This is a genomic window from Microbacterium sp. I2 (genome assembly GCF_051364985.1).
In the GTDB taxonomy this organism is placed as follows: Bacteria; Actinomycetota; Actinomycetes; order Actinomycetales; family Microbacteriaceae; genus Microbacterium.
The window spans coordinates 1-57671 of the sequence record NZ_JBLWIH010000028.1 but is presented as its reverse complement, the minus strand read 5'-3'; the positions used below and the strand labels follow the sequence as shown (position 1 = coordinate 57671).

51 protein-coding genes, 2 tRNA genes and 1 pseudogene (1 of these 54 running past the window's edge) are annotated in these 57671 nt (G+C 65.8%); 18 read left to right on the top strand and 36 right to left on the bottom strand.

The features are described 5' to 3' along the window. From ACLKM7_RS19680 to ACLKM7_RS19670, 3 genes are all read left to right on the top strand, one after another. A protein-coding gene (locus ACLKM7_RS19680) for an RNA polymerase sigma factor (protein WP_436448997.1) crosses the window boundary here: on the top strand, positions 1-1153 show its 3' portion. It extends 170 nt beyond the left edge of the window; 1153 of the gene's 1323 nt are visible here — the last part of the coding sequence; its start codon lies off the left edge, out of view; its stop codon occupies positions 1151-1153. 57 nt (positions 1154-1210) lie between these two features. Continuing rightward, positions 1211-2017 (top strand): SDR family NAD(P)-dependent oxidoreductase, encoded by an 807-nt coding sequence (locus ACLKM7_RS19675; protein ID WP_436448996.1) that lies wholly within the window; start codon positions 1211-1213, stop codon positions 2015-2017. An 88-nt stretch (positions 2018-2105) separates the two neighbouring features. Next, complete coding sequence (locus tag ACLKM7_RS19670; protein ID WP_436448995.1) at positions 2106-3689, top strand: fibronectin type III domain-containing protein; 1584 nt, start codon at positions 2106-2108, stop codon at positions 3687-3689. Between the two features lie 7 nt (positions 3690-3696). On the opposite strand, the gene ACLKM7_RS19665 is transcribed toward ACLKM7_RS19670, so the two are convergent. Genes ACLKM7_RS19665 through murQ form a run of 5 tightly spaced genes read right to left on the bottom strand, consistent with a single transcriptional unit; the run spans position 3697 to position 8854 of the window. Further along, on the bottom strand, positions 3697-4689 hold the full coding sequence (locus ACLKM7_RS19665) for an N-acetylglucosamine kinase (RefSeq protein ID WP_436448994.1): 993 nt from the start codon (positions 4687-4689) through the stop codon (positions 3697-3699). Beyond that, on the bottom strand, positions 4686-5582 hold the full coding sequence (locus ACLKM7_RS19660) for a carbohydrate ABC transporter permease (protein ID WP_436448993.1): 897 nt from the start codon (positions 5580-5582) through the stop codon (positions 4686-4688). The genes ACLKM7_RS19665 and ACLKM7_RS19660 overlap by 4 nt, the downstream gene beginning before the upstream one ends. Next, a complete protein-coding gene (locus tag ACLKM7_RS19655) occupies positions 5582-6535 on the bottom strand; it encodes a carbohydrate ABC transporter permease (RefSeq protein ID WP_436448992.1) in 954 nt (317 codons plus the stop codon). Before ACLKM7_RS19655 ends, ACLKM7_RS19660 begins: the two co-directional genes overlap by 1 nt. 37 nt (positions 6536-6572) lie before the next feature. Then, positions 6573-7859, bottom strand: a complete 1287-nt coding sequence (locus tag ACLKM7_RS19650; RefSeq protein ID WP_436448991.1) for an ABC transporter substrate-binding protein — start codon at positions 7857-7859, stop codon at positions 6573-6575. Continuing rightward, positions 7856-8854, bottom strand: a complete 999-nt coding sequence (gene murQ / locus ACLKM7_RS19645; RefSeq protein WP_436448990.1) for an N-acetylmuramic acid 6-phosphate etherase — start codon at positions 8852-8854, stop codon at positions 7856-7858. The genes ACLKM7_RS19650 and murQ overlap by 4 nt, the downstream gene beginning before the upstream one ends. 93 nt (positions 8855-8947) lie before the next feature. Between murQ and ACLKM7_RS19640 the strand changes: the two genes are divergently transcribed. The 4 genes from ACLKM7_RS19640 to ACLKM7_RS19625 all read left to right on the top strand — a co-directional run bounded on the left by ACLKM7_RS19640 (position 8948) and on the right by ACLKM7_RS19625 (position 12144). Beyond that, on the top strand, positions 8948-10039 hold the full coding sequence (locus ACLKM7_RS19640) for a serine hydrolase domain-containing protein (protein WP_436448989.1): 1092 nt from the start codon (positions 8948-8950) through the stop codon (positions 10037-10039). After that, entirely contained in the window at positions 10036-10908 is an 873-nt protein-coding gene (locus ACLKM7_RS19635) for a MurR/RpiR family transcriptional regulator (protein WP_436448988.1), read from the top strand. Before ACLKM7_RS19640 ends, ACLKM7_RS19635 begins: the two co-directional genes overlap by 4 nt. Positions 10909-11002: 94 nt before the next feature. After that, entirely contained in the window at positions 11003-11701 is a 699-nt protein-coding gene (locus tag ACLKM7_RS19630) for a glycosyltransferase (protein ID WP_436448987.1), read from the top strand. A gap of 68 nt (positions 11702-11769) precedes the next feature. Continuing rightward, positions 11770-12144 (top strand): VOC family protein, encoded by a 375-nt coding sequence (locus ACLKM7_RS19625; RefSeq protein ID WP_436448986.1) that lies wholly within the window; start codon positions 11770-11772, stop codon positions 12142-12144. Positions 12145-12204: 60 nt separating this feature from the next. Here ACLKM7_RS19625 and ACLKM7_RS19620 read toward each other — a convergent pair whose 3' ends face one another. Together ACLKM7_RS19620 and ACLKM7_RS19615 are read right to left on the bottom strand one after the other, a co-directional pair. Next, positions 12205-12642, bottom strand: coding sequence for a protein-tyrosine phosphatase family protein (locus ACLKM7_RS19620; RefSeq protein ID WP_436448985.1), 438 nt, complete (start codon positions 12640-12642; stop codon positions 12205-12207). Between the two features lie 189 nt (positions 12643-12831). Then, complete coding sequence (locus ACLKM7_RS19615) at positions 12832-13158, bottom strand: cupin domain-containing protein (RefSeq protein ID WP_436448984.1); 327 nt, start codon at positions 13156-13158, stop codon at positions 12832-12834. Positions 13159-13278: 120 nt separating this feature from the next. On the opposite strand from ACLKM7_RS19615, the pseudogene ACLKM7_RS19610 reads away from it, so the two are divergent. Further along, positions 13279-15390: pseudogene (locus tag ACLKM7_RS19610) on the top strand (glycoside hydrolase family 65 protein); the annotation flags it as partial. A gap of 36 nt (positions 15391-15426) precedes the next feature. Next, a complete protein-coding gene (locus ACLKM7_RS19605) occupies positions 15427-15717 on the top strand; it encodes a glycosyl hydrolase family 65 protein (RefSeq protein WP_436449001.1) in 291 nt (96 codons plus the stop codon). Here the strand turns inward: ACLKM7_RS19605 and ACLKM7_RS19600 are convergent. Then, entirely contained in the window at positions 15675-16340 is a 666-nt protein-coding gene (locus ACLKM7_RS19600) for a TetR/AcrR family transcriptional regulator C-terminal domain-containing protein (protein ID WP_436448983.1), read from the bottom strand. The genes ACLKM7_RS19605 and ACLKM7_RS19600 overlap by 43 nt on opposite strands. 259 nt (positions 16341-16599) lie before the next feature. On the opposite strand from ACLKM7_RS19600, the gene ACLKM7_RS19595 reads away from it, so the two are divergent. The 5 genes from ACLKM7_RS19595 (at position 16600) to ACLKM7_RS19575 (ending at position 22754) form a co-directional block, all read left to right on the top strand. Then, entirely contained in the window at positions 16600-17361 is a 762-nt protein-coding gene (locus tag ACLKM7_RS19595; protein ID WP_436448982.1) for an ABC transporter ATP-binding protein, read from the top strand. After that, positions 17361-19880: an FtsX-like permease family protein gene (locus ACLKM7_RS19590; RefSeq protein WP_436448981.1), complete on the top strand. Its 2520-nt coding sequence runs from the start codon at positions 17361-17363 to the stop codon at positions 19878-19880. The genes ACLKM7_RS19595 and ACLKM7_RS19590 overlap by 1 nt, the downstream gene beginning before the upstream one ends. A gap of 153 nt (positions 19881-20033) precedes the next feature. Then, positions 20034-20912: an alpha/beta fold hydrolase gene (locus tag ACLKM7_RS19585; protein WP_436448980.1), complete on the top strand. Its 879-nt coding sequence runs from the start codon at positions 20034-20036 to the stop codon at positions 20910-20912. Between the two features lie 28 nt (positions 20913-20940). Continuing rightward, on the top strand, positions 20941-21840 hold the full coding sequence (locus ACLKM7_RS19580; protein WP_436448979.1) for an arginase family protein: 900 nt from the start codon (positions 20941-20943) through the stop codon (positions 21838-21840). A gap of 143 nt (positions 21841-21983) precedes the next feature. Next, the gene (locus ACLKM7_RS19575; RefSeq protein ID WP_436448978.1) at positions 21984-22754 is read left to right on the top strand and encodes an SDR family oxidoreductase; all 771 of its coding nucleotides are present in this window, start codon (positions 21984-21986) and stop codon (positions 22752-22754) included. A gap of 162 nt (positions 22755-22916) precedes the next feature. On the opposite strand, the gene ACLKM7_RS19570 is transcribed toward ACLKM7_RS19575, so the two are convergent. The 18 genes from ACLKM7_RS19570 to ACLKM7_RS19485 form a co-directional block, all read right to left on the bottom strand. Further along, positions 22917-24533 carry an MDR family MFS transporter gene (locus ACLKM7_RS19570; RefSeq protein ID WP_436448977.1) on the bottom strand — a complete coding sequence of 539 codons (1617 nt, stop codon included), beginning with the start codon at positions 24531-24533 and terminating at the stop codon, positions 22917-22919. A gap of 136 nt (positions 24534-24669) precedes the next feature. Continuing rightward, positions 24670-25914, bottom strand: a complete 1245-nt coding sequence (locus tag ACLKM7_RS19565) for a CaiB/BaiF CoA transferase family protein (protein ID WP_436448976.1) — start codon at positions 25912-25914, stop codon at positions 24670-24672. Between the two features lie 21 nt (positions 25915-25935). Next, the gene (locus tag ACLKM7_RS19560) at positions 25936-26361 is read right to left on the bottom strand and encodes a Zn-ribbon domain-containing OB-fold protein (RefSeq protein ID WP_436448975.1); all 426 of its coding nucleotides are present in this window, start codon (positions 26359-26361) and stop codon (positions 25936-25938) included. After that, the gene (locus ACLKM7_RS19555) at positions 26358-27530 is read right to left on the bottom strand and encodes a thiolase C-terminal domain-containing protein (RefSeq protein ID WP_436448974.1); all 1173 of its coding nucleotides are present in this window, start codon (positions 27528-27530) and stop codon (positions 26358-26360) included. Before ACLKM7_RS19555 ends, ACLKM7_RS19560 begins: the two co-directional genes overlap by 4 nt. 106 nt (positions 27531-27636) lie before the next feature. Continuing rightward, positions 27637-29283, bottom strand: coding sequence for a thiamine pyrophosphate-binding protein (locus tag ACLKM7_RS19550; protein WP_436448973.1), 1647 nt, complete (start codon positions 29281-29283; stop codon positions 27637-27639). An 84-nt stretch (positions 29284-29367) separates the two neighbouring features. Next, entirely contained in the window at positions 29368-30579 is a 1212-nt protein-coding gene (locus ACLKM7_RS19545) for a CaiB/BaiF CoA transferase family protein (protein ID WP_436448972.1), read from the bottom strand. Positions 30580-30705: 126 nt separating this feature from the next. After that, the gene (locus tag ACLKM7_RS19540) at positions 30706-31449 is read right to left on the bottom strand and encodes an alpha/beta fold hydrolase (protein ID WP_436448971.1); all 744 of its coding nucleotides are present in this window, start codon (positions 31447-31449) and stop codon (positions 30706-30708) included. A 21-nt stretch (positions 31450-31470) separates the two neighbouring features. Continuing rightward, the gene (locus ACLKM7_RS19535) at positions 31471-31809 is read right to left on the bottom strand and encodes a DUF4286 family protein (RefSeq protein ID WP_436448970.1); all 339 of its coding nucleotides are present in this window, start codon (positions 31807-31809) and stop codon (positions 31471-31473) included. Positions 31810-31861: 52 nt separating this feature from the next. After that, a complete protein-coding gene (locus tag ACLKM7_RS19530) occupies positions 31862-33352 on the bottom strand; it encodes an NAD-dependent succinate-semialdehyde dehydrogenase (RefSeq protein ID WP_436448969.1) in 1491 nt (496 codons plus the stop codon). Positions 33353-33424: 72 nt separating this feature from the next. Then, positions 33425-34180 (bottom strand): FAS1-like dehydratase domain-containing protein, encoded by a 756-nt coding sequence (locus ACLKM7_RS19525; RefSeq protein ID WP_436448968.1) that lies wholly within the window; start codon positions 34178-34180, stop codon positions 33425-33427. A 134-nt stretch (positions 34181-34314) separates the two neighbouring features. After that, the gene (locus ACLKM7_RS19520) at positions 34315-35109 is read right to left on the bottom strand and encodes a citryl-CoA lyase (RefSeq protein ID WP_436448967.1); all 795 of its coding nucleotides are present in this window, start codon (positions 35107-35109) and stop codon (positions 34315-34317) included. Then, positions 35106-37223: an acetate--CoA ligase family protein gene (locus tag ACLKM7_RS19515; RefSeq protein ID WP_436448966.1), complete on the bottom strand. Its 2118-nt coding sequence runs from the start codon at positions 37221-37223 to the stop codon at positions 35106-35108. Before ACLKM7_RS19515 ends, ACLKM7_RS19520 begins: the two co-directional genes overlap by 4 nt. After that, complete coding sequence (locus ACLKM7_RS19510; protein WP_436449000.1) at positions 37220-38410, bottom strand: iron-containing alcohol dehydrogenase family protein; 1191 nt, start codon at positions 38408-38410, stop codon at positions 37220-37222. Before ACLKM7_RS19510 ends, ACLKM7_RS19515 begins: the two co-directional genes overlap by 4 nt. A gap of 64 nt (positions 38411-38474) precedes the next feature. After that, positions 38475-39449: an ABC transporter ATP-binding protein gene (locus tag ACLKM7_RS19505; RefSeq protein WP_436448965.1), complete on the bottom strand. Its 975-nt coding sequence runs from the start codon at positions 39447-39449 to the stop codon at positions 38475-38477. A 53-nt stretch (positions 39450-39502) separates the two neighbouring features. Next, positions 39503-40591, bottom strand: a complete 1089-nt coding sequence (locus ACLKM7_RS19500; protein ID WP_436448964.1) for an ABC transporter ATP-binding protein — start codon at positions 40589-40591, stop codon at positions 39503-39505. After that, complete coding sequence (locus ACLKM7_RS19495) at positions 40588-41481, bottom strand: ABC transporter permease (RefSeq protein ID WP_436448963.1); 894 nt, start codon at positions 41479-41481, stop codon at positions 40588-40590. Before ACLKM7_RS19495 ends, ACLKM7_RS19500 begins: the two co-directional genes overlap by 4 nt. 20 nt (positions 41482-41501) lie before the next feature. Then, complete coding sequence (locus ACLKM7_RS19490; RefSeq protein ID WP_436448962.1) at positions 41502-42443, bottom strand: ABC transporter permease; 942 nt, start codon at positions 42441-42443, stop codon at positions 41502-41504. 166 nt (positions 42444-42609) lie between these two features. After that, positions 42610-44235: an ABC transporter substrate-binding protein gene (locus tag ACLKM7_RS19485; protein ID WP_436448961.1), complete on the bottom strand. Its 1626-nt coding sequence runs from the start codon at positions 44233-44235 to the stop codon at positions 42610-42612. A 448-nt stretch (positions 44236-44683) separates the two neighbouring features. Between ACLKM7_RS19485 and ACLKM7_RS19480 the strand changes: the two genes are divergently transcribed. Further along, positions 44684-45499, top strand: coding sequence for an alpha/beta hydrolase (locus tag ACLKM7_RS19480; RefSeq protein ID WP_436448960.1), 816 nt, complete (start codon positions 44684-44686; stop codon positions 45497-45499). 10 nt (positions 45500-45509) lie between these two features. Here ACLKM7_RS19480 and ACLKM7_RS19475 read toward each other — a convergent pair whose 3' ends face one another. Continuing rightward, entirely contained in the window at positions 45510-46601 is a 1092-nt protein-coding gene (locus ACLKM7_RS19475; protein WP_436448959.1) for an enoyl-CoA hydratase/isomerase family protein, read from the bottom strand. Next, positions 46598-47341 (bottom strand): alpha/beta fold hydrolase, encoded by a 744-nt coding sequence (locus tag ACLKM7_RS19470; protein ID WP_436448958.1) that lies wholly within the window; start codon positions 47339-47341, stop codon positions 46598-46600. The genes ACLKM7_RS19475 and ACLKM7_RS19470 overlap by 4 nt, the downstream gene beginning before the upstream one ends. A gap of 399 nt (positions 47342-47740) precedes the next feature. On the opposite strand from ACLKM7_RS19470, the gene ACLKM7_RS19465 reads away from it, so the two are divergent. Continuing rightward, positions 47741-48304, top strand: a complete 564-nt coding sequence (locus ACLKM7_RS19465) for a gamma carbonic anhydrase family protein (protein ID WP_436448957.1) — start codon at positions 47741-47743, stop codon at positions 48302-48304. 43 nt (positions 48305-48347) lie between these two features. Here the strand turns inward: ACLKM7_RS19465 and ACLKM7_RS19460 are convergent, their stop codons facing one another. From ACLKM7_RS19460 to serS, 8 genes are all read right to left on the bottom strand, one after another. Next, positions 48348-49121 carry an SDR family oxidoreductase gene (locus ACLKM7_RS19460; RefSeq protein WP_436448956.1) on the bottom strand — a complete coding sequence of 258 codons (774 nt, stop codon included), beginning with the start codon at positions 49119-49121 and terminating at the stop codon, positions 48348-48350. Between the two features lie 79 nt (positions 49122-49200). Further along, on the bottom strand, positions 49201-49728 hold the full coding sequence (locus ACLKM7_RS19455; RefSeq protein WP_436448955.1) for a MarR family winged helix-turn-helix transcriptional regulator: 528 nt from the start codon (positions 49726-49728) through the stop codon (positions 49201-49203). A 307-nt stretch (positions 49729-50035) separates the two neighbouring features. Further along, positions 50036-50127 (bottom strand) — tRNA-Ser (locus ACLKM7_RS19450). A 75-nt stretch (positions 50128-50202) separates the two neighbouring features. Next, the gene (locus ACLKM7_RS19445; protein WP_436448954.1) at positions 50203-51519 is read right to left on the bottom strand and encodes an LCP family protein; all 1317 of its coding nucleotides are present in this window, start codon (positions 51517-51519) and stop codon (positions 50203-50205) included. Next, positions 51519-52796: an LCP family protein gene (locus ACLKM7_RS19440; RefSeq protein WP_436448953.1), complete on the bottom strand. Its 1278-nt coding sequence runs from the start codon at positions 52794-52796 to the stop codon at positions 51519-51521. The genes ACLKM7_RS19445 and ACLKM7_RS19440 overlap by 1 nt, the downstream gene beginning before the upstream one ends. Positions 52797-52847: 51 nt before the next feature. Further along, positions 52848-52932: transfer RNA gene (locus ACLKM7_RS19435), tRNA-Ser, on the bottom strand. A gap of 142 nt (positions 52933-53074) precedes the next feature. Beyond that, the gene (locus ACLKM7_RS19430) at positions 53075-54004 is read right to left on the bottom strand and encodes an HAD family hydrolase (protein ID WP_436448952.1); all 930 of its coding nucleotides are present in this window, start codon (positions 54002-54004) and stop codon (positions 53075-53077) included. Further along, a complete protein-coding gene (gene serS / locus ACLKM7_RS19425) occupies positions 54001-55287 on the bottom strand; it encodes a serine--tRNA ligase (RefSeq protein WP_436448951.1) in 1287 nt (428 codons plus the stop codon). Before serS ends, ACLKM7_RS19430 begins: the two co-directional genes overlap by 4 nt. A gap of 131 nt (positions 55288-55418) precedes the next feature. Here serS and ACLKM7_RS19420 point away from each other — a divergent pair, with 131 nt between their 5' ends. Both ACLKM7_RS19420 and ACLKM7_RS19415 read left to right on the top strand, forming a co-directional pair. Next, positions 55419-56612 carry a serine hydrolase domain-containing protein gene (locus ACLKM7_RS19420; protein ID WP_436448950.1) on the top strand — a complete coding sequence of 398 codons (1194 nt, stop codon included), beginning with the start codon at positions 55419-55421 and terminating at the stop codon, positions 56610-56612. A gap of 23 nt (positions 56613-56635) precedes the next feature. Next, the coding region (locus tag ACLKM7_RS19415) for a diacylglycerol/lipid kinase family protein (RefSeq protein ID WP_436448949.1) at positions 56636-57671 on the top strand (1036 nt) is incomplete at its 3' end.

The window sequence follows — 57671 nt, the reverse complement described above, 5'->3', positions numbered from 1 at the left end:
CGAGGGCGTGCCCCGCAACACGGGAGCGTGGCTGACGACGGTCGCCCGCAATCGCGCCCTCGACATCCTGCGGCGCAGAGGTGTCGAGCTCGACAAGGTCAGGGAGTGGATCGTGATGGATGAGCTACGCGCACCCGGTGAGCCCACGGATCCCGCCGACATCGCCTTCGCGGCGACCGAGATCGACGACCGGCTGCGTCTGATCTTCACCTGCGCCCATCCGGCGCTGTCACTCGAAGCCCGGGTCGCGCTGACGCTGCGAACCGTGGCTGGACTCGAGACCGGTGAGATCGCCCGCGCCTTCCTCGTCCCCGAGGCGACGATGGCACAGCGCCTTGTGCGGGCCAAGCGCAAGATCCGCAACGCCGGGATCCCCTATCGCGTGCCCGAGGGCGATGATCTGCGGCCGCGTCTGGACGGCGTCCTCTCGGTGCTCATGCTGGTGCACAACGAGGGGTATCTGGCCAGCTCCGGCGATCAGCTTCTCCGGGTCGATCTGCAGGACGAGGCGATACGGCTCGCGCGCCTGGTCGTCGGTCTCATGCCCGACGAGCCGGAGCCGGCCGGGCTGCTCGCACTTCTCCTGCTCCAGCACTCGCGCTCTCAAGCGCGGGTCGATGAGGCCGGGGATCTCGTGCCGCTCGACGAGCAGGATCGCACCCGGTGGAACGCCGCCGAGATCGCCGAGGGGCTCACCATCCTCGACCGGCTCGATTCCCTCCATGGTTCAGGACGAACGGATGCCGCAGCCGGCCCGTATCGGATCCAGGCCGAGATCCAGCGCGCGCACGCACGCGCGGCGACCACGGACGAGACCGACTGGGCCGAGATCGTCCGGTGGTACGACGCGCTCATCGACTCCTCGCCCTCGCCCGTGCTCGAGCTCAACCGGGCGGTCGCTCTCGGGCTCGCCGGGCATCCGCAGGCAGCGCTCGACGAGCTCGACCGGATCGCGGCATCCGGCGCCCTCAGCACCTACCATCTGCTGCCCGCTGCGCAGGCCGACATGCTCCGCCGGCTCGGCAGGCGCCAGGCCGCCGCGACCCGTTACCGCCTTGCGCTCTCGCTCGCGCCGACCGAGCCCGAGCGGCGATTCCTCCAGCGCCGGCTTGCCGAGCTGGCGGGTGATACCGCAACTAGTGCAACTCTCTAGTTGCACTAGTCTGGAATTCGTGGTTGCCTTCTGGTTGACGATCACCGGGAGGACGAAATGAGCGGGATGCTGCTGCAGAACAAGAACGCCGTGGTCTATGGCGGCGGGGGCGCGATCGGTGGCGCGGTCGCCCGGGCGTTCGCGCGGAAGGGTGCCACCGTGTTCCTCGCCGGACGGACGCATGCGAGGCTGGACGCCGTCGCGAGCGAGATCGCCGCCGATGGCGGAGCCGTCGAAACAGCGCTGGTCGACGTCTTCGACGAGGCGGCGGTCGAAGACCACGCTGCGGCGATCGCGGCGAAGGCGGGCCGCATCGATATCGCGCTCAACGCGGTGAGCGTCATGCACGACCAGGGCACGCTGCTGCCCGAGATCTCTCTGGACGAGTTCCTGCGGCCGATCGACGGCTTCCTCCGCACGCTCTTCATCACGAGCAAGGCGGTGTCGCGCCATATGGGCGGCGAGCGCGGCGGCGTCATCCTGACCCTGTCGGAGCCCGGAGCCAAGCTCACCATCCCCGGCATTCTCGGCCACGGCGTGAGCGCTGCCGCAAAGGAGGCGTTCTCACGGCTTCTGGCCGCGGAGCTTGCACCTCGCAACATCCGAGTCGTCGGCATCCGTCCCCATGCCGTCGTGGACGCCCCGTCCGCCGGTTCGTACACGGCCGACGTGTTCGCACCTGCCGCAGCATCGGGCGGGCAATCGGTGCAGGAGTTCCTCGACGGACTGGCGCAGGGCACGCTCCTCAAGAGACTTCCGACCATCGACCAGATCGGAGAGACGGCAGCATTCCTCGCGTCGGATCACGCCGCCGCGATGACCGGCACGATCGTCGATCTCTCGGCAGGCACGGTGACGCACTGACGACGATCCGGGCCCCAGGAGCCGACGGTCGACCCGTCGGTGGCGTGCCCGCTACGCTCTGCAACGGGGAGCGAGAGGAGATCGCCGGATGCACCGGATCGAGCGGGCGCAGGGCGCCATCTGGGGAGTGCTCGTGGCGTGCGTGTCACTCGTCGTCATGGCCCCTGCCGCCGCTGCGGAGACTGTCGACGATGCCGCGACCCCGGAATATCTCGACATTCCTGTGGTCTTGATCGAGACGGGTGGGAGCTTCTTGCCCGCCACCCATATCTCCGTCAACGGCAGCGACCCGATCTTCGTCTCGGTCGACACCGGCACATCCGGACTCGTCCTCGATCCCGGCGCCATTCAGAACCCCGCGACGCCGGTGGTCAACACCGACATCCCGGCGGGTGAGAACTACGACGGGACCAGCGTCAGGGGATACCTCGCGCACGCCACCGTGACGATCCAAGGTGTCGACACCGAGCACGAGGTCGCGTTCGTCAACGGCACCGAATGCCCGACGGCATGCCCGGGGGCCGGCACCGGCACGAAGGGCGTCCTCGGGATCGGTCCAGGAATCCAGCATTACCCCGGCGGGGACGCCAACCTGATCTATACCGCCATCGACCAGATGCCCGGGCGACTCGACGAGGGCTTCACCGTCGACTTCACCGGCACGTCCCCGTACGTGCGGCTCGGCCCGATCGGCGAGCCCACCCCGCAAGAAACTGTCATCCAGCGAACGCAGAAGGATTCAGAAGTGAAGCCGAATGGGCAGCGGGTCTTTCTCGACCCGATGCTCTGCTGGACGATCACGGCCGGCCCGGACTTCGCCCAGGACTGCAACAACACGGTCCTCGACACGGGCCAGACCCTGGGCATCATCCGCGGCGACGAGTTCGATCCCGTCGCCGATCCGTCGACGGCTCCGCCCATCCCGGGCTCGGGCATCCAGCTCGAGGGCTGGGTGAAGACCGGTGCCACGGTCGCATGGTCGGTTTCGCCCACCACGGGGCCGTTCGCCGGGGTGACGCAGGCAGACACACTGCCGATCCGCTACGGGCAGTTCACGATCGCGCCGAACATGGATCCCGTCGATGCGATCTTCAACGCCGGCAACCACTTCTATACGCAGCACGTCGTCGGTTTCAACAGCCTCTCCGGGGGCGTGGTGATCGGGCCGGTGGCGGGTCTGCCTCCGGCGCCGGGATTCGTCGACGCACACATCGCCGAGGGCGGTGCTGCCACCGTGCGATGGGGGGACGGCGAGGGCGACACCGACGGCATCGCGGGCGCGGCAGCAGCGGCGGACCCCGTCGCCGGCTTCGTCGTCAGCGCGATCCAGTCCGACGGCACAGTCGTGCAGTCCTCCCAGGCGGCTGCCGATGCCCGCGAACTGACCGTGCCCGGCCTCGCCGCCGGAGCCTCATACAGGTTTCGCGTCGCGGCAGTGAATGCGGTCGGCCTCGGCCCCGCGCGCGAGAGCGAATTGGTCGCGTTGCCGGCAACCCAGGTCGATCCCCCAGGTACCGGAGGCCGTCACGAGCTCGCAGCAAGCGGCGGCTCGCCGAGCGGCATCCTCACCGCGGTGGTCCTGCTCGTCGCGGGTGCTGCCGCCGCCGGGCTGGGCCGTGCTCGGGCGCGCGCGGCCTCCGCAGGCACCGAGGTCACGACCGACGGCAGCTGACGCCGGCTCACCCGCCGGGTATTCCCCCCGCCCAGACGTACGGCGCGTGCGTCGCGATTCGCCCGGCCGCTGCGCGCTCGGCGAGGATCGCCGCACCGAGGAGCGGGTCACCCACGGGAACGCGTACCTCGACACCCGGCCGGAGCTCCGTCAGCGCACGCTCGAACTCGAGGGCGAGCGTCTCACCAGGGCGGAACACGCCGCCAGTCGCGGCGACGACCGACGGCAGTTGCGGGTCGAGAGCAGCTACGGCGCTGCGAGCGGCCTCCTGGCCGGCGTGCGTCATGATCGCGGTGCCGCAGGCATCCCCCGCTGAAGCAGTGCGAGCGACGTCGGCCGCGAAGGACGCGAGCACACCCGCCCGGTCTTCGCGCGTGTACAGCTGCGCCGGCCATGTGAGCGGCTCGCCGAAGCGCGCCCGCGCGGCCTCCAGGAGCATGAGGCCGGCGGGATCCACGCCGTCGTGGGCGCGAATCGCGGCCGTCAGTCCCTGCATCCCGATCCAGGCTCCGCCGCCTCGATCGCCGAGAAGATGCCCCCAACCGTCCACTCGGCGCCATATGTCCGCGCCGTCTGTGCCGAACGCGATCGCCCCCGTGCCGAGCGCTACGATGGCTCCCGCCTCGCCGTCGAGGGCGCCCAGATGGGCGGTGACCGCGTCGATCGCGACGGCGACTCCCACGCGGCGATCGGTCAGCGCGGCGACCTCGGCCGCGAGGGCGTCGACGAGTTCGGCGGGCCGCTCGACGAGGGTCGCCAACCCGGTCGCGCCCACGCCGATCCCGGTCAGGTCCCGCATCCGGTCGGGCCACGCCTCGGCCGCTCGCCGCACGAGGGCGAGCGCGGCCTCAGGCACGGTGCTGCCTGTCACCGTCACGCCGATGGGGCCGCCCGTTAGGCCCTTTCCGAGTGTCAGGGCCGTGGCATCCGGTCCCGTTCTCTCTGCCAGGACTGCACGGGTGCCCGAGCCTCCGATGTCGATTCCGAGGACGACGCTCACTTGCTCATTCCGGCGGTGAGCCCCGACACGATCTGCTTCGTGGCGAACAGGAACAGCACGACCAGCGGGATCGTCGCGAGCGTCAGCCCTGCGAACAGCGTCGCCCAGTCGGTCTGATACTCCCCGAAGAAGCGGGTGATGCCGACCGGCAGCGTGTAGGCGTCACGATCTCGGATCAGGATCAGCGGATAGAAGAAGTCGTTCCACACCGGCACGAACCGGAACACGATCACCGTCGCGATCGCGGGCTTGACCAGCGGCAGATGCACGCGCCAGAAAGTGGTGAACGGACCTGCGCCATCCAGCCGCGCCGCCTCATCGAGCTCGATCGGCAGCTGACGGAAGAAGCTCGCCAGCACGAAGGTCGAGAACGGGATGCCGAGTGCGGCGTATACGAGGATCAGGCTCCACAGGTTCGAGATCATGCCGATGGAGTCGAGCAGGAAGAACAGCGGCAGGATCGCGAGGTAGACCGGCAGCATGAGGCCGGAGAGGAACAGCCCCTCGAGCGTGGTGAACAGCTTCGATCGGGTGCGCGCGAACGCATAGGCGGCCAGGAGCGACACCGCCGTCGACAGGAGCACCGACGCGACCGTCACGAAGATCGAGTTGAAGAAGTACGTCTCGAAAGATGCCGTCACCCACGCCTTCTGATAACTCGCGAAGTTCGGGGGCAACGGCAGGCCGAGCGGATGCTGCGCCATGTCCTGCGAGGTGCGAAGCGAGTTCGACACCATGAGCAGCAGAGGCGCGATGGAGATCGCGGCGTACAGCCACAGGAAGCCGCTCGTCGCGAACCCGCCCAGCGTGGCACGCGGACGCCCGCGGCGGGGAGCGGCCTGGCGGTCCGCCGTGGGTGCGCCGGATCGCGGCGGGGTGAGCGTCGCGGTCATCAGAGGAGATTCCGTTCTACGCGGCGAAGGAGCACGGTGATGAGGATCGAGACGCCGAAGATGAACAGGAACAGCAGTGTGGCGATCGCCGAGCTCGTGCCGATCGCATTGGACGATCCGGACTCGAAGGCGGTGCGGTAGAACAGCAGGCTCAGCACGTCGGTCGCACCGGCCGGATTGCCCTGCGACCCCCCGAGGGCGTACGGGATCGGGAAGGCCTCCATCGCGCCGATGAAGGTCAGCACGCTCACGGTGCCGATCGCGGGCAGGAGCATCGGCAGCGTGATCGTGCGAAATCGCTGCCACGACGTCGCGCCGTCGAGCGATGCCGCCTCGTCGATCTCTTCCGGGATGCCTCCGAGCGCGGCACCGTACAGCAGGACCGGGAACCCGATCCACTGCCATGCCGTGACGATGACGACGACCCAGATCGCCGTCTGCGGGTTGCCCAGCCAAGGCTGCGCCAGCGCGTCGAGCCCGACCGCTCGCAGCACCGCGTTCACCGGTCCGAACAACGGCGACAGCATGAGCGACCAGAGGTATCCGATCACCAGCGGCGACACGAGATACGGCAGCGTGTACATCGTCTGGAAGAACCGCTTGAACCGGCGCTGCCGGTGCAGCAGGGTCGCGAGTGCCAGTCCGATGGTGTTCTGGAACACCATCGCGCCGACGAACAGCAGGATGTTGTGGACGAACGCGTTCGGGATGTCGGTGCTGTACGGCAGCTTCGTGAACAGCGTCACGTAGTTGTCGAGTCCCGCGAAGTCGCCTCGGACGATCCCCGTCCACGAGAAGAACGAGTAGCTGAGCGCCGTGAGCAGCGGGTAGGCGATGAACACCGCGAACAGCACGAGCGCGGGGAGGACGAAGACCATGCCCGCGCGTCGCGACAGGGTCACGCCGGTGGTGACGCGTTTGGCGCGCACCTTCGGCACGGCAATGGCGGACATGGTCTTCGTCGCTCCTAGATGGGTGTGGTCGGGCTCGTCACTCGCCGGGAGTGAACCACTGCGAGATGCCGGCCTGCAACGCCGCCGCGGCGCCCGCGGCGTCGATCTCGCCGAGGAACATCTTCTGGATCTCGGTGCCGAGGACGGCGGTCCCGAGCGGCTCACCATAGCGGAAGTCGACCAGGAGCAGGTACGGGGCCTGACCCTTCTCGTAGTTGTCCCACGCCTCCTGCATCACCTCGTCCGAGTAGGTCACGCCGGGGATCGCCGAGAACTGGTTGAGCTCGTCGGCCACGAGCTGCCCGAACTCGGGAGTCGCGAGCCAGTTCAGCAGCTCGAAGGCGGCTTCCTTGTTCTCGGACTTGGAGTTGACCGCGAAGTTGCCGTCGGCGTACGCCGGCGACACCGGCGCATCGAGTACAGCCCCTTCCGGAAGCGGCACCTGGTACGAACCGAGCTCCATCTCCGGAGCCTGGTTGCGGAAGGTGGCGATCTCGAACGAACCGCCCGGGAACTGAGCAGCCTGGCCCGACGAGAACTGGATCTGGCTGTCGGTGTAGCTGACGCCGACCACATCGGGGGTCAGATACTTCTGCAGGTCGGTGATCAGCTCCAGCGACGCGACGTAGTCGGGGTCGGTGAAGTCGGTCTCGCCCGAGAGCACCTTCTGCTCGAACTCCGAACCGCCGTAGCGGGCGCTGCCGATGATGTCGGCGAAGATGGGCAGGATCCAGTCGTCCTTCGCGCCGAGTGCCATGGGCGTGATCCCCGCGGCGAGGAGCTTCTCGTTGACGTCGATGAACTCGTCCCAGGTCGTCGGGACCTCAAGATCCTGCTCTTCGAAGATCTGCTTGTTGTAGAACATCTGCAGCGTCTGCGTCGCCAGCGGCACGGCATACGTCTTGCCGTCGGACTTGCCCTTGGCTCCCGCCAGGACGCCTTCGGCGATGTCGTCGAGTCCTTCGACCTCGCCGTCGATGGGCTCGAGCTGCCCGGCCTCGATGTTCGGCTGCAGCTGACCGTACGCGCGGACCATCGGCACGTCGGGTCCGTCACTTCCGGCGAGGCCGGTGGTGAGGATCTGGTTGTACTCGGTGTTCTGGAACGCCTCGAACTCGACCGTGATGCCGGGGTGCTCCTCTTCGAACACGTCGAAGATCTTGTTGTACGCCTCGACGTCTTCGGTGCGCCACGACCAGACCTTGAGGGTGACCTCTTCGTCGGACCCCTCCTGGTCGCCGCTGTTCGCGCTCGGCGCGCACGCGCTGAGCGCGACAGTGAAGCCGGCGACGAGCGCGGCGGTGGTGAGGATGCGTCGCCTCATTGTGATTCTCCTTCGGTGTGGGTGGACTGCTGTGGTGTTGCGTCGACGCTGTGGACGTGGATATCGGATGCCGCGGCCAGCGCCGCGCGCACGGATCCGTCGTGGTCGTCGAGCAGCCGGCGCGAGGTGCTCGCATCTGTACCGGCCAGCGCTGAGACGATCGCCGTCTTGAGTTCGCCGTCGGCGGCCGCAAGAACCGTACGTGCCGCGTTCTCGTCGAGGCCGGCGGCCTCCTGGAGAATCCTCACGGTGCGGCGACGAAGCTTGGCGTTCGTCGCGACGACCGAGACCATGAGGTTCGACCAGGTCCGTCCGACGGCGACCATGAGCGCGGTGGAGAATCCGTTGAGGACGAGCTTCTCCGCAGTGGCTGCCTTCAATCGCGTCGACCCGGTGAGCACCTCCGCGCCGGTCTCGAGGACGATGTTCGTGTCGGCCAGTGGCGCGAGCGCGGCATGCGGATTGCTCGAGATCAGCACTGTGTAGGCGCCGGCCTTCCGCGCGGTGGCCAAGGCACCGCCCACGTACGGGGTGTTGCCGCTCGCGGCCAGTCCGATGGCGACGTCGTCGGGGCCGAGCCGCGCGGCATCGGCGCGGCCGTCGGCATCGGAGTCCTCGGCGTCCTCGACGGCGTTCACGAGCGCCCGTTCCCCACCGGCGATGTGCCCCACGACCCGGCCGGGTTCGAGATTGAACGTCGGCAGGAGCTCGGCGGCATCCAGGACGCCCAGCCGGCCGGACGTCCCGGCTCCGAAGTAGTGGATGACCCCACCGCGACGGAATCGTTCGGCAGCGATATCGACCAGATGTGCGAGCTGCGGCAGTACGGCGTCGACGGCATCGACGGCCACGCGGTCTTGCGCGTTGAGCAACCGCAGCACCTCGACGCTGTCCAGCGCGTCCAGATCGGTCGACGCCTCGAGGCGCGCCTCGGTCGGGGACAGCACCCGGTCATCGCCGTCGGAGCGATCGAGCAGGAATGGTTGCGGGGGCATCGGCCGGGTACGTCCTTCACGTCTTCGAGTGGTCGAGAACCCAGTATGGACAAAACTGTCGCAATTGTGAAGTTGTTCGGTTATTTTTTTCACATGCTCGATTTCGACGAGACGGATCAGCCGGACGGGCGTCGTACCGACCTCGCCGACCTCCTCGAATCGGGCGCATCTCGAGACATGTACGGTGCAGCTGCCGTGGCCATCGCCGTGGACGGCGAGATCGTCGTCGAGCACGCGGTGGGGCGGACCAGGGTCTGGGATGCGCCCCGCGAACCTGCGGCCGAGCCGGGCTCGCCGATCGACGTGGCCACCCGATTCGACCTCGCCTCGGTCACGAAGCTCGTGACGGCCGCGACCGTGCTCACGCTGCTCGACGGGGGCGGTGCAGATGCGTCGATCCCCGTGGCGGAGATCCTGCCGGAGTTCCGCGATCCGGGCCTGCAGGCGATCACGGTCGCAGACCTGCTCGGTCACACCGCCGGCTTCCCTGCTGAATGGCTCGACCGGGCGCCCGATCCCGGCGCGGTGCGCTTCCGCGCAGGAGCTCGGCCGGTCGACCGACCCGGTCGCTTTCATCGCTATTCCTGTGTCGGGTACATCTGGGCAGGTCTGGCCGCCGAGACGCTGGGCGCGGCATCCCTCGACGTCCTGGCGGCGCGCCACGTGCTCGAGCCACTCGGAATGCACGACACCGGCTACCGCCCTGCCGCCGAGCTGCAGGTTCGGATCGCCGCGACGGAGTACCAGCCCGGACGAGGGCTCGTACACGGCGAGGTGCACGACGAGACGGCATGGGCACTGGGCGGCGTGGCAGGCAATGCCGGCCTGTTCGGCACCGCTCGCGACCTGCTGAAACTGGCGGAGGCGCTGCGCGTTCCCCCCGGCGAGAGCGCCCTCGCCCCGGCCGTCGTGCGTGCGATGACCACGTCCTCGGCGATCGCCGGCGATGACTATCGTCAGGCGCTCGGGCCACGCATCGACGAGGAGTGGATGCGTGGTCTGCGCTCCCCTGCCGTCGGGCACACCGGGTTCACGGGCACTGCTGTCGCAACGGAGGCCGGTGGCCACCGCTCGGTAGTATTCGTCAGCAACCGGGTGCATCCACTGCGAGGTTCGAAGGAGCCGATCCAGGCGATGCGACGCCGGGTCGCCGATGCTGCTGCAGCGCTGGGAGTGCACCCATGACCGACGTCTTCGTCTCGCTGCGCCAGCGGATGCCGTCGCTGTCGAAAGCTGAGAACCGCATCGCCCAGATGGTGATCGACCGACCGTCGATCGTCGTCGAGTCGACCATCACCCGACTGGCCGAGCTCGCCGAGACCTCCCCCACTTCGGTCGCACGCTTCTGCCGGGCGGTCGGGTTCGGCGGCTACAAGGAGTTCCGGATCGCGATCGCGGCAGCCCACAGCCGCGAACAGGCCGCGCGCGAACTGTTCCGCGTGGACGACGCCGAGATCGACGCAGGTGATTCCGCGCTGGATGTCGTCACGAAGGTCGCGTATCAAGAGGCGCGCGCCATCGAGGAGACGGCTCGCAGCCTCGACCTCGACGCGCTCGACGCCGTCGTCGGCGCGATCAGCACCGCGAATCGCATCGAGGTCTTCGGCGCGGCGTCGAGCGGGCTCACAGCCCAGGATCTGCACCTGAAGCTCCATCGCATCGGCGTCCCCAGCTTCTGCTGGTCGGATGCCCACCTCGCGCTGACCTCGACCGCGCTGACAGGTCCTGGCGACCTCGCGATCGCCGTCTCGCACTCCGGACAGACGCTCGAAGCGAACCAGATCCTCCGTCTCGCGCGCGACCGCGGCGCCACGACGGTCGCCATCACGAACTACCCCGACTCCCCACTCTCGGAGCTCGCGGATCATCTGCTCGTGACGAGCGCGCGCGAGTCGCGCTACCGTACCGGTGCGATGTCGAGCCGGCTCGCACAGATGGCGATCGTCGACTTCCTCGTCGTGCGGCTGCTGCAGGGCCAGATCGACCGGGTCGGCGACCTGCTGCGGCGAACGTACGACGCGGTGCAAGGGCACCGGCTCGACGGCGGTCGTTGAGCGAATCGTCGACGTTCGCCGGCGAGATGTACTCGACGCATCCGTCACCGTCAACGGTCTCCACACCGGGCGTCGGCTGCGTAGCGTCGGTCGCGTGATCGGTGAACGGCTGAGCCTGAGCGTCGTCATCCCGGCGCGAAATGAGGCGAGGATGCTCGGCGCGTGCCTGCGCGCTCTGACCGGTCAGATCGACCCCGTCGACGAGATCATCGTGGTCGACAACGACTCGACGGACGAGACCGAGGCAGTCGCGCGCTCGTGGGCCGGCGTGAAGGTCGTGACCGAGCGCCGGCTGGGCATCACGTACGCGCGCAACGCCGGCATGGACGCCGCGACCTCGCACATGATCGCCCGGATCGACGCCGACACACTCGTGACGCCCCTCTGGGCGCGAGCGATCCGGCACGCGTTCGCGTCTGACCCCGGGCTGGCCGGTCTCACCGGGCCGGCGGGCTTCACGAGGCTCTCGACGGATGACCGCGTGGTCGGTCGCGGCGTCTACGGACTCTTCCGCGCCGTCCACGAGGTCATGATCGGCAGCGGACCGGTGATGTATGGACACAACATGGCGGTGCGTCGGGCCGCGTGGGCCGGCATCCGCGATGTCGTCACGACCGGCGACCGCGCGATCAGCGAGGACTTGGATGTGACCCTGGCGATGCGGCAGGCCGGCATGCGTATCGCCTACGAGCCCGACATGGTGGTCACGATCGCCGTCGAGCGGACGCTTCGGCCCCGCAAGCTCGCGGGATACAGCCGGACCAACCAGCTCACGATGGCGAAGTACCGCTAGTTTCGGAAGATCCGGGCAGGTCGGGCGCAGCGCGCGGACTGTCGGCAAGGCTATGGAGATGAACACCCATGAGTGGTCTGCGCATCGAGATCTTCCCGGACGACCTCGATGCGACGGTCGACTTCTACAGCAGGGTTCTCGGGTTCACGCTCCTGCGCGACGAGCGAGGAGCAGCGTCTCAATACGTCTCGCTCCGGCTCGGGGACGTGCGCGTCGGCGCTGCGCGCCGCGCACCCGGTGACGCCGCGAGCAGACGGCCCCCGACGGGAGTGGAGCTCGTGCTCGAGGTCGACGATCTCGAGGCGGCACGGGCACGAGTCCTCGACTCCGGGTGGCCGCTCGACGAGGATCTGACCGCGCGACCCTGGGGCCTCACGGACTTCCGCCTGCTCGACCCGAGCGGCTACTACTGGCGGGTCACCGACCACGAGGGCGAGCGCTGATTCTGCGCGGACGAGGCGACGTGAATCGCTGACCTGACGAACCCGCGCTTGCAGGAGCCTTCAGCGGGCGAGGTCGACTCGTCGCACGAAACGACGCTGCCATGGAGTCTCCACCGCACTCGGCCTGTAGTGCGCTCGCACCCAGGCGACGGCATCCTGTGGCGGAACGCCGGCAAGACGCGCGAGGATCGCCAGAGCCGACCCGGTTCGGCCCGTGCCTCCGTCGCAGGCGACCTCCACCTTCACCCGCGCCGACAGTTCGTGGGCTTCCTCGAGCGCGAGTATGGCCTCGTCCGGGGACCGGGGAAGACGGAAGTCTGGCCAGCACACCCATCGTGACTCCCACCCCAGCTCGGTATGCGGCTTGGCGGTGAGGTAGACCCCGAACTCAGGGGCACTCTCCTCCTCGGCGACGGCGCCCCTCAGCCCGCGGCCCCGGACCAGGCGACCGTCCGGCAGCGTGACAACACCGGCGAGGGAACCGTCCCACGTACTCATGCATCGATTCTGCCCCGCGCTTGCGCGCCCCGAGCGTCCCGCGCCAAGACCTGAGGTTGAGAAACCACACGTAGGATGAGCCTCCGCGCGCGGCGTGGTTTCTCAACCTCTATGCGGTTTCTCAACGTCAACCAACACTGCACCCGCGTCCCCCACGTAGGCGGGTGGCCAACGGGCGGTGATGGAGTGCTACTCGAGCCACTCGGTGATGAAGCGCTCGCTCGCGTGGATGTGGATCGCCTCGTAGACCTCGGAGCCGACCACAGCGAACCGGTGCGGCACCAGCGCCGGAACGACGAGGATCTGCCCTCCGCTCGCCACGACGTGCTCGTCGCCGACCGTGAAGCGTGCCGCCCCGGACCGGATCACGAACGTCTCGCTGTACGGATGGCGATGCAGCCGCGGGCCTGCACCTTCACGCTCGATGCGCTCCAGGAAGAAGGAGACCTCGGAACCGTGCGCGAGTCCCTCGAAGTCGCCGCCGAGGGTGGATTGCTCGATGATCGGAATAGCCATGCGCTCCACTGTGCCTCGCTGGGCGACGTCCTGTGAAGCGTAACCCGGCGATGCGCGCACTGAACGGGGCGAGTCTCGCTGCGGGACTGACGCGTGGGCGCTCCGTGCGCTATCGCCGTCATGCCACAACCCTGTCAACCCCCGAGCAGGCGTGGGAGGGACGCCGTAGCGTACACGACATCGAACGAAGGGGAGCCATCAGGGATGAGGCGAGGGCAGGGTTTCGACGTCGTGGAGTGGGGCATCGGCTGGTCGGCCTGGGAGGAGGCGGGGCAGTCACACCGCGAGTCGGTCTTGGCGCTCTCGAACGGCCACCTCGGCTGGCGCGGAACCCTGGACGAAGGCGATCCTTGCGGCGCCGCGGGTACGTACCTCAACGGAGTGTTCGAGGAGCACCCGATGCCGTACGCCGAGGACGGTTACGGCTATCCCGACCAGGGTCAGACGGTGATCAACGTGCCGGACGGCAAGATCATCCGGTTGCTGGTCGACGACGAGCCCTTCGACATCCGGACCGGAAGGCTGCGGACCCACAAGCAGTTCCTCGACTTCCGTGCCGGCGTCCTGCGCCGCGTCGTGGATTGGACCTCCCCGGCCGGACGCACGGTGCGGATCACCTCGTCGCGCCTCGTGTCGCTCGCCCACCGATCGGTGGCCGCCGTCGACTACGAGGTCACCGCGATCGACGCGCCGGTCGAGGTGACGCTGCTCTCCGAGATCGTCGCAAACGAGCCGCTGCCCGACGTCCACCCCGATCCTCGCGTGATGGAGCCTCTGCGTCGGCCGCTCGCTTCCGTCGAGCATTTCGCCGGCGGAACCCGTGCCACCCTGCTGCACCGCACCCAGCGGAGCGGGATCTCCGTCGCCGTGGCCGTCGATCACCAGATCGCGGGAGCGCGCGACGCCGGCGTGAAGAGCGAGACGTCGCCCGATCTCGCCCGCACGACCGTGAACACACGGCTCGGCGCCGGCGGCAGCATCCGTCTCACGAAGTTCGTCGGCCACGAATGGTCCGACTCGCTGGCGGATGCCGCGCTCCGCGATCGCGCCGAAGCCGCCGTCGAGGCGGCGATGCGCCTGGGCTGGGAGGGCATCGCACAGAAGCAGCGGGAGTATCTCGACGAGTTCTGGTCCCGCGCCGACGTCAGGATCGGGGGCTCTGCACGGCTGCAGCAGAGCGTGCGCTTCGCCATGTTCCAGGTGCTGCAATCGGCGGCACGCGCCGAGGTGCGATCGATTCCTGGCAAAGGGCTCACGGGAGCGGGCTACGAAGGGCACACCTTCTGGGATGCCGATGCCTTCGTCTTGCCGGTCCTCATCTACACCGCACCCGGGGCCGCGCGCGACGCCCTTCTGTGGCGGCACGCGACGCTCGGCCATGCGCGCCGGCGGGCGGAGCAGCTGCATCTGGCGGGTGCCGCCTTCCCCTGGCGGACGATCGACGGCAGGGAATGCTCGGGCTACTGGCCGGCTGGAACCATCGCATTCCACATCAACGCCGACGTCGCGGCGGCGGTGGTCCGTTACGTGGCGGCGACCGGCGACGCCGAATTCGAGCGCGACTACGGCACCGAGATCCTCGTCGAGACGGCTCGCCTGTGGGTCGCCCTTGGCCGCTGGGACGACCGCGGCGCGTTCCACATCGACGGCGTCACCGGCCCCGACGAATACTCGGCGCTCGTCGACGACAACGTGTTCACCAACCTCATGGCGCAGAAGAACTTCCGCGCCGCGGGGGCGGCGGCGCGGCGGCATCCGGAGCAGTCCCGTGCCCTGGGCGTCGCGGATGAAGAGGTGGCACGGTGGGAGACTGCGGCGTCGGCGATGCACATCCCGTTCGACGCCGAGCGCGGCGTGCACCAGCAGTCGGCGGGGTTCACCCAGCAGGAGCGCTGGGACTTCGACGCCACGACCACCGCGCAGTACCCGCTGCACAGCCACTTCCCGTAATTCGACCTGTATCGCAAGCGGGTCGTGAAGCAGGCCGACCTGGTGCTCGCGCTCCAGTTCGTGCCGGAAGCGTTCACGTCGGACGAGACAGCGCGGGCGTTCGCTTACTACGAGGAGCTGACCGTGCGCGACTCGTCGCTGTCGGCCTCCCCGCAGTCGGTCGTGGCGGCGCGGGTCGGCCACCTCAGGCTGGCGATGGACTACCTCATGGAGGCGGCGACGATCGATCTCGACGACCTACACGACAACGTCGACGATGGGCTGCACATCGCGGCGCTCGCGGGCGTGTGGAACGCGTTGGTCTGCGGGTTCGGGGGAATGCGAGACGGCGAGGGCGACCTGCAGTTCGCGCCGCGGCTGACTCCGCCGATGTCGGGCCTGTCATTCGGCATCCTGGTCGAGGGTCGCACGCTGCGCGTGGACGTGGAACCGGATGCGACCACCTACCGACTCTCAGCCGGCGACCCGCTCGACCTGCGCCACTTCGGTGTGCTGCACACCGTCGAGGCGGGCGTTCCGCTCGAGCTGCCGACCCCGGCGCTGCCCGACCCCAGCGCGCCGCCGTCTCAGCCGCGCGGGCGCGCTCCGCGGGACCTCACGGGCGAGTGATCCCGCAGACCTTCGGCGGAGGAAAGACCCAGCAAGATCCGATCAAGGCCGAACTCGAAGTCGCGGTCGTGAACCTCCTTCGTCGGTTCCCGATAGACGCCGCCACGGAACAGCGCCGCTACGCGGCCGTACCCCCGCGCATCGAGGAGCGGCGAGACTTGCCCGGTCAGGTCGCCGCCCTCCGATGAAGAGCTCTCTCCCCATGCTCGAACGTCTCGCTGAGAAATGAACTGCGCCCGGATGTACCCGTCCAGGAGTGTGGCCGCCCGGATCGTCTCGGCGGCGCCTAGTGAGCTTCCTTCCAGCCTGGAGAGCAACGCTTCGAGCCAGCCCAGGGCGTTCGGAGTGATCGGCACCGTCAACGTGAGATCGGCCAGCCACGGGTGAGCAAGGTATCGCGCGCGAAGCCGATGCGCCCAATCGCGGGTCGCAACCTGCCAGTCGTCGATGCGAGCCGCGGACGGCGGGTCCGCGAGAGCATACTCACGAAGGAGTATGTCGAGTTCTTCGCGGGAATCGAGATAGCGATAGAGGGCGTTCGGCGTGACATTCAGCACCTCTGCCAAACGCACCAGTGACAGCGCGCTGACGCCGCCCTCGTCTGCGAGCTCGACGGCGCGCAAGACGATCGTGTCGATGTCCAGCGAGGCGCGTCTCCCCCGCGTGCCCTTTGGTGGGCGGGCACCCCAGGCTCGGCGAAGAGCGGGGGGCAGCATTTCTGCTGATCCTGCGGCTTCCGACTGCGGCACCTAATGATGTAACCACGCTCCTCCGATCGCCGAGACGCGAATCGGGGGTTAGCCCCCCTCCTCGAGCGCCCGGGTCTCGATATTGTGCATGGGTCACACAATATAGAGACGAGGATCAGTGAGTAGGAAAAGAGTGGAAGATCCCACGGAGGCGGGCGCCGCGGCGATCGCGCTCAGAGATGTCAGCAAGACGTACAACTCCGGTGCCCGGACGGTCGAGGCTCTGAGAGGTGTCTCGCTCGAGGTCCCGCGCGGTTCGTTCACCGCCATCATGGGACCGTCGGGCTCAGGCAAGAGCACCTTGCTGCACTGTGCCGCAGGGCTCGACGTCCCCACCTCGGGGCAGGTACTCCTGGCTGGGCGGGATCTGAGCGGTATGTCGGACGACAGACTCACCGAGTATCGCCGGGAGCACGCGGCCTTCATCTTCCAGTCCTTCAACCTCATGCCCGCGCTCACGGTGAAGCGCAACGTAGCGTTGCCGATGATCCTGGCCGGCAGGCGGGCAGACGATGCCGCCGTCCTCAACGCCATTCAACGGGTCGGACTGGGGGACCGCGCAGATCACCGCCCCGGTGAGCTGTCCGGCGGACAGCAGCAGCGGGTCGCGATCGCCCGCGCTCTCGCCGGCCGCGCGGAGGTGCTGTTCGCCGACGAGCCCACCGGAGCGCTCGACACGGCTACCGCAGCGAGCGTTCTCCGTCTCATGCGCGAATCCGTCACACAGCACGGACAGGCGATCCTGATGACGACCCACGATCCCATCGCCGCGTCGTACGCCGACCGTGTCGTGATGGTTGTCGACGGCCACATCGCCACCTCGCTCGAGGCGCCGACACCCGAGACCGTGTCGGCGGCATTGACTCGGGTCGCAAGCAACATGGCGGTGCACTGATGTGGGCCATCGCTCTCAGCAGCATCCGGTACCGTCTGGCGGCTTTCGTGGCCGTCTTCATCTCCACCGCCTTGGGCGCGGCGCTCGTGATGACGGCGGGCGGGTTCTTCGAGACCGGCATTCGGCTGACCGCTCCCGCCGACCGCCTCTCCGGTGCGGAGATGATCGTCATCGGAAGCCCCGACTACGTGATGCTGACAGCCGAGGGTGAGCGGACCACCGACTACCGACCCTTTCCGGAGAGGCACCGGATCGACGTTGCGGCTGCCTCCACGCTCGATGACATCGAGGGAGTCGAGAGCGCAATCCCCGTCTATCTGATCCAAGGGCAGATGCGTCACGAAGACGACCTGGCGCCGGTCGTCGTGCAGAACGCTTCGTCGGTCGCCGCCGGGCCGTACGAGACGCGGTCGGGCGAGTTGCCTCGAGACGCCGGAGCAGTCGCTCTCAGCGCCTCGCTGGCAGAGGCGTATTCGCTGACGGAAGGTGACGCCGTGACCATCACGATCGGCGGTGAGGAGCAAGAGCGGCGTATCGTCGGCATCCTCGGCGACGCTCAATCGCCGGAGACTGTCTTCATCTCGGATGAAGCGGCGGCCAAGGCGAGCGGATCGGGGTCGGTCGACGCAATCGCCGTGGATCCGGCCGCCGGAGCGCATCGCGCCGAGGTCCGTGAAGCCATTCACGCGTCGGTTGCCGATGTGGTCGTTCTCGAAGGCGATGGCCGTGGCGCGGCGGAGAATCCCGCGGTGTCTGCCTCCCGCATCCCGGCCATCGTCACAGGCGCGGTCTTCGCCGGCATCGTGCTGGTGGTCCTTGCAACCATCGTGTCAGGCACCGTCTCGCTATCGGTGCGTCAGCGGTCGCGCGAGATCAGTCTTCTCCGCGCAACGGGCGCGACCGGGAAGCAGGCCCGCCGAGTGATCATGATCGAGACCATGGTGATCGGCGTCGCCGGCATCGGCATCGGCGTGCTGCTCGGATACCCGGTCACGGCCAGCGTGTTCGCGGTCGTGTCCGCAGTCGGCCTGTTCCCTCCGATCCTGCAGCTCGAGGTGGGGGTCATCCCGGTCGCGATCGCAGCCATCGCGCCACTGCTCGTCCTGTTCCTCGCCACAGCAGCCGCCTCGCGCAGCGCTCGAAGGTCACGCGCCGTCGACGCGCTGCAAGAAGCAGCCGTCCCGAAGGTGCGCGTCGGCGTGACGAGATGGATCTTCGGCGTGATCTTCGGGTTGGGGGCGATCGCACTCGCGATCATCACGTCCCTTCTGCCGCCTGCCCTTGTGACCGCCACGAGCGGACCGGCGGTCCTCGCCGGAAGCATCTCTGCGGCCCTCCTCGCCCCCATGTGGCTGCGGGTGGGAAACGCGCTGCTGCGCCCGATCGTGCGATCGGTATCAGGTCCCCTGGGCGTCGTGACGTCCGACAGCCTGCGCCTGAGGTCGGGGCAACTCAGCACTGTCACGGCATGCATCGCGCTCGTCGTGGGCATCGGGGTGGGCAACCTCGCCTCGCAGGAGATCCAACGCGAGGCCGCGCTCGCAGCCGCAGTTGCTCCATTCCGCGCCGACGCGGTCATCCAGGCCCCCGGACAAGCGGAACGAGTCGCCGAGCAGGCGGGCTGGCTGGATGCCGCACGAGCCGCTGGGCCCGTCGTCCTGAGCGGCGGATGGATCGAGAAGCCCTACGACGCCTCTCACCCGGACCGCCCCTGGAGCGTGACCGGCTTGACGACTGCCGAGGTGACGACCTTCAGCGCGGAGCAGGGCACGTTCGCGGATCTCACCGGCGCGTCGATCGCGTTGCCGACCAGGAATGCCGAGGAACTCGGCCTGTCGATCGGCGACTACGTGCTCTTCCGCTTCGGTGATGGCTCAGCCGACACGTTGCGGCTCGTAGCGACATATCCGGACCGCGTCGGATACGAGCGGATCCTGATGCCCACCGACCTGCTCGCCCCCCACACCACGCCTCGCGAAGCATCGACCGTGCTCGTGAGGGCGGCGGACGGCGTTTCGGAGAGTGAGCTGCAGGAGGCGCTCCGCACGGAGTTCTCACGTTCGGCAGGCGTTCACATCGGCGACGCGCGCACCATCGCAGGCATGGCCGCCGCAGGGCTGGGGGTTCAGACGATCATCAACAGCCTGATGGTGGCGATCACGATCGCGTATGCCGCGATCGCCGTCATCAACACACTGACCGTCACGATCCTGGCGCGACGACGGGAACTCGCGCTCCTGCGCCTGACCGGCGCTACACGTCGGCAGGTTGCGCAGGTGCTGGCGTCCGAGACCGCGGTCCTCGCCACCACCGGCACGCTACTCGGCCTCGTCGTGGCGCTTGCTGCGGTCGCCCCGACTGCTCTTGCCGTCGGAGGCTCGATGGTCACGGGAGGCGCGCTGCTCATCGTTGCAGCAACATTGGCGGTGGTCGGACTTCTCGTGCTTCCGATCACCCGCACGATCGGACGACGGGCGACGACCGGCCGCGCGGTCGATGGAGTTGCCGGGCCGTTGTAACGCGGTGGTTGAGATCGCTGAGCAGAGTCCACCTCCATCGTGGATGTCGTCTGTGCCGACGTCGCACGCACCATCGACCGGTGGCCGCCGGGATGACAGTCGACCCGGGAATCGGCATCTGCGACGATCGGACCATCAGCGGAAGGAGCACCGATGAGAACCGTCAGGAAGACCAAGCACCGCTTCATCGAGATCCAAGGCTCTCGTGTGTTCTATCGCGAAGCGGGAACTCCGGACGCTCCCGCGCTGCTGCTGCTCCACGGCTTCCCGAGTTCCTCGCATTCTTTTCGAGATGTCATGACGCCACTCGCCGAGGTTGCTTACGTCATCGCGCCAGACCTGCCCGGATTCGGGCTCACGGAGGTGCCGCGCGACTACGACCACACCTTCGAGAACCTGGCGCAGACGATCGATGCGTTCACCCGCCAGCTAGGTCTCTCGCGGTTCTTCCTCTACGTGCATGACTTCGGCGCGCCGATCGCGTATCGCCTGGCACTGGCAGAGCCGGATCGCGTCCTCGGGCTCATCATCCAGAACGGCAACGCGCACGAAGAGGGTCTTGGCGAGGCGTGGGACACCGTCCGGGCGTACTGGGCGGATCCGACACCCGAGCGTCGGGCGCAGATGCCCGAGTATCTCAATTTCGCAGGCACTCGGGCTCAATACCTCAGCGTGCCGGACCGGCTCCAGCCGCTCATCGCGCCGGAAGGGTGGCACACCGACTGGGAACGAATGAACCGGCCGGGCGGCGTCCAGGTTCAGTTCCGCATCGCGATGGACTACGCGAACCACGTCGCGGAGTTCTCCCGGATCTCGGAGTTCCACGAGCGGCATCAACCACCCGCATTGCTGCTCTGGGGGCGCCACGACGTCTTCTTCGAGATCGAGGAGGTGCTGGCATATCACCGAGAGCTGGAACGCCTCGACATGCACCTCTTCGACGCGGGCCACCTTCTGCTCGAAACGCATTCCGCCGAGTGCGCCGCCCTCATGAAGGACTTCATCCTCGAAGTCGGCGCCTCCCGCCAGTGACGGACGCACCGGAACTGGAGCCGTACTCATGACAATCGCGTTGCTCTCGTCCCCCACGAATCTCGGGCTTCGCCCGCCGGAGCCGGGAGGCGTTCCTGGCGCGGGCAAGGCGCCAGAAGCCCTGCGCGACGCGGGTCTTCACCGGCGTTTGCTCGCGCACGGCGCAGTAGATGCCGGGGTGGTTCTCCCGGGCCGTTACGTCAACGACGATGGCCGGCGCCCTCAAGAGCAGGTGCGCAACCAGGCGGCGATCGTGGACCACGCGCGCCGACTCGCCCGGCGCCTCGGGTCCATCGTGGATGAGGGGCATCATCCGTTCGTGATCGGCGGAGATTGCAGTCTCCTCCTCGGAGTCGGGCTCGCCATGGCCCGGTTGTCCGACGCCGGACTCATCCATATCGATGGCCACACCGACTTCCGACATCCAGGCAACAGCCGACTGTGCGCGAGTGTCGCCGGAGAGGACCTCGCCGCAAGCGTGGGGCTTCATTGGCCCGCGCTCGCCGACATCGATGGTTACGGCCCATACTTCCGCGCCGCGAAGGTGGCGCAGGTGGGATGCCGCGACGACGACGAGCATCTCGACGAAGCCAGTTCCGTGCTCGGCGCTGTCATGCCGGCTCGACAGGCGATGGATCTCGGGATGACCAACGTTGCCACGAGCATCGCGCGGGTGTCGGGCCCCTCGGGTTACTGGATTCAGCTGGACGTGGATGTTCTCGACCCGGCATGGATGCCCGCAGTGGACAGCCCGGCCGCTGGAGGCCTGAACCCCGACCAGCTCATCGAACTCATCACGGCCCTCGCGCCGAAAGCCGCCGGCATGTCGGTCACCGTCTTCGACCCCGACCTCGACCCAGGTGGCGAGCACGCGGCACTTCTAGTGGAGATTCTCACCTCAGCGGTCGTCTCGATGGGCACCGGCTAGGCAGACGAGATCGCGCGAGGTCCTTCATCGGCGCCTGCCGGAGCCGCTGCTCTCGCCGTCACAAAGCGTGCTGTTCTCCGGTCTGTACTTCGAGGACGCCATCCGCATGAACACGTGCTGCGTCCAGAACGGAGCGAGCCAGAATGCGGATCGTTGTGTTGGGCGGGACCGGCCAAGTGGGCCGGAAGGTCGTTGACAGGCTGGAGCGGCGAGCCCAAGCCGTCGTCGTGGCTTCGCCGGCGAGCGGTGTGGACGCGAGAACGGGTCGGGGTCTGGATGCCGCGCTCGAGCACGCCGACGCCGTGATCGATGTGACGAATTCACCCGATCTCTCGGGTCGCGCCGCGCGTGCGTTCTTCGAAGCAACAACGAGCCACCTACGGGCCGCCGAGGAGAGAGCCGGAGTGAAGCACCATGTGGTCCTCTCCATCGTGGGCGCGGACCAGGCGGACGAAGAGGGATACTTCGCTGCCAAGGGGGTGCAGGAACAGGCGGTCCAGTCGGGACCGACCCCGTACTCCATCCTGAGATCCACTCAGTTCTACGACTTCGCGCGCAGGATCGCCGAGTGGAACACGACCGAGGACAGCGTCCACCTCCCACCGAAGCCGGTACAGCCTGTGGCTGCCTCCGATGTCGCTGACGCGCTCGTGGAGTTGGCGATGGGGAGGCCGCTCGCCGGTGCTGTAGACGTGGGCGGCCCGGAGCAGATGCTGCTCCCGGATTTCGTGAACCGTGTTCTGCGGTTCGACAATGACCCGCGTTACGTCGTGGAGGATGATGACGCTGCTCTCGTGGGATTCAATGTCTCCGGAGACCTCCTGCTGCCGCGTTCGCCTTCCCTTACTGCCGTCACGACGCTTGATTCCTGGGTGCACGAAGAAGGCCTGCGCAAGCTCGTGGGAAGACGTTGAGACGCCCTGATCACGCGGGGGGTAGGTAGCCGAGTCGCTGCAGCGCTACTGGGCGCGAGATCACGCCTCAGAACGACGTCAAAACCCGGCGGAATATGGCGGAGACGGAGGGATTTGAACTCCGAGCTCGTCAGCGCGAACCGAGGAGGGGTGACAGTTGTGTCAGATCGTCGGCGTCAACCCGGTCGGGCGTCCGCTGGGGGCTGCACGACCAGATCCTGGATCGTCGCTGACTCGCCTCCATCGCCGGGCCGAAGGGTGAGGTCCGGCGGCCTCGCCCGCGCCCCCGTTATGCTCGATTATGAGCTGACCCTCACTGATCGCATCGGGCAGGATGTCGCGCTCGATCGTGGTCTTGAGCGGAACCTCCTTGACGAAACAGAGGAGAACCATCGCGATCACTGCGAGCGGCACCATCCCGAGGAACAGCGGAGCGAGCGCGTCGCTGTAGCCGTGCGCGACGATCGAGTGCAGCCGGTTGGGGAGTGAGAGCACGCGGTGCGGCGTGAGTGAGCTGATGTCGCCGATCTGGGCCGACGCACCAGTGGGGAGCCGTTCGCCGATAATGGCCACGAGCCGCAACGCGAACAGGCTCCCGATGACAGCACTGCCGAGCGAAGCACCGATCTGCCGGAAAAAGTTGTTGCCCGCCGTCGCCGTGCCCACGACCCGGTCGGGGAAAGAGTTCTGCACGATAAGCACGAGGATCTGCATGTTGATACCAAGCCCGATGCCCATCATTCCGAGGTAGCTGCAAAACAGCCACAGCGGGGTCTCGGGAGTGAGCATGCCCAGCAATGCGAGCGCGCCCGCGATCAGCGCCGTCCCCGCGATGGGCATCCATTTATAGCGGCCGTACGCGCTGACGAGCCAGCCGCTGCCGACCGAGGAGACGAGCATCGCGCCCATCATCGGCACCATGAGAATGCCGGCCATCGTGGCATCCGCCCCGAGAGTCATCTGCAGATAGGTGGGGAGGTATCCGTTCACGCCGAACATCATCGCTCCCACCAGCAGCGCGGCTGCCGTCGTGAGGTTGAAGTTGCGGTCGTGGAACAACGCCGGCGGGATGACGGGCTCGGCGGCCCGGCGCTCGACGAAGACGAACAACGCCGCCAGGATCACGGTCGCCGCGATGAGGCACAGGATGACCGGGGAGTTCCAGGCGTAGTCGTTGCCGCCCCACGACGCCACGAGAATGAGAGACGTGGTGGCGCCGGCCATCGTCATCACGCCGAGCACGTCGATCTTCGGCTTAGAGTTGCTGCCCTTCGGCAGATGCAGCAGCCAGATCGCCGCAGCGAGGGCGAGGAGGCCGAGCGGTACATTCATCCAGAACGCCCAGCGCCAGTCGACCTGCTCTGTGAGCCACCCGCCTAGCAGCGGACCCGCGACGGACGACACGGCGAACACCGCGCCCATGATGCCCATGTATTTGCCGCGCTCGCGCGCCGGGACGACGGCGGCGATGATCGTTTGCGACAGGATGATCAGGCCGCCGCCGCCGATGCCCTGCACGACGCGGCCCACGATGAGGATGCCCATGTCAGGGGCGAGTGCGCCGACGACCGAGCCCACCATGAAGACCACGATCGCTGCGATTAGGGGGGCCTTGCGGCCGATTAGGTCGCACATCTTGCCGTAGATCGGCATCATGATCGTCGATGCGAGGATGTACGCCGTCATGACCCAGAGCATCTGGTCGACGCCACCGAGCTCGCCGACCATCGTCGGCATCGCCGCGCTCAGCGCGGTCTGACTGAGCCCCGCGAGGAGCATCGCGAGGATGAGTCCAAGAAACAGCAGGATGATGCCACGGCGGGATGCGTGAGCGTGCTTGCGGGCCTGTTCGCGAGCGCGCGGCTGACAGCTGCACGATGGATGGCATCCCGGGTTTGACGCTCCTCGCGCGCCCTCAGGCATAAGGCAACGATTCCGTGCCGCTCTCCTGCGTGGGAATAACGCCAACTGCTGCGAGCTCCGCGATCTCACGGCTACTGAGCTGCGCGAGCTCGCTGAGTACGGCCTCGGTATCTGCTCCTAAATGGGGAGGCGCCACGGCTTTGGATCGCAGGCCGGGCATTTTCACGGGGTTACCCACCGTCCGAATGGAGTCGCCTCGCCCCACCAGGTCGATCACCATGTTCCGCGCAGTGACCTGGGGGTCAACGAGCGCTTCGGAAACAGAATTAATTGGTGCCCCGGGCACGCCCTCGACGCGCAACCGTTCGATGAATTCAGCTGCTTCCATTTGCGCGGCCGCCGACTCCATAATGGAAGCGAGTTCGGTCCGGTGTGTCCGGCGCAGGTCGTTGTCCAGGAACCGGTCGTCATGGACGAGGGCTGGGCAGCCCAGGGCACGGGCAAGACCGGGCCAGAATGCCTCGGTATTCGCAGCTACGACGACTTCACGTCCGTCTTTGCATTCGAACGCACGATATGTCGGAATGCTCATGTGGTCGCGGCCCTGCCGTCCGGGAACCGCTCCCGAAGCGAGGTAGTACGCCGCAACATACGACAGCAAGGACACTTGCGTGTCGAGCATCGCGACGTCGACCACTGTTCCGACCCCTGTGCGGGCCACCTCGGATAGCCCAGCGAGGATCCCGATGACGCCGTACATGCCGGCCGTGACGTCTCCGATCGGGAGTCCAGAGCGCACGGGCTTGCCCTCGGGCTCACCAGTCAATGACATGCCGCCTGATATGCCCTGCACGATGATGTCAAAAGCAGGAAGCAGCCGGTACGGACCATCCTGTCCGAAGCCTGTTATCGAGCAGAGAACCATGCGTGGATTTGCCTCGAGAAGAAGCTCGCGTTCGATACCCAGGCGCTTCAGTGTGTCTGGACGAAAGTTTTCGACCAGGACATCCGCGTTCGCGGCTAGCGCCAGGAGTGTATCTCGCCCGCCCGGCGCTTTGAGGTCGATCACGACACTCTCTTTGTTGCGATTCACACTGTGGTAGTAGTCGCTGTCTCCATCCTCGAAATATGGGCCTATACGTCGTGTCGGGTCACCCGAAGGCGGCTCGACCTTGATCACGCGAGCTCCGAGATCGCCGAGGATCTGCGTCGCGAAAGGTCCCGAAAGGTGCTGCGTGAGATCCAGCACCGTAAGGTGAGAAAGCGGCCCTAATCGGGTCGCTGCATGCTCAGTCATTTGTCTCCTTCGCGAGCGAATTCAAGCTTCTGGGATCCAACGGACAAGGGTGACCTCGTCGGTCGCGTGCAAGAACGTGACGCGCACTTGGTCACCGATGCGGACCTCGCCGTCTTGTTCCGCGTCGCCTGTCGAGGTCTGAATCATGCCGAGCATGCGAATTCCTTCCGGCAATTCGAGCATGGCGACTGTATAGGGCACGCGCTCGGCGAACGCGGGATGCATTGCCCTCCGATAGACCGCATAACTCCAGACGGATGCCGTACCCGCGAGGCCTGTCCACTGTGTCTCAGAGCAGAGGCACTCGGGGCAGACTTCGCTCGGGGACCATCGGAAGCTACTGCATCGCACGCACTGTTGTGCCACGAGCTGTTCACGTCTCACTGCTGCCCAGAAGGGCGCGGTGAGCGCGTTGTCGACATCGGGGAGGAGACCGGAATAGGTCATGATCGCGTCGTCAGAATCGACGCCGCTCCCTTCAAGAAGTCGTGTGAGGACACGTCGAGCGCAACCTCGGCACCGGCAACTTGGCGAGGCCCAGCCTCACCGCGCAACTGCCTGACCGCCTCCACAAGATGGAGCCATCCCCACATGTAGCTCTCAGAGAGCTGTCCACCATTTGTGTTGACCGGAAGGGAGCCTCCGGGGCGGGTGCGTCCCTCGGCCAGAAACCGTCCCCCCTCGCCGAGCGGCGCGAAACCGTACCATTCGAGCATCTGCAGAACCCATACTGATGTTGCATCCTGGATATAGAGCGCATCCACGTCATCGGGGCGATAGCCGCTCTTGCTCCAGAGCTCGTCGGCGAGGACACCGAGCCACGGCCGCAGTAGACCGTCAGGGTCATGGTCCGCGCGAAATGCGGTCATCTGCGCCATCCCGTCGACAAAGACCGGCTGCCGCTGAAGATCCCGTGCTCTCTCCGCGGTCGTCATGATGAGTGCGGCGCCGCCATCCGAGATCATCGTGAGGTCAGCGCGCCGTAGCGGCCCGACCATAGGAGGGCTCGCAAGGTACTCCTCGATGGTGAGAGGCTGCTTGAAAATCGCGAGGGGATTGTTCTGAGCCCATTCGCGTTGCGCAACGGCGACCCAGCCCAGTTGCTCTTCGGTGGTGCCATACAGATGCTGGTGACGTCGGAATGCGAGTGCAGCACGCCCGGCGACATGGACAACACCCGATACCGATGCCATCTCGGCGCCCCCGCCCACTGCGATTCCGAAGTTCGCCTTCGCGGAGCGTTGGTTTGTCCCATAGGCCAGGACAATGGTCTCCGCGAACCCCGTGGCGATAGTCATCGCGGCGAGATGAAGTGAGAAGTTACCCGTGCCGTAGTCAAGCGTCGCACCATACCGCGGATTGATGCCAAGCATTTCGCCGACCTGTTCGTCGATACCAACGTGCGCCTGCAGATTACGGCACGTAATGAGGCCATCCACGTCAGCTTTGCGTAGCCCGGCATCGGCGAGGGCGAGTTCTATCGCATCGACCGCGATCGCGTTCGCCGAGCGTCCAGGCAGTTCACCCTGTTGTGTAGCCCCGACGCCGACGATTGCGACACGTCGCCGTTCCGCCGACACGCTCAGCCCTCGAAGCGGGCCCTGACTCACGCTCATGCTCCCTTCGCGCGGGGAAGCGCGGTGACGCCGTCAAACGGCGCGATGCGCTGCATCTCACGGATTGGACGACGCTCACATCGTCATCGGATGGCGCCCGTCTCGGTCACGTCGCATCTCGGGTGAACTGCATAGTCGTCGCCCGCGCCGTCTTATCGGTGATGACGTTCACAACCGACGGCACACCGCTTTCTGCGGCTCGGGTGAGAGCAGGGAGTAGGTCTTCGATCTTCTCGACGAACTCACCATGACCACCCAGCGCCTCGGCCATGAGATCGTATCGAGAGTACCCAAGCTCTCGGCCCGCCTTGTATCGATCGGTTGCAGTCCATCCGCCGTTGTTGCTGATGACGGTGATCACCGGGAGGTTGTGCCGCACTGCGGTGTCGAACTCCATGGCGTTCATGCCGAACGATCCATCACCGTGAAGCACGACGACCTGCTTGTCCGGGCGCGTCGCCTTCGCGCCGACCCCGAACGGAAGTCCGACGCCCATCGTGCCCAGAGTCCCCGAGTTGAGCCTGTGACCTGGATAGAAAGTCGGGATCGTCTGCCGCGCGTAGGTCAGAATCTCCTGTCCGTCCACGCACAAGATCGCATCTCTGTCGAGAAAATCGCGAACAACCCGGCACAGCTCGATCGGATGCATCGCCGAGCTGGCGTCGAAATCGGCCTGCTCGGCCCGCGAACGCTTCTCCTCGGTGACGCTCTTGAGTCGATTCGTCCAATCTTCATGCCTCGGATTCTTACCGGTGCTGCGGTAGGCGTCGTGAAGCTGCGAGATGACCGAACGCACATCACCCAAGAGGGGGACATCGATGTGACGGCTGCTTCCAAGCTCGCTCGCAGAATTGTCGATCTGCACGACCTTGACATCAGGCTTGAAACGCGGAGGCTGTATCCGACTCGTCGCATAGTTGAGCGGCGCGCCGGCGACGATGACGAGATCAGCTTCCCTGAACGCACTGGACCGGGCCTCGAGGAACGCGAATTCGTGGTCTTCAGGGATCAATCCGCGCGCCTGGGGCATCACATATACCGGGATGCCAGTGTCGTTCAACCACTTCTGCAGCACGTCACCCGCTTCGGACCAGAGCGCTCCGTTCCCGGCGATCACGACCGGACGCTCCGCGGCGGCGATCAGTTCGGCCGCCTCTCTCACCGCGTCAGCATCCGCCATTGACCTCAGGGGACCGTCGACTGTATACGCTGACACCGGGAGAACGTCTTCGCGTGACACCTTTCCATACAGCACGTCACCCGGCAGATCGACGTACACGGGTCCCGACGATGGACCCAGCGCGCGCGCAAAGGCCTTGCTGAGTATGTCCGGGATCCGGCGCGTTTCCTGGACCCTCACAGACCATGTCGTCACCGGCTCGGCCAATCTCACTTGATCCAGCTCTTGAAAGCCTCCGCGACCGTAGTCCGACATTCTCGATGATCCGCCGAGAACGACGACGGGCACGCCGTCGGCATAGGCATTCGCAATGCCCGTCAGCGTGTTCGTGAAACCGGGCCCTGAACAACACATCGCCAATGCGACCCGTTGCGTGAGGATCGCCGACGAGTGTGCCATCATCACCGCAGCCTGCTCGTGTCGGACGTCTACCATACGTGTGCCCAAACGCTCCATCTCGTTGGCGAGATCGATGGTTGGGCCGCCCATCAAGAAGTAGCAGTCGTCAATACCGTATGCACGAACCGTCTCAGCGACCAGCTCGTATCCGCTCACCATGTCATTACCACTCATCAGTACCTTCGTCTCCGCGCGCTCACAGCACGCATCGCTAACCGCTCGCGTCCCGAACGGCATTCGGCAGCGTGGAAGCCGCCCTTAGATCACTCCGTCGGACTCGAGCTGGTCCAACTCAGCGTCGGTGACATCCGCGAGGGTCGACAGGACCTCGCGAGTATTAGCCCCCAGAGTGGGTGCGGCTACGATCGCGGGCTTCCAGCGAGACATCTTCACCGGCCACCCGGGCATCTTGTATTCGCCGCGGTCCGGACGGGACACCTTGACGAACGCGCCGTTGGAGTTCAAATGCGGATCTTCGGCGAGTTCTGCAGGATTCATGACAGCACCGGCCGGAACCCCCGCACCCGCGAGAGCATGAACCGCCTCGATCTTCGTACGCTGCCCAGTCCACTCCGAGATCATCCCATCGACGATCTCCCTGTGTTCCCAGCGGCTCTCTGCCGTCGCGAAGCGTGGGTCGCCCTTCAGATCCTCTCGACCGATAGTCTCCAGAATGCGGTCCCAATGCCGACTCTGGGGCGTCCTCGACGCATACACATATATATAGTCGTTCGGTCCACCTGGCTTGCAGACGTAGAGACGCGCCGGAGCCGCCTTCAGGCCCATACCGCTGCCGGCGCGTTCAACAGGGCGATCACCGGCCGATATCGTCCGAGAATACGAAATGCGACAGAAGTTGATCATCGCTTCCTGCATGGATACGGACACTTTCTGGCCTTCCCCGCTGGTATCCCGCTCCCTGAGGGCAGCGAGGATACCGATCGTGAGATGCAGGCCGCTTCCCGTATCAGCCATAGTCGGTCCAGGACGCACCGGCGTCCCGTCCGGAAGACCAGTGATCGCGATCGAACCGCCCATCGCCTGCCCGATCGGATCCATTGAAAGGTAGGAGCCATAAGGACCCTCCGGGTCGTAGCCCTTGATTGTGCCGTAGATGATGCGAGGGTTTATGGCCGCAACATCGTCGTAGCTCAGCCCCAGGCGCTCAATCGACCCTGGTCCGAAGTTCTCCACAAAGACGTCGGCAGTCTCGATCAGTTTCCTTATGATCTTCTTTCCCTGCTCGCTTTTCAGGTCCAGGGCGACACTCTGTTTATTCGCGTTCAGCAGCAAGAAGTATGGCGAATCAATGCCCGGGATGTCGCGAGAGGATATGCGCCCCTGCTCTCCATACCGAGGCGACTCGATCTTGATGACCTCCGCACCGAGCCATGCCAGGCTCTGCGTACACGAAGTCCCTGCCTCATATTGTGTTAAATCAACAACCCGAATACCAGAAAGGGGTGACAAATCTATCTCCTCCGCTCAAAACTGCGCGACACTTCCTCGCAACGCGCAGCACTGCTCGATTGTGACGTCCAACTGATCTCAAGTACCACTGGTCGTCGGGACCAAACCCAGCCCAAACTGATTTAGCTAGTACCTGGCATCTATCCCAACTTCTTTCCCCAGGGGTGCACCATTGTCCACCCACGCAAGATGGTCACGAATCACCGCTGAGAAACCGCCAGGATTATCGACGTGAACCATATGCGCTCCCGGAATACTGAATATGCGGCTGTGGGGCAGTTCGGCATGCAATGCATCGATGGCTCCTTCGCCGACTCGATCCTGCTCACCCTTCACGAGGGTGGCCGGCCGATCGATACGTGATAATCGGCTCCGAGTGTCGTGCTCCGACATCGCAGCGATCACGTCCGCATAAGCATCCGCAGAGAACTCCTGCATCGTGTTCTCGATGTGTGCGACGGCGTCGGGCACGCGTTCTCGCGCGCTCCGGCGAAACCATCGGCCGATCGCCGGTTCGATGTACGGGCCCATTCCCCGTGTGCGCATCTCCTCCGCGTTCGATCTCATCCGCTGACCGTCCTCTGACGCCGCGGTCGTGCACGCAAGCACCATCGACCTGACCGATTCGGGATGCCGCAAGGCGAGGTACTGGGCGATCACTCCGCCGAATGCCACGCCAACGACATCCACTTGTCCCGACACGGCGGACCATATTTCGTCGGCCACGCCTTCCAGCGTCAGTCCGCCCTGGGCGCGTTCCCGGTCGCCGTGTCCCGGGTACACCCAGGCCCGCGCGGGCGGCAAATTCATCCATTGCCACACACGAGCATCCTGCGTGACTCCCGGGAGAAGCAGAAGCTCCGTAGTCATCGGCACGGCCTCTCGTCCAGGTCAACTCGTGATGGGTATCTCTTCGTATACATAGCGCTGGCCTCCCAGACGCAACTGGCCGATCCGCTTGGTCCATTCCGTGTGATTTGCAGCGCGCGTCATGTACAGCTCCCCCTTGAGCGTGTCAAGGGATTCAAGCTCATAGATAGCGAGATAGTTCAGTGCTTCCTGGTGCTCGAACTCACCCTCAACCGCCTTAAACCTTCGCGCGACAACAAAACCGGGACATTCGAGTCGCTCAGGCACATGCTCTTCGTTGTACCAGCGGTTGAACTCCTCATCGTTCTCCGGCTTGACCGCCATCGTTACGGCCATTATTGCTCGGGGCTTCGTGCTCATATCAACTCCTGATTCTTTCTCAACTGGAAATGGTTCTGATGGATGGCATGAATCACATGACGCGTCCACGCCCGACCCTTATTGCGACTGCCTTTGTTTCCACATAGTCCTCGATTCCTTCGCTCCCGCCCTCACGGCCCTGCCCACTGTTCTTGAATCCTCCGAACGGCAACTCCGGTCGGTTGGGCATGACCTCGTTGACGCCAATGACGCCGAACTCGAGCCGTTCCATCGCGTCCCAGAGAACATCGAAGTCTGTGCCGAAGAGATAGGCCGAGAGACCGTATGTCGTGTTGTTCGCCTGCGCGATGACGTCATCGTCGTCGGTGAACTCGAAGACCGGAAGGACCGGGCCGAATGTCTCTTCCTTGCTGATGATCATGCTCTCGTCGACTCCGGCCAGCAGCGTCGGCTCGAAGAATTCGCCGCGCAGCGTGTCGTCGTCCGGGTGCCACCGCGAACCCCCAATGAGAACCTCGGCGCCACGTGCCCGCGCATCGGCGACGTGACGCTCCACCTTTTCCAGACCGTTGGCGTCGATCAGGGGACCGATGGACGTTTCTTCCTCGAAACCGTGACCGATCTGCAGACGACCAATCCGCGCGCGCAGGCCCGCGACGACTGCGTCGCGCACATCGGAGTGCACGAATAACCTGTTGATCGAGATGCAGCTTTGTCCCGCGTTTGAGAACTTCGCCATCATGATGCTGTCGATCGCCGCCTCCACATCCGCGTCTGCGAAGACGATCGCCGGGGTGTGCCCGCCCAGTTCCAGGGAGACCCTCTTCAGGATCGAGGTCGGCGTGCGCAACAGCCGCAGTCCGACCTCGGTAGACCCCGTGAAAGTCACCTTGCGAATACGCGGGTTCTTCATCAGCTCGTCAACGACCTCGCCCGGCCGCGACGTGGTCACGACATTCACCACACCGGCAGGCAGGAACTCGTTCAGGATCTTCGCGATCGCGACCGCGATAAGCGGGGTTTGCTCGGCCGGCTTCGCAATAACAGGCGAGCCGGCCGACAGCGAGAGACCCATCTTCCGCATGAGCATGCTCGCGGGAAAGTTCCAGGGCGTGATCACGAGCGCGGGGCCGACGGGCGACACCAGCACAACGCCGCGCGTACCCGACGAGGACGGCGTCACTCTCCCGTACACCCGCCGGCCCTCCTCAATGCCCCACTCGAGCATCGCCGCGCCGCGCAGGATCTCACCGCGGGCTTCACGGACCGGCTTGCCATTCTCGAGGGAGAGTAGGCGCGCAAGCGACTCCGATCGCTCGCGGATTGCGTCCAACCCGCGCCTGAGGCGAGCGGAACGCTCCTCCGCCGCCAGCCCTCGCCATCCGTCGAATGCGGCGACGGCACTCTCTCCCGCCGCGCGGGCTTCGTCGACCGCCCCATCGGCCGCCGAGCCGATCACCTCCAGAGTCGCTGGATCGCGGACGTCGAAAAGCTCACGGGACCTCCTCCACTCGCCGTCGATGAGCAGCGTCTGCCCCTCGCCAGCCGGCAACAAGTCCTTATCGATTTCACGTCGTCTCATATACATTCCATCTCGTTCGATTTCATTACCAAATACCTGGACCCTGACCACACGCGTAGCGCCTCACCTTTCTCACCCTCCGGCGAATGAGCCGTCGTTTCTGAGAACCGCGCTCCCGATTGTGGAATAGTGGCCTCGCCTCGCTCCACCGAAGATCTCGAGACACAATCGGTCGGGCGCATCCGCGTCGCCGGGTCCAGACGTCCGGACGGAGACCAAGAACTCGTCCCGCACCAGATCGGTGCCCAGATAGGTGGACGTGATCTCTTGCACGACATAGTCCGGCCCTGCCACCTGGAGCGCAGCCCGCGCGAACCACGCCATTTTCAGAAGTCCATGCAGGATCGGCCCGTCGAATTCCCTTTCCCGCGCATAGTCAGCGTCGTAATGCGCTTCATAGAGATCGTCCGTCGCGACCGCGTAAGTGACTACCTGCCTCGGACTCGCCGTGGTGGAGAGCACGAGCGGGGCGTTATCCGGAACGGCATTCTGCCTTTTCGGCGCTCGGACGCCGTCGTGGGCGGCCGGATAGCTTCTGATTGCGGTGTAGCCGAGCGTCGCCACCTCCTGCCCGGTTTCGATCCGCCGGTACACGGTGGCGATATCGAAGATGTCCAAGGTCCCACTGCGTCCCTGCTTGCGCCTTGCCCCGGCGACGGACGACTGCCGTTCCAGGGCGTCGCCGACTCGTACATCCGCATGCCAACGGCAGCTGTTCCCGCCATTCAGTCGAACGGGAGAATCGGGTATCGCGAGCGCGAATGCATCGACATATTGGGCACTGAGAAACGACGGGGGCACGAGCTCCGCTCCGGTGCCGATCGGCATATATCTCGGTGCCTCCAACCCCGATGACATACGGACGCGTTCCGACCGCCATCGATCGCAGTCGAAGCGCTCCCAGGAGGTCGAGCGTCCGATGAGCTCGGTCGGATCGTGCATAGGGTTAAGCACTCTCACCATCATTCGTCCTCTACAAGCCAGCTCGCGCTCCGGAGAGCGTCACGGACGGCGGGCGTCACTGGGTTCGTCATCTCCTCGCCGATATGCGCCAAGAGGCCCACGATCCGGCTGGCGACTGAGAATCCGCGATGCAGTTGCCATGGCACGCCAATCCCTAGTAGCAAGGCCGCAGCGGCCCCCGTCGCGTTGACGTGCAGCGTGCGGCCTGTGCGGTCGCCCACGGACTGGCCCACCAGCTCCAGACGCCGCGCCTGGTCAGACGCGACGTTGTTCTCCCTCGCCACGCGCAGAAGCCGGGCGGCGCGCGGATCACCTGCGCGATGCAGGCGATGCCCGAATCCGGGTATCTTCCCTCCCTCGGACAGGACCGAGGCCACGCAGCCGCGGACCGCCTCGTCCTCCGGTGCGCCACCCTCTACCACGACCGCGATTCTGTCGAGCAGCTGGCCCGCCTGCTCCATGGAGCCGAGCAGAGAGCTACCCGCGCCAAGAATCCCGGCCGCGAGCGCGCCCTGCACGGCGTCCGGTGCGGAGAAGTACGTGAGCCGGGCGCTCAGCGCGCTGGGCTGCATCCCGTGGTCGGCCAGACACACGAGGACGGCATCCGCGACGCGCACATGCTCGGGGCGCGGAGAACGACCCGTGACGGCGAGGAGCAGGAGCTCCGAGTAGCCGACGACGCCCATAAGATCGTCGACGAGGTCGTGCCCGCGGAATTCTATGCGTTCGGCATTCGCATGGCCGACGGCGGTCACGATGTCGAGCCCTTCGGCGTGCCGCGTAGTGTCGGTCATGAGGAGTCACCTCCTTGGAAAGCGAGCGCGTCCAGGACGATGGCTTCCCCGTCCACGATGCGCACCGGGTTGCATTCGAACTCGGTGAGCGATCCGGATCTCACGAGAGCATCCAGCCGACGGAAGATGCGTGAGAGGTCCTGGGCCAAGGCCGCGCTATCAACCGCCGCTGCCTTAATCTGCGGGAAGATCCTCAGCTTGACCAGCTCGCGTTGGAGAGAGGGGGCATCGTAGGGAGGGATGATCGTGCGAAGGTCACCGATCTCGTTGGCCCAAATCCCCCCCGCACCGAGTACGGCCCGCGTCCCGAACGTGCGGTCGCTCATTACACCGACCATCAGGTCCGGGCCGGCCGGGATCTCTTCCACGACGATCCCTCGGCTCATACCGAACGAATTGACCAGTCGCTGATGGGCCTCGGCGAGCTGAGTGGAATCCTGGATGCCGCCGACGATGGCGCCGACCCGTGCCCGGTGCGCGATGAACGGCTCGACGAGCTTCAGGAAGACCGGATATCCGATGCTCTCAGCCGCCGCGACGGCATCCTGCTCGCTGCTGATCTCGATGCCCGCCGGCACACGGGTTCCCAACTGAGCCAGAAGCGAGGTCGCGGCGGCCTCGTCCAGGTGGGAGGTGTCAGGGATCTGCACCCCCGACACGTCGACCGGGGCATCTTCCGGCTCGATCACGGCGATCCCGCCAGCCTGTCGTTTCCGGCCACGCTGAACCATACCTATGCCGCGCACGATTCGCATGGGATCCCCGGAGACCGCCAGCCCGGCTCGCGCCGCCTTCGCCCTCACCTCGTCGCTGACCCCCAGCCAGGCGACCGAGAGTGGGTTGCGAAGCGTCGGGCGGGTGCGCACGAGCACGTCGATCAGCCCTTCGTGCAAGTACTCCATGCTGCCGAGGAAGACGAGTAGACCATCCACATCGGGATCGGCATCCAACGTCTGCAACGTGTCGGCGAGGATCTCATGATCTGTGATGACTTGCGGGGTGAAGTCGACGGGATTGCTCAATCCAGCGAATGCCGGCAGGCGCGCCCCCAATGCCGCTCCGGTCTCCGAAGAGAGATCCGCCAAGCGCACCCCGAAACGGTCGCACGCATCTGAGATGTATGCCGTCGCGCCACCTGAGTTCGTGCCCACCGCGAGACGATCCGTTCGCGGATAGACGGTGAGTGCACGCGAGACGTCGACCAGGTCGTCCATGCTCTCCAGCCGTACAACACCCGTGCGGTCGAAAAGCGCGCTGTAGGCCGAGTCGTCACCCGCAAACTGGGCGGTATGAGAGGCAACCGAGCGGCGACCGTGCTCGGAGACGCCAGCCTTCAACAGGTACACCGGTTTGCCCGCTGCCCGTAGCGCCTCGAGGGCGGCGGCGAGTTCACCGCCATCGCTGACGCCCTCCAGGTAGCCCACCACGGACTGCGTGGCGTCATCGGTCGCCAGGAACGACAGGTAATCGGCGAAGGCGAGTCCCGCCTCGTTTCCCGACGCGATGACGTGCGAGAACCGCGCGCCCGCCCAATACGATTCGGTGAAGAGGTTGAAGGCGGTCCCGCCGCTCTGCGACAGCAAGGCGACATCTCCCGGCTCGATGGACGGCATCGTGCTGAGGGTGGTCGCGAACGTCGCGCATACCCGGTTCGTGAAGGACGCCAAACCCAGACTGTTGGGGCCGAGCAATGCCAGATCGTGCTCGTTCGCGATCCGCCGTAGCCTCTCCTGCAGCCGCACTCCCTCAGGACCTACCTCGGCGAACCCGCCGCTTAGTATCACGCCCGCCTTCGCTCCGTGCGCAGCAGCCTTCTCCACCAGTTCGACGGTGGCCTGTGCGGGCACGCAAAAGATGTACATCTCGACGTCGGAAGGCAGGTCAGAGATGTCCGCGTATGCAGGCCTGCCCTGGATCGTCTCGTACTTGGGGTTCACGGGGTAGAGCCGTCCCTTGTATCCGCGCTGGGACAGGATCTGCAGGGGACGGCCTCCGATCTTCTCTGCGTCGTTGGACGCTCCTACAACCGCGATGCTCGAGGGATCCAGCAGCTGCTTGATATGACTTATCCGTTGCGAACTCAAGTCATCTCCGTTCTGGCGGGCGCGCATCATGCTCCGTCACCCACGCGAGGGCTCGCTGAAAAGGCCGCCTGCAGGTCCCCGGCGTGCATCGCGGCGAAAAGGCCTCGAACCGAAGCCAACACCAGAGGTGCCGGATTGGCGGGGCGCGGATACTCCCTGATGCAGATGTCGGCCATGTCTTGCGCGACACTCGCCGATATCCCCAGGTCGGAAAGCGATCTCGGCATGGACAAGCGCGAAAGCAGGCCGTCTAGGCTTGCGCTGGCGTCGGACAAAGTTTCGCTGAGACCCCCGGTAACCGCACGGGAGAAGACCTTCCCCGTGCTCGAGCCGTCCAGCGCACGCGAGTTGTAAGCGATGCAGTAGGGAAGCGCCAGTCCGGAGGCGATCCCGTGCGGCACGTGGACAACATTGGCGATGCAATAGGCGATCGAATGCCCCAACTGCACGCCGGCATTCAAAGCGAGTCCCGCGGAATGTGAGGCGTAGAAGCACTCCTCAAGCGCGTCGCGATCCCCGCGGACTGCCGCCTCGATATTCGCTACCAGGCTCTCAATCGCGCTCACCGAATTCCGTACGGTGCTCCAGGAACGATCCTTCGACATCATCGCCTCTGCAGCATGGGCGAGCGCGTCCATCGCTGTTGAGGCAATCACCTCTGCCGGGAGCCCGTCGAGGATCCCCGGGTCGAGGACGACGTGTTCGCCCGGATACCGCGACGACACTGAGATCCTCTTCGCGCCTCCCACTGTCACCATCGCGGCACGAGTCACTTCTGCTCCCGTTCCGCACGTGGAGGGCACGAACGCCAGCGGGGCGATGCCTCCGGGCGGGTCGATCGGTCCTACCCAATCGGCCGCTCCCCCGCCGTTCCGCACGAGGACAGCGAGCATCTTGGCGGCATCCATCACAGACCCGCCCCCGACACCAATGACACATGCGTAGTCGACGCCCCGTGCACGGTCGGCTGCCTCGTTGATGCGCCCATCGTCAGGTTCCGTGCCGAGCCCCCCTACCACCGTCGGGCTGAGCTCGGCATGCCTGAGGCTGCGCTCGAGCTGCAGATAGGCCTCGTTGTCGCGCAGATGGTCGTCGACGACCACCAGGACGTGTCTCGCCGTGGACCCCCGTGGGACGAGATAGTCTCCGAGTCTCGCCGTCGCCCCGCGACCGGACAGCGTCACGCGGGGAGCGATGAACTCTGTAGTTCCTTGCATCATGCTGACCAAAGCGGGACGACCTCCGAAAAATCGATCGAGTGGCGACTGCGGGGATTTCTCATCACGACGCCACGGCTTCCACCGCTCTGACAGGGATGGTCCGGGGCATTGTCACCGGGTGATGGCACGCGACGAAATGCCCTGGCCCCAGTTCCCGGAGCATCGGCTCCTCCTCCGCGCAGATGCTCGATGCATACGGACATCTCGTACGAAAGCGGCATCCGCTCGGCGGTGCCATCACCGACGGCATCTCGTCCGTCTTCACCTCGATCCCCGCGCTGTCCGGCGAGTCGTCGGAGGCATTGGCGAGCAGAACCGTGTACGGATGCATCGGGGACTCGAAGAGCTCCACCGACGGTAGAATCTCGCACAGCTTGCCCAGGTACATGACCGCCGTACGGTCCGTCACATTCCTGACCACGGCCAGGTCGTGTGAGACGAACACCATCGTGAGTTGAAACTTCGACTTGAGGTCCTCGAGCAGATTCAGCACCTGCGCTTGCACCGACACGTCCAAAGCGGAGACTGGCTCGTCGCAGATCAGGAGCTCCGGTGACAGGATCAAGGCGCGCGCTATCGATACCCTCTGGCACTGGCCGCCCGAGAGCTGATGCGCCAGACGATCCCCGACGAGATCGGGATCGAGGCCGACGGCTTCGAGGGAACGGGACACCAGCTCGCCTCCCGCGTCCTTTCTTCCCCACACCCGAAGGGGGTCCCCGACGATGTCCCTCACTCGCCTCCTCGGGTTCAGCGAGGAGATCGGGTCCTGGAACACGACCTGCATACGAGGCCGGATCGATCGCAGCTCCTCAGGCGCGAGACTCGTCAGCTCCTGCCCTTCGAAGGTGATCGAACCGGACTTCGATTTGAGGAGTCCGGCAAGCGCCCGCGCTGTCGTGGATTTGCCGCAACCTGACTCTCCGACGAGTCCCAGGGTCTCTCCTCGAGCGATGTCGAAGCTGATGCCGGACACTGCGTGGACCGTCCGGCCTCGCCCGACGTTGAACTCCACCACCAGGTCCTTGACCTGCAACGGAATGTCCTCGTCCGCAGGGTTTCTCAAACTTGCGTGTCCTGATCCTGCCATCAGTGATGCACCCCCTCGTTCGGGACGAGCGGGAGCCCTGTCGCCGTCCTCCCTCGTTCCAGATTGATCTTGCGCGCCTTCTCGCCCTCGGGGGTCCCGAGCGGGAACCAGCATCGATAGAGGCGGTCGCCTTCCTTAGTCGCCATCAATGGCGGCGCCTCGGCTACGCACTTCTCCTGCGCGTAGGGGCATCTCGGGCTGAACCGACAGCCTCGAGGGGGGTTGATCGGGTCCGGCGGCTTTCCGGGAACAGCCTGGAGCCGGAGATGGTTCGGGCCGGAGCGAGGCGGCACGGAGTCCAGCAACGCACGACTGTACGGGACCTTCGGGTCAGCGAACAACGCCGAGGTTGCCGCGGACTCGACGATTTGCCCTGCATACATGACGATGGCCCGGTCTGTTCGTCCGCGTACCGCCCGGAGATCATGGCTCACCAGGATCATCGTCATGCCCGCCTCACGCTGTTTTGTTCTCAGCAGGTCAAGGATCCTGGCGGCAACCGTGACGTCCAACGCCGTCGTTGGCTCATCAGCCAGCAGGACGCGGGGCTCCGATGCGAGAGCGATGGCGATGGCCACCCTCTGCCTCATTCCGCCGGACAGTTCGTGCGGGAACCTGCGGAGCTGACGCTCCGCATCGGGTAGACCGACCGAGCGGAACAACTCGATCGCGCGCTTGCGCGCCTCGTTCCGACTCAACCGGTTGCCGTAGCGCACGGACTCCATGAGCTGACTACCGACACGCCGCACTGGATTCAGAGATGTCATCGGGTCCTGCAGGATCACTGCGATCTCTTTGCCCCAGTATTCCCTCAGCTGCTTCGGGCTCAATCGTGTCAGCTCTGTGCCGTCCATCGTGACTTTCCCGGAGAGCACGGTATTGCGGCCCGGCCCCACCAGGCCCATGACCCTTCGGGTGAGAATGGTCTTTCCCGAACCCGTCTCGCCGACAACTCCCAGACCTTCTCCCTGCGCAAGAGAGAAAGAGGCACCGTCGACCGCCGTGATCGTACCTTTCGCCGTCGTGAATCGAACCGAAACGTCATCGGCGTGAAGAAACATCGATCCGGTCTTTATGTCATCGCTCACAGAACCGTCTCCCTAATATCGACCCGGCCCTGCAGATGCTGGCCGATGATGTTCGCCGATAGCACCGTCAAGAACATCACCGCAGCAGGGATGAGTGCGGCATGGGGATGGATGATCAGGTCGGCTCTTCCCTCGGCGATCATGCTGCCCCACGTCGGTGTCGGAGGCGGCACGCCCAAGCCGAGAAAACTCAGCGCACCGGCCGCGACGATGAATACGCCGATGATCACGAACGCATACGCCGCGATCGGCAGCACCAGGCTAGGCACGATTTCTCGCAGGACGATGCGTACCGGCTTGGCGCCGTATGCTCGCGCAGCCATGACGAACTCCCGCTTGCGCAGCACCATAGTGTGGGCCCGCGCGATCCGGATGAAGCTCGGGATGCCCAGCAAGCCCAACGCCAGAATCAGGATGAGGAGACTGGAGCCGAACACGGCAACGATCGCGATGATGAACACCAGCGCAGGAAAGGCCAGGATCACGTCGGTTATGACCATCACCACCCGCGAGAAGTACCCTCCGCGGTATCCAGCAATCACGCCGAGGGCACTCCCTATGAGGACACTGATCATGACTGCGCAGAAGCCCAGCACCAGATCGATGCGGGCCCCGTAGATCACCCGGGAGAGGATGTCACGCCCCAGATAGTCCCCGCCGAGCGGATGTGCCAGCGACGGCGATCCGCCCAGATTGTCGTAGTCAGGAAGAGTCGGGTTCGCGATCGGTAGCACGTCCGCGAAGACGCTCGCGAGTATCAGTAGGGACAGCCAGGCGATCGCGATGACGAGGATCGCGTCCGGCCGCTTCGACAGCCGTCCTCGCCGACCGGGCCGCCCCTTGGTAACGACATCCGCGTGTCTATCCAAGGGGATGGTCGACCGACCCACCGCTCGAGTAGTTGTTGCCATTAGTTCCGCGCTCTCGGGTCCAGGAGGACATATCCCACATCGACTAGCAGGTTGACAACGACGTACACAACGCAGATCACGAGTAGCGCGCCCTGCAGCATCATGAAATCCCGTTCATTGACGGACTGGGCGAGAAGAGCGCCCATCCCCGGCACCGCAAACATCGTCTCCACGATCACGGTGCCACCGATGACTCCACCGACACTGACCCCCGCGATGGTGATCAACGAGAGAGATGACGGTCGCAGCACGTGCCTGCGCAGAACTTGCCCTGGGGGGAGGCCCTTCGATTTCGCCATCAGCACGAAGTTCTCCCGGAGGGTGGATATGGCGTCCGATCTCAGCACCTGTCGGTAGATGGCCGCTTCCGCGGGCACAAGACACATCACCGGCAGCGCGATGCTCCACAAATTCCCCAAGGGATCCGTGGCGAAGCTCACGTAACCCGTCGCCGGAAATATCGAGAGCACCCCTCCCGCGAAGATATAGATGAGTACCAGCCCGAGAACGAAGCTTGGAGTCGCGAGGCCTCCGAATCCGAGGACTCCGCCGATCCGGTCGAACCACCCGTTCTCGCGGTACGCGGAGTACAGCGCCCAGGGAATCGCTATCGCCAACGCGATCACCTGTGAGACCAAAGCGATCTCCAACGAAACCGGGAGTCGGGCGAGCAGCGTGTCGGCCACCGACTGATTGGTGACATAAGACCGCCCGAGATCACCCTGAAGAACATTGAGCATCCAAGCCCCATAGCGGACCAACATCGGTTGGTTCAAGCCGAGACGCTCTCGGATCGCGTCCACTTGGTCCTCGGTCGCGCCCTCGCCCGCCACGATCTCCGCTGCGTCTCCAGGGATGAGATCAACCAAGGAGAAAGTGGCGAACGTTGCCACGACGAGGACCGCGAAAAGGTGTATCGCCCGTTGACCAATCGCTCTCATCTAAGACCGTTCCCCCCCGCACTTGTGGGCTATGACAATGCGGAAATCACGGCAGTTCCGATTTACTTGCATCACGATCACCTATATCTCTGCCGAGCTCTTCTGATGGTCGACACTATTCCTGGGGGGACCTATTCGCCCTGGCTCCCGGATAGCGACGGGAGGCCTATTCGCGCCAGAAATTGGCGAAATAGGTTGGGCCAGTCGCCCCTCGTTCGACACCGTGGACATACGTCTTCGAGATCAGGCCAAGGAACCCGGGCGCATACCACAGGTTCACCACGTCCTCGTTCGCGAGAACCTGGACCTCGCCATAGAGCCGAATACGCTCTTCCTCACTCGTGGCGTCCCGCGCCTGCCGCAGGAGCTCGTCCATCTCGGGGTTGGAGTACTTGCCCAAGTTGGAATACGCGTCCGTCTCGAGAAGCTCCTCGAGGAGCGGATAGGGGTTTGACGACCCGTGAAAGCTCTTCGATCCGATCTGGAAGTTAGCCTCTCGGATCTCCACGATCCAGGTGGCGAGGTCGTGCTGCTTCAAGTCGACGTTCATGCCGACGGCTTCCCATTGCGCCTGCAGGAACTGCTGGGTCTTGACGCTATCCGCCGAGTTGCTGCCCTCCAGCGCGAACGACGGGTCTCCGCCGTCAGCAACGTATTCCTCCACCAGTTTCTTCGCGGCCTCCTGGTCGGTATCCGGGAAGACTTCCGCAGCCTTCTCGCTGTAATACGCGGAGCTCGATCCCATCGGGGTCTCCGCTCGTTGCATCTGCCCATCGAAGAGGACCTCGGACATCTGGTCGTAGTCGATCGCCATCACCGCGGCACGACGCATCCGGATGTCGTCGAATGGTGGCTTGCTGTGGTTGAACGGGAGATACGTGCCGCCTTCGCCGCCGAGATAGTACTTGTGGTCCGGGTTCGCGACGAGGCGCAGGAAGTCGTTGACGCCGTTAGACTCGATCAGGTCCACCTCCCCGTTCTCGAGACTGACGGCTCGAGTGTCCGCGTCGACCCGGGGCACGAAGGTGATCCTGTCGAGATGCGGTAGACCCTCCTGCCAATAGTCGTCGTTTCGCTCAACCACCGCCTTGTCACCCCGAGCCCACGACACAAATTTGTAGGGCCCGGCTCCCACCGGGTGATTGGTATAGTCGGCCCCCCACTCCTCGATGGCCGCGGGAGAGCCCACGACACCCAGACTGGCGATCGACGGGTTCTCCGCGAAGAAGGTGGCGAACGACCCATTCGGTTCCTTTAGCACAAACTGAACGGTCAACTCGTCCTCGGCCGTGAGCGACTCGATGTCCGAGGCGTAGATATGAGCAGGCGCTTCCGGAAGATCGATATACCGCTGGATGTTGTAGATCACGGCATCTGCGTCGAGAGGCGTGCCGTCGTGGAACCGCACATCGGGCCGCAGCGCCATGACCCACGTCTTGCCACCGTCCGACGTCTCCATCGAACTCGCAAGATACGGCACCGCCTCACCGTTCTCGTCATACCGCAGCAACTGGTCGTATATCGCCGTCGCCGGCATGTTCAGCTTCTGAAGCGGGTCGAACGAGTTGATATCGGCGAACATCCCGATGGTCAGCTCGCCGCCCTGAACGGGCGGCCCCCCGTCGCCGAGAGGGTCGCCGAGTGGCATATGCGGATTTTCTATCTGATCGATATCAGTCGACGGCTGATCGTCGGACGGTGTGGAACCACCTGCCGCCGTACATCCCGTCGCGAGAATCACCGCGCCGACAATCGCCGTGAATACGGCGAGCCTGCCATGCTTACGCTTCATTGCGCTCCCTATCGCTTCCTCGGAACACGACCGAGGCTCCAACTCACATCCCGATCGCGCCTCATACATCGGTCGCGTATCGACATCGGTCGATTCACAACGAAATTGTCATGATCGTCTGGTTCCCAGACTCAGTCAACGCCCCCAGCCCACCAATGCCTCTTTGTCGAGGCGCACTTCACGTTCGGGTAGTGGTTCAGGTGACGGCTTCTGAGCGACGCCCGCCGAGTGTGGTGGCGTGGCATCCTCAAGCACTACTATGTACCGGTAAGCGATGACTTTATCATGACCTATTCCGGTCGTCAACAGGCTCCGGCGCCTACCAGTTCATTGATAAAGTCTCTCCATTCCTCGATGGCAGAAGGGCCCACCAGCCCCGCACGATGCGGCATCGCCTCACCGTTCTCGTCATACCGCAGCGACGGGTTCGTGCATCGGCGTCGCCGGCATGTTCAGCTTCTCCATCGGGTCGGGACTACTGAGAACGTCAACAACGACGATGGAGGAACGACATGCTTCGCACCGTAGTGGTCGGCCCGACTCTTCTCAGCCACGGGGAGCTTGCGCGGTGACCGCCCTCCTGCTGCACCCGATCGGGCTGGACCGGACCACGTGGGACCACCTCCCGATCGAGGATGTGCTCGCCGTCGACCTTCCAGGCCATGGCAACGCGCCCTGGGCTGGCATGCAGGGCTTAGGTGAAGTCGCGGACGTCGTCCTCGACATGGTCCCGGCCACGGCGGAGCCACTCGATCTCGTGGGGCTGTCGCTCGGCGGCATGGTTGCCTTGCATGCCGCGCTCCGTCACCCGGGCCGGGTCCGCTCCATCGTCGTGGCATGCGCGCTGGCCGCGACGCCGACCGAGGTGATGATCGAGCGGGCGACGAAGACGGAGCTCGTCGGGATGCGTGGAATGACGTCGTCGATGATCAGCCGCTGGTTCACTCAGGACACGATCGAGACGCGCTCGGAACTCATCGCGAACACAGAGCGCCATCTGCTCGCGGACGATCCCACCGTCATCGCCCACTATTGGCGGCTCATCTCCACCCATGACGTCCGGGCCCAACTTCGTCGAATGTCGGTACCGACGACAGTCATCGCCGGGCTGGCTGACGTCTCGGTCCCGCCTGCCGCAGCACGAGAACTCGCCGCAGGCATCCCCCATGCACGCTTCGTGGAGTTGCCCGGCGCTCATATGCTTCACCTCGAGAGCCCACGAGCCTTCGCCGACGCGGTCGACCGGCACAGGCTCACCGTCTGAGGCCTCAGCTTCACTCGTTGCTGAACGCGGAGAACGGCCTTTCGTCCCAGAGCGGTCGGCGCGGGCGATGTGCGAGCGCCCGCGTCGCCAATCCCGCAGGCAGATCTTCGATCCTCGGGGGGCTCCAGCGTGGATCACGATCCTTGTCCACGAGCTGCGCGCGGATACCCTCGGGAAGATCTGGCTGGGTCGTGACAAACCATTCGACGAGCGCAAACTCCTGCGCGAGCGCTTCCCGGATGCCCGGAAGCCGACGCGCCGAACCGACGGCTTCCAGGGTGACAGCCATCGACATCGGCGAGAGACCGGCGAGAAGATTCGCCCTCCCGGTGGCCGCGAGGCGCTGGGAGATTTCGTCGAGGTCCTCGGCGGAGAACACGTCGTCGATCCACTCCTGCTCCGCGACGAGCACTGACGCACCCGGCGCCTGCGCGAAGGACCGCACCGTCTCGACGGGGTTCGAGCCGGCATTTGCGATCACTGTCTGTCGCAGCGGCTCGAGTCGGTCGGATGGCACGAACAGGTCGGCGAAACCGGCATGGATCGCATCGGCAGCGGTCATCGTCGCACCGGTGATGCCAAGGTACTCCCCAAGACGTCCTGGGGATCGTCCCAGCAGCCACGAGCCGCCGGCGTCGGGCGTGAATCCGATCCGCGTCTCCGGCATCGCCAGCTTGGAACGCTCAGTCACGACGCGAATTGAGGCATGACCCGCGAGTCCAATCCCCCCGCCCATGGTGATACCGTCGGCTACCGCGACGATCGGCTTCGGGTACTCCGAGATGAATGCGTCGAGAGCGTATTCCGCGCGGAAGAAGACCATCGCCTCCGCCGCGTCCCCGGACGACAACTTGCCGTAGAGTCCACGCACATCGGCCCCCGCAGACAGTCCGCGCTCCCCGGCGCCGTCAAGGAGTACGACGGAGACGTCCGAGTCTTCGCACCAGTCTTCGAGAGCGCGCGCGATCTCGAAAACCATGCCAAGATCGAGCGCGTTGATGGCCTCCGGGCGGTTCACCGTCAGTCGGCCGACACCGTTCTCGATGCGGGCGAGGACGCGCGAACGCTGTGGAATAACGGCGTTCCCCCTCACGTCCGTCATCCCTGTTCGCCGCCTTCCACCCATCTGCGATGCCCAACGATAACGTCGCGCAAGCCGTCCGGGTTGTCGAGATGAACCATATGGCTCCCCGGGATCCCAACCATCCGGCTGTTCCGCAGCAGCCGGCCGATGCGAGCGATGCTCCCAGGACCCACGACGTCGTCCTTGGCCTGCACGAGCGTGACCGGGACGATGACCTCGGGCAGCTGGTCACGAGTGTCGGTCTCCGCCATGGCCCGCTGCATGAAGGCGAAGCCCTGGGGCGAGATCGCCGCGATCGTCTCGCGGACGTAGCGGACCCCCGGCCCGTCCGCCGCGATCGTCTCCGGGCGGAACCAGCGTTCAACGAGAGCGTCGCTCATTGTGACGACCCCGGTTCGCAGCACGTCGTCCGCCCGCGCGACGACCATGGCTGGATCACTGAAAACGGACGGCGTGTTCGCGAGGACAGCGGATCGTATAAGGTCCGGATGCCTGACCAGCAGGTACTGACCGACGATGCCGCCGAGCGCGACGCCGACGATGTCGACGGGCTCGGCCAATGTCGCGGCGATCTCGTCGGCGATGTCAGACATGGCGATCCGCTCGGGCGGCCGATCACCATGTCCCGGATAGACGACTGTGCGGCCGGGGAGACCGACGAGATCGTATGCGCGCTCATCCTGCGTGAGCCCAGGCAGGAAAACTGTCTCCGTCACACCACACCCTTCGACGCGCCCGATTGTGTTCACTTGGCCCACGAAGCATCGTGGCGTACTGCGACCGTGTACACATATACACCGTCACACATATACCGTCCGGATTGCTGCATGGGCGACGGTTTGTAATCACACTGCCAGTGCGACGGCAGTGTTCATAATGGTCTCGAATTTGACTGGGGTCAAACGCCCTCGATGAGTGAGTCCTATTGGACTGGCCTATATATTCACAAGACCCGAACTGACACAACCTCATGGCCGGGCACCACCTAACGCGGCCATTCTGCGCAGCAATGATGTTGCCGCTATAGTTGGCCGGGCTACGGGCAACCTTCCAGTTAATCGCCCGCCGCGTAGCTGAATTTCGCCACGGCCGCTCTGTTGCCCACCGCCGCGCCCGCGTGACTCGCTTGACTGCTTCGAGAAGGGAGTAGACCGCCCGTGGCTTTGATCATCCCCTTCCGCGGTGCCACCCCCATCATTGACTCGACTGCGTGGATCGCGCCATCGGCCACTCTGATCGGTAACGTCATCGTTGGCGCCGGGGCCAGCATCTGGTTCGGAGCAGTGCTCCGCGGGGACATGGACCGCATCGAGCTTGGCGACGGAAGCAATCTCCAAGACAATGTCGTCGTCCACACCCACACCGGTATGCCTGCTCTGATCGGCGAAAACGTCGGGGTCGGCCACCAGGCGATCATCCACGGGGCACGCATAGGGTCGGGGGCGCTCGTCGGAATGGGCGCGAAATTGCTGAACGGCTCCGTCGTCGGGGACGGCGCACTCATCGCGGCAGGGGCGCTCGTCCTGGAAGGTCAAGAAGTGCCACCCGGACACCTCGCCGCTGGCATCCCCGCGAAGCTCCGAGGCCCACTCAGTGAAGAGTCGGCCGAACGCGTGCGCCGCAATGCCTCGCGTTACCAGGTGCTCGCGAGAGAGTATGCAGAAGCCGATTACCCAGGCGGGACAATCGATTATCTGTCCGGCACAAAGCCGGAGATCTGACAAACTGACCCTCGCTGCATGCTCCACCTTCGTTAAGTCCGACTTAGACCGCGCGGTTGGAGCCGCCATCCACGACGATCGTCTGTCCGGTGATGAAACTCGCGCGCGGCGAGCAAAGGAACGCGCAGAGGTCCGCCACGTCCTCGGGGATACCGTTGCGGCGGACCGGAACCAGCTGGGCACTCAGATCGAGTTGTTCCTCGAGCGTGCGCCCATCACGGTCCGCGAAGCCCTGCAGAATCTCGACGAGCCGGTCGGTAAGCACCGGCCCGGGGGCTATGTTGTTGACGGTCACGCCTGCGGGGCCGAGATCGGTCGCGAGAGCCTTCGCGGCGATCGCGATGCCCGCGCGCGTCGCCTCCGAGGCAACGAGGTGACTCTGCGGCTCACGGATGCCATAGCCGGTGATTGTGATGATCCGACCGCTGCCGGACCGCTCGAGGTGCGGTATCGCCCCGCGCATAAGGCGCACCCCGCTGCGCAAAACGAGGTCGATCGCCGCCTCCCAGACACCCTCGTCGGAATCGACGAAACTCTTCGTAGGTGGCGGGCCGAAGTTGACCACGAGGCCGTCAAGACCGTTGAGCAACTCGGCCGCCCGCGCGATGGCCGCGTCGATGGCCGTCTCGTCCGTCAGATCGCAGGCGATGCCCGCGACGGCGCCGATCGACTCGGCGGCGGCCTGCGCGCGGGCCTCGTCGCTCGACGAGACGACGACACGTGCACCCTCGTCGACGAGCGCCTTCGCGCAAGCGAGGCCGATTCCCTGACTCGCTGCGGTCACGAATGCGCGATGGTCCGAGAGTTGCAGGTCCATGATGTCCTTCTGGTGTGTCGCCTGGTTCCTAGACGTGCAAGATCTTCCGCTGCCTGAAGAGATTCATGGCTCGCGAGAACTAAACCCCTTCGCGAGAATCGAGGCTCTTCGCGTCGGCGGCGCGGCTCCTCTCCACCTTCTCCAGAGCGATGGCGATGGTCGCCAGCTTCTCGAGCGCCCGATTGAGCGTGGCGACCTCATCGCGGTCGAGAGCAGAGAGGAACGCCTCGTTGCGTGCCCGCGCCGCGGAGATGAGTCCTTCGTACGTCGCCGTGCCGCTCGTCGTGAGCGCCAGCACTGAGGTGTTCCCCGGTCCGTCGCTGCGCGAGATGTACCCACGATCCACGAGTCGTGCGATCACCCGGCTCATCTGGGCGGGATCGATGCCGGCGAGACGCGCGACACGATTGGTGGTGTTCGCCCGACCGGACGCGACGAGCGCCAGCGCACGCCACTCCCCAAGGCTGACATCGAACTCGCGGCGGAAGAGGAGTGCGGCCCCGCGTTCGAAGGCGCTCGCAACGCGATGAAGGCTGTACGAGAGCAAGTCGGTGATGACAACATCACCTGTACCGGGCGACCCGCCATGGGTGTTGGCTGGTGTCATCTCGTCGATCCAATCTAGTCTGGGGGGAAGTCACGGGCTCGTGCTCAATCGGGCACTATGGACGAAGTCCACAGCAGAGTGCTTCCATGAGTGCCGATCCGTGAGGTCCACTATTACGCAAATTCGCGTCACATCGAAGGAGATCGGCGCACATGTCGAACACATGGCTCCCGTCACCGAACTCCGTAGAGATACCCACGCCGCATGGCCGCGCCGTCGACGGGATCCGGGTCGCGGCGATCCACCTCCACGGCACGATCAAAGTGGCTGCAGGACATCGTTGACACTTGATCGCGACTCGGGACAGTGGCGGAGACGGAGGGATTTGAACCCTCGGTCCCCGTAAGGGGACTCCACCTTAGCAGGGTGGTGCACTAGGCCTGACTATGCGACGTCTCCAGGCAACAACACGCCTCGGCGGTGTGGTTGCGCCCAGCAATCATAACCGCTGAGCGCACCTGCGCCGAACCGGCCTCAGTTCTCTGGAAGGGTGCAGGTGGTCTGCGCCGCGGTCTGCCCCGCGATGTCGGACGGAAGCGCGACTCGCTCCTCCGCGACCGGAGCCGCAGGGGTCTCCCCCGTCGTCGGCGCCTCGGCTGCCGGCGTCTCGCCCGAGCCCTCGGCAGGGGCGGCCGGCGGGGGCTGGACGGCCTCGCCGGTGACCTCGACGCCGTACCCCTGGCTGGCGTCGCCGGTGAGGGTCAGCGGCTGGTTGGCGGCGAGCGCGGCGAACAGCGCGTCCGCGGCATCCTTCACCGGCATCACGCGACTCGCGCCGTCGCCCGAGGCGTACCGCGTCGGGTACTGAACGAACACGATGTCTTCGTAGGGCACGTCCTTGACGGCCATCGCGATCTGCACCATGAGCGTGGGGTTGGTGAGCCCGGAGCTCAGGACGAGCTGCCCCTGCTGCACCTGGCTGATCGCGGTCGTCGCGAGGTTCAGCAGACGGCCCGGATCGGCTAGCACGGCATCTGACTGCAGCTTGCGCACCATCGAGGACATGAACTGCTGCTGGTTCGAGATGCGGCCGAGGTCGGATCCGTCGCCGATTCCGTGACGGATTCGCAGGAACTGCAGTGCCTCGACGCCGACCAGCGTGTGGTTGCCGGCGGTGAGGTTCAACCCGGTGTGCTTGTCGCTGATGTCGCCGGCGATGCAGACATCTACGCCGCCGATCGCGTTGGACATCTCGATCACGCCAGTCCAGCGGACCGACGCGGCGAAGTCGATCTCGTCCTCGATAAGCGCCTCGACCGTCAGAACCGTGCACGCGAGCCCGCCGTACATGTACGACGCGTTGATCATCTGCGCCGACATCGCGGAGTAGTTGCCGCTGCCGTCCTCTTTGGGGCACGACGGGATCGGCACGATCATGTCGCGCGGGAACGATACGACCGTTACACGACGCGGCTCGTCCGAGATGTGCACGAGCATCGTCACGTCGTTGCGCTCACCCGGCGAGTCGTCGTTCGCGCAGCGTGGGAAGAGGGCGACGTCCTGGCCCTCGCACGAGTCCGAACCGACCACGAGCACGTTCACGCCACCCTCGATCGCACCGAGCGAAGGCGGGAGGGGCGCGTCTTCGTCGAGCACGACCGCGTTCGCACCGATCGCCTGGGCCGCATCCCACACGGTGTAGGCGGCGACGCCCGTCGCGCTCACGCCCACGACGCCGAGCACGATTGCGAACATCGAGAGCATCGTGACGAACGGATGCCGCGTCCGCAGCACGCCGTGACGCGCGAGCGGCGCCTGCCCCTCGCCGGAGAGGCCCTTCGATCGCGCCATCAGCCGTTGGCCCTCAGGTTGCCGGCCGAGCAGGTCTGGTCGGCGGCGGACTGGCCGGGGATGTCGTCCAGCGGGACCGCGGTCTGGGTGGGAGCCGGGGTATCGGTCACGCCGGGCGTCGGCGCCGTCTCGACGGGCTCCTCCGTGGGCTGCGGGTCGACGGTGACCACACCGCCGGTGAGGTTCGGATCACTCGTCAGCTCGATCGGCTCGTTGGCCTCGAGTGCCGCCCAGAGCTTGTCGGCAGCCTCGTGGTTGGGGACCACGCGGTTCACGTCGGCGGGGTCGGTGAAGACCGGGTACTGCACGAAGTTGATCTCCTCGAAGGGGACGTCCTTCACAGCCAGCGCGATCTGAACCAGAGTCATCGGGTTGGTGAGCGACTGGCTGGGCGTGATGTTGTCGACCGCCGTGGTGGCGAGCTTGTACAGCGTCGCCGGGTCTGAGAGCACCTCTTCGCTGCGGAGCTTGCGGGCGAGGCTCGACATGTACTGGCCCTGGTTGCTGATGCGGGCCAGGTCGCTGCCGTTCTCCAGCCCGTAACGCGTGCGCAGGAACTGGAGCGCCTCGATGCCTTCGATCGTTCGGGGGCCAGCGGGCCAGTCGATGCCGGTGTTGCGGTCCCGGATGCCCCCGTTGCCGATGCAGACGTCCACACCGCCGATGGCGTCGGTGATGTTAATGACGTTGCCGAAGCTCACCTTCGCGGCATACGGGATGTTCTGGCCGCTGAGGTCGGACACCGTCTTGACGACGCACGACAGACCACCGCGCCCCCAGGCCTCGTTGATCTGCGTCTTCGATGTGGCCGACGACTGCGACCCGTCCTCACGCGTGCACGAGGGCTGCTCGATCATCAGGTCGCGCGGGAACGACACGACCGTCACCCGCCGCGGGTTGTTCGAGATGTGCACGAGCATGTTGACGTCGTTGAGCTGGCCACCCGCGTCCGCTCCCGTGCATCGGGCGCCGAAGAGGTACGCGTATTCCTCTTCGCACTCGTCGGTTCCGACGAGCAGCAGATCGACTCCGCCTTCGATGGCCCCGATGTCGGGCGGGGCGGTGCCCTGCCCCTCGAGTTCGACGGCTTCGTCACCGAAGCTGGCCGCGAGATCGTATGCGGCATATGCGGCGACGCCGGCTCCCGAGACGAGCACGACGGCGACGATCACCCCGAGGATCTTCAGGAGGAAGGCGAGAGGATTCGGCGAAGAGAGCGCACCGTGCCGTGCGACCGTGCGACGGCCGCGCCGGGCGGTCTTGCTCGTCTCGCTCACTCGGTTCCTCTCGGGGAAGTTGCTCTCACCGTTCGCCCCCGACACACTCTGCGGAGGGTGTGGGATTCGAACCCACGGGACATTGCTGCCCACTGGTTTTCAAGACCAGGTCCATCGGCCGCTCGGACAACCCTCCCGACGTCGGCCGCTCACCTTATGGGATCCGCGGCATCTGTCGAACAGGCGTCGAGTCTATCCGACAGCACTGCTGGCCCATTCTTCCAACAGCGGCTGGCAATCCTCTGAAGGGACGCGGGGTTTGCGCGTGGTGCGCCTTGTCAGAGGGAGCGGAGAATGGCGGCGACGCCGCCGGCCTGGACCGAGACGGTGGTCTCGCCCGCGGCATCCCGCACGTCCTGCGGACCCTGCTCCATCGCGACCGCACGTCCACCGTTCTCGAGCGCCCAGCGGAACATGCCCAGGTCGTTGCGACCGTCGCCGATCACGAGCACGTGCGCCGGGTCGATGCCGAGCGCGGTGCGTACGCGTTCGAGGCCCGTGCTCTTGTCGACGCCCTGCGGGGCGATGTCGAGCCACGCCGTCCAGCCGACGGCGTACGACACTTTGTGCAACCCGATGCGCTCGACGAGCTCGAGGAACTCCTCCTCACCCTGACCGGGCGACACCACGACGATGCGGCAGACGGGTTGCGCACCGAGCTCTTCGAAGGGCACGCGTCGCGCATGGCCGAGGTTCCAGTCCTGGAGATACTCGGTGTACAGGCGCATGCCGTCGGGCAGTTCCACGAGGTAGCGAGCCTGGGGCAGGTGCTCGCGCAGCAGCGTCAGCACCTCACGCGGGTCGAATGTCTCGACATGCCAGCGCTCGTACTCCAGCTCGGCGGCGTCCAGGCGCCGCAGCACCACGGCGCCGTTCGAACACACGACGTACTCGGGGGCGATCTGCAGCTGCTGCAGGATGCCACGGGTGCTGCCCCAGCTGCGGCCCGTCGCGATCATCACCTCGTGACCGGCGCTCTGCGCATCTGCGACGGCCTCGACGACGCCGGGGCTGAGCGACTCGTCCTCGAGGATCACGGTGCCGTCGACGTCGAGGGCGATGAGCATCCGCCCCACGGCGGCCGGAGCCGCCTCGGTCTCGCGCGCGAGTTCTTCGACGACCTCGGCGGCTTCGGAAGGATCGACGAGGTCGACCTCACCGGTCTCGGGAAGGCGCGCCCCGACGGACGGATCGTCGCCAGGGGTCACGCGATCGGCTCCAGGACCTCGAGCCCGCCGAGGAACGGACGCAGCACCTCGGGAACCAGCACCGACCCGTCCTCGCGCTGATGCGTCTCGAGCATCGCGACGATCCAGCGCGTGGTCGCGAGCGTCCCGTTCAGGGTCGCGACGTGCTGCGTCTTGCCGCCGCTCTTGCTGGCGGGGTCGGCCGGCAGACGGTGGCGGATGTCGAGCCGTCGCGCCTGGAACGTCGTGCAGTTCGAGGTCGAGGTCAGCTCGCGGTACGCGTTCTGCGTCGGCACCCACGCCTCGACGTCGTACTTGCGCGCGGCACTGGATCCCAGGTCGCCGGCCGCGACGTCGATGACGCGGTACGACAGGCCGAGGTCCTGCAGCATCTGCTCCTGCAGTGCGACCAGGCGCAGGTGCTCGGCCTCGGCGTCTTCGGGTGTCGTGTAGACGAACATCTCGAGCTTGTTGAACTGGTGCACGCGGATGATGCCGCGCGTGTCTTTGCCGTATGAGCCGGCCTCACGGCGGTAGCACGTCGACCAGCCCGCGTAGCGCTTGGCGCCCTTGGTCAGGTCGATGATCTCGTCCATGTGGTAGCCGGCGAGGGGCACTTCGCTCGTGCCGACCAGGTACAGGTCGTCCTCTTCGAGGTGGTAGACCTCGGCGGCGTGCTGTCCGAGGAACCCGGTGCCGCGCATGACCTCCGGGCGCACCAGCGTCGGCGGGATGAGCGGCGTGAACCCGGCCTGCAGGGCGCGATCCAGTCCGAGGTTCATGAGGGCGATCTCGAGGCGCGCCCCGATCCCGGTGAGGAAGTAGAAGCGGCTGCCCGATACCTTCGTGCCGCGCTCCATGTCGATCGCGCCGAGCAGCTCGCCGAGCTCGAGGTGGTCGCGCGGCTCGAACGAGAACGCCGGGCGCTCGCCGTGCGTGCGCAACGTGACGAAGTCGTCTTCACCCCCGGCCGGCACGCCGTCGATGACGATGTTCTCGATCCGGGCGAGAGCGGCGTCGGATGCCTCCTCCGCGGCCGTGACCGCGTGCTGGGCCTGCTTGACCCGTTCGCTCAGCTCCTTGGCTTCGGCCACGAGTGCGGCCTTCTCCTCCTTGGGCGCTTGCGCGACCCGTTTGCCGTGCGCGTTCTGCGCGGCGCGGAGCTCTTCGAAAGCCGTGATCGCGGCGCGGCGTGCACGGTCGGCCTCGACGGCCTCGTCGACGGTGGCCGGCGACTCTCCGCGCGCCTCCTGCGAGCGCTTGATCAGCTCGGGGTTGTCGCGAAGAAGCACGGGATCGATCACGCTGCAAGCTTAGTCGCGCACCCCGCAGAGGCATCCGGGGATGCAGATCACGATCCCGCGCACCGTTTTCCTCAAGAAACAGTGCGTCGCCGGCAGGCCGGTCAGTACAGTGAGGCATGCGCAGTCGGGGGATGGCGGGGGTCATCGGTCTCGCGTGCGTTCTGCTGCTCAGCGCGTGCACCGTCGCTGCGTCGGAACCGGCGCCTTCCCTCACGCGCGGCCCCGAGCTCACGGCCGAAGCCTGCCCGTCCGGAACCACGCTTCAAGGCGGTCTGTGCCTCTCGGGCGATGAGGTGTCGGAAGAGCTGGCCGGCATCCTGCGCGCCGAGTTCGAGGCCGACGCCCTATCCGCCGTCATCGCCGGCGTCTGGCACGACGGTGAGCCCATCCTGTTCGGCGCGCTCGGCGATTCCATGCCGGGGATCGCGGCGACGCCCGACATGCACCACATGCTCGGCAATCTGTCGACGCCGATGCTCACCACCGCGTTGCTGCAGCAGGTGCAAGCCGGCGTTCTCGACCTGGATGACACTGTCGCGAAGTGGTATCCCGAAGTTCCCGCGGCCGACACGGTCACGGTCGAGATGCTGCTGCACAACACTGCCGGCTACTCGCAGTTCACAGGACAGGCCGACTTTCTGGCCGACCTGTACGCCGACCCGTTCCGGGTGTGGGAGATCGACGAGATCATCGACATCGGAACCGCCGGCGGCCCGCTCTTCGAGCCGGGGACGGACTGGATGTTCTCCGACACCAACTCGGCCGTCCTGGTCGGCATCCTTGCGAAGGCGACGGGCACCCCGGTCGCCGACTTGATGCAGACCGGCATTCTCGACCCGCTCGAGATGGACGACACCACCCTTGCCCGCAACGGCGACTGGCCGCAGCCCGTGCTCCATGGATACGACGGCGAGCGCGGAGTGTGGGAGGACGTCACCTACTGGAACCCCTCGTGGGCGCACTTCGCCGGCGGAACCGGCAGCAACGCCGCCGATGTCGCGGTCTTCCTCGACGCGCTCGGGTCGGGTGAGCTGCTCTCGGACGAGTACCACGAGCTGCAGTTCGCCCCGACGACCGCCGGAATCGGGACGAACACCGACGACCAGTACTGGGCGATGGGCTTTCTCGTCGTGAACGACTGGGTCTTCATGAATCCCGGGATCCCGGGCTACTACGGCGCGGGGGGCACCCTGCCCGACGAAGGGTGGACGATGGTCGTCTATACGACCGCTTCGCAGCGCACGGATCCCGCCGTCGCGACCGCGACCGAGATCTTCCGGCAGTTCACGAGCGTGGTGTCGCCCGCTCACTCGCTGGAGAAGTGAGACTCGCACTTAGAGTAAGACGCATGGCAGCGGCATCCGGCACCGGTGATCAGTCCCCGCCTCCCGACGAGCCCGACGCGCCGCATCCGGCGGACGAGATCTACGCGGACGGTCCCGACGCCGAGGAGCTGAAGGCCTCCGAGGCGCAGATCGCCGAAGAGGTGGCGAAGGATGCCGGCGAGCACCGCGAGGATGCACCGGACCCTGCCGCGGCGGCGAAGCCCGACGATGTCATCCGCGAGCCCGAGGACGTGGCGCCCGACACCGCCGACGACGAGACCGGCGAAGCGCGGCGCGTCTCGCGCGCCGGCGAGACCGAGCCCCTGGAAGGCGGCGGCGAACGGCCGAGCCCCAAGGCGGCGCTCGTCTACAACCCGACGAAGGTCGATGCCGACGCCCTGCGCGCCACGGTCTCGCGGCTGTCGGCGGACGCGGGCTGGTCGGAGCCGCTGTTCTACGAGACGACCGTCGACGACCTCGGCGACGATGTCACCCGTCAGGCGCTCGAAGCGAGCGTGGACGCCGTGCTGGTCGCCGGCGGCGATGGCACGGTGCGCGCCGTGTCGGAGGCGATGGCCGGTTCCGGCGTGCCGCTGGCGATCGTGCCGAGCGGTACGGGCAACCTCCTCGCGCGCAACCTCAGACTGCCGCTCACCGAGCCCGAGGCCATGGTGCGCGCGGTGTTCGACGGGGATCGGCTGGCGATGGACATCGGCTGGTCCCAGCTGCGGCGCCCCGACGGCGAGACCGCCGAGCACGCCTTCGTGGTGATGGGCGGGATCGGGCTCGACGCCGCGATGATCGCCAACACCAACCCCCAGCTGAAGAAGACCGTGGGCTGGGTGGCCTACGTCGACGGCGCCGCCCGGTCGCTCGCGAGCGCGAGGCCGTTCCGGGTCATGTACGAGCTGCCCGGGCACCGGCTGCACTCGGCCCGCGTGCAGAGCGTGCTGTTCGCCAACTGCGGCTCACTGCCGGCAGGTCTCGAGCTCATCCCCGAGGCATCCATCACCGACGGCGCGCTCGACATCGTCATCTTCCAGCCCAAAGGCCCGCTGG

Bases quoted from the DNA above. Each gene is read 5' to 3' on its own strand.
- ACLKM7_RS19445 (WP_436448954.1), bottom strand. From the start codon at position 51,519: ATGGCGCGATCGAAGGGCCTCTCCGGCGAGGGGCAGGCGCCGCTCGCG.
- ACLKM7_RS19480 (WP_436448960.1), top strand. From the start codon at position 44,684: ATGTTCAGCTTCTCCATCGGGTCGGGACTACTGAGAACGTCAACAACG.
- ACLKM7_RS19535 (WP_436448970.1), bottom strand. From the start codon at position 31,809: ATGAGCACGAAGCCCCGAGCAATAATGGCCGTAACGATGGCGGTCAAG.
- ACLKM7_RS19625 (WP_436448986.1), top strand. From the start codon at position 11,770: ATGAGTGGTCTGCGCATCGAGATCTTCCCGGACGACCTCGATGCGACG.
- ACLKM7_RS19565 (WP_436448976.1), bottom strand. From the start codon at position 25,914: ATGACTGAGCATGCAGCGACCCGATTAGGGCCGCTTTCTCACCTTACG.
- ACLKM7_RS19605 (WP_436449001.1), top strand. From the start codon at position 15,427: ATGCGAGACGGCGAGGGCGACCTGCAGTTCGCGCCGCGGCTGACTCCG.
- ACLKM7_RS19475 (WP_436448959.1), bottom strand. From the start codon at position 46,601: ATGACGGACGTGAGGGGGAACGCCGTTATTCCACAGCGTTCGCGCGTC.
- ACLKM7_RS19585 (WP_436448980.1), top strand. From the start codon at position 20,034: ATGAGAACCGTCAGGAAGACCAAGCACCGCTTCATCGAGATCCAAGGC.
- ACLKM7_RS19455 (WP_436448955.1), bottom strand. From the start codon at position 49,728: ATGACACCAGCCAACACCCATGGCGGGTCGCCCGGTACAGGTGATGTT.
- ACLKM7_RS19575 (WP_436448978.1), top strand. From the start codon at position 21,984: ATGCGGATCGTTGTGTTGGGCGGGACCGGCCAAGTGGGCCGGAAGGTC.
- ACLKM7_RS19520 (WP_436448967.1), bottom strand. From the start codon at position 35,109: ATGACCGACACTACGCGGCACGCCGAAGGGCTCGACATCGTGACCGCC.
- ACLKM7_RS19485 (WP_436448961.1), bottom strand. From the start codon at position 44,235: ATGAAGCGTAAGCATGGCAGGCTCGCCGTATTCACGGCGATTGTCGGC.
- ACLKM7_RS19620 (WP_436448985.1), bottom strand. From the start codon at position 12,642: ATGAGTACGTGGGACGGTTCCCTCGCCGGTGTTGTCACGCTGCCGGAC.
- ACLKM7_RS19460 (WP_436448956.1), bottom strand. From the start codon at position 49,121: ATGGACCTGCAACTCTCGGACCATCGCGCATTCGTGACCGCAGCGAGT.
- ACLKM7_RS19420 (WP_436448950.1), top strand. From the start codon at position 55,419: ATGGCGGGGGTCATCGGTCTCGCGTGCGTTCTGCTGCTCAGCGCGTGC.
- ACLKM7_RS19525 (WP_436448968.1), bottom strand. From the start codon at position 34,180: ATGCCGATCGGCACCGGAGCGGAGCTCGTGCCCCCGTCGTTTCTCAGT.
- ACLKM7_RS19615 (WP_436448984.1), bottom strand. From the start codon at position 13,158: ATGGCTATTCCGATCATCGAGCAATCCACCCTCGGCGGCGACTTCGAG.
- ACLKM7_RS19660 (WP_436448993.1), bottom strand. From the start codon at position 5,582: ATGACCGCGACGCTCACCCCGCCGCGATCCGGCGCACCCACGGCGGAC.
- ACLKM7_RS19655 (WP_436448992.1), bottom strand. From the start codon at position 6,535: ATGTCCGCCATTGCCGTGCCGAAGGTGCGCGCCAAACGCGTCACCACC.
- ACLKM7_RS19540 (WP_436448971.1), bottom strand. From the start codon at position 31,449: ATGACTACGGAGCTTCTGCTTCTCCCGGGAGTCACGCAGGATGCTCGT.
- ACLKM7_RS19490 (WP_436448962.1), bottom strand. From the start codon at position 42,443: ATGAGAGCGATTGGTCAACGGGCGATACACCTTTTCGCGGTCCTCGTC.
- murQ (WP_436448990.1), bottom strand. From the start codon at position 8,854: ATGCCCCCGCAACCATTCCTGCTCGATCGCTCCGACGGCGATGACCGG.
- ACLKM7_RS19675 (WP_436448996.1), top strand. From the start codon at position 1,211: ATGAGCGGGATGCTGCTGCAGAACAAGAACGCCGTGGTCTATGGCGGC.
- ACLKM7_RS19590 (WP_436448981.1), top strand. From the start codon at position 17,361: ATGTGGGCCATCGCTCTCAGCAGCATCCGGTACCGTCTGGCGGCTTTC.
- ACLKM7_RS19570 (WP_436448977.1), bottom strand. From the start codon at position 24,533: ATGCTCCTCGCGGGGCTCAGTCAGACCGCGCTGAGCGCGGCGATGCCG.
- ACLKM7_RS19550 (WP_436448973.1), bottom strand. From the start codon at position 29,283: ATGAGTGGTAATGACATGGTGAGCGGATACGAGCTGGTCGCTGAGACG.
- ACLKM7_RS19650 (WP_436448991.1), bottom strand. From the start codon at position 7,859: ATGAGGCGACGCATCCTCACCACCGCCGCGCTCGTCGCCGGCTTCACT.
- ACLKM7_RS19530 (WP_436448969.1), bottom strand. From the start codon at position 33,352: ATGAGACGACGTGAAATCGATAAGGACTTGTTGCCGGCTGGCGAGGGG.
- ACLKM7_RS19670 (WP_436448995.1), top strand. From the start codon at position 2,106: ATGCACCGGATCGAGCGGGCGCAGGGCGCCATCTGGGGAGTGCTCGTG.
- ACLKM7_RS19560 (WP_436448975.1), bottom strand. From the start codon at position 26,361: ATGACCTATTCCGGTCTCCTCCCCGATGTCGACAACGCGCTCACCGCG.
- ACLKM7_RS19555 (WP_436448974.1), bottom strand. From the start codon at position 27,530: ATGAGCGTGAGTCAGGGCCCGCTTCGAGGGCTGAGCGTGTCGGCGGAA.
- ACLKM7_RS19640 (WP_436448989.1), top strand. From the start codon at position 8,948: ATGCTCGATTTCGACGAGACGGATCAGCCGGACGGGCGTCGTACCGAC.
- ACLKM7_RS19510 (WP_436449000.1), bottom strand. From the start codon at position 38,410: ATGCAAGGAACTACAGAGTTCATCGCTCCCCGCGTGACGCTGTCCGGT.
- ACLKM7_RS19635 (WP_436448988.1), top strand. From the start codon at position 10,036: ATGACCGACGTCTTCGTCTCGCTGCGCCAGCGGATGCCGTCGCTGTCG.
- ACLKM7_RS19580 (WP_436448979.1), top strand. From the start codon at position 20,941: ATGACAATCGCGTTGCTCTCGTCCCCCACGAATCTCGGGCTTCGCCCG.
- ACLKM7_RS19515 (WP_436448966.1), bottom strand. From the start codon at position 37,223: ATGATGCGCGCCCGCCAGAACGGAGATGACTTGAGTTCGCAACGGATA.